Raw genomic sequence first — 56,938 nt, 5'->3', positions numbered from 1 at the left:
CCCTGGCGCATCTTGACGCCTCCTGCCGAAAGGGCTATCGGCTCGTTTTCCCATCCCCCCGGGTCCGTTTTTCTTCCCTTGACACCACGTAAACAAGTGTTAACTTCCCGCCATGGCCGAACGCTTGGAATCCCCCCTGCGCTGCGAGCAGATCGCCGAAGCCGCGCTCACCATCGTGGTGGAACAAGGCATCGGCGCGGTGACCGTGCGCCGCGTGGCCGAGGCCGTGGGCATCTCGGCGGCGGCGCTCTACCGCCACTACAAGAACAAAGGCGACATCCTGGCCGCCATCCTGGAGGAGCACCACGAGTTCCACATGGCCAACATCCGCCGGGCCCTGGCCGAGGGCCGCAGCCCCTTGGACTCCCTGCGCATCCACTACAGCGGCACGATGAAGCTCGTGGCCCGGTACCGGGCCCTGCCCGTGATCTTCCTGTCCGACGTGGTCTGGTTCGAAGAGCCCCGGCTGCGCGACCTCAAAATGCGTCACCACGCCACCATCACCGACTTTCTCATGGACATGGTGGCCAAAGGGCAGGAGCAGGGGGAAATTCGTCCCGACATCCGCGCCAGGGAACTGGTCAACCACTACATCGGCCTGGTGGCCATGCCGGCCCTGATGTGCGCACGCACGCCGGAAGAAGTGGACATGGACCTTCAGACCGCCGCCAATTGGGAGATGTTCGCCCGTGCCGTCTCTGTCTGATTTTTTTTCCCCGCCAGGTGAACGGGCGTTCACGCGCCATCGCTCCCGCCTGTCCGGGTTTGCCGCCGGCGTGGCCGGACTCACGGTCCTGGTCCTGCTCGCCGCCGACCCGGGGACCGCGGCCCACGACCCGCCCCTGCCCGAGGCCGTGCGGGCCAGATACGCCGCCGTCCTGCCGGTGGCGGGCACCGACGGGGAGCTGGCCGTGTACGAGGGCGACCCGGACGCGCCGGCCGTGGACTGCGCCTCCCTGGCCTCGGGGCGGCTCATGGTCGCCCTGGTCGTCGGCCAGTCCAACGCCTCCAACACGGTGGACCCGGGCTACGACGCGGTCAAGCCCGTGTACGCCTATTACGGCGGCCAGTGCCGCAAGGTGCGCGACGCCGTGCCCGGGGCCACGGGAGACCGGGGCAGCTCCTGGTCGCGCCTGGGCGACCGGATCGTGGCCAGCGGCCTTTACGACGCCGTGCTCTTCGTGGACATCGCCCGGGGCGGCACGTCGCTTCTGCACTGGGGCCGGGGCGGGCAGTTCCGGGGCCTTTTGGAAGGGACCATCGGGGAGCTTTCGGCCCGGGGCCTGACGCCCACCCACGTCCTGTTCCACCAGGGCGAGGCCGACTGCGCCATGGGGCTTTCCCGGGACGAGTACGGCGCGCTCCTTGGCGAACTCCTGGCCGACATCCGCAACCGGGTCGGGCCGAAAACCGACATCCACGTGTCCCGGGCCTCCTTGTACCTGGACCCGGCCTGCGGCGACCGGCGCGACCCCGCCTGCTATCGCTCCTGCCCGGCCATCACCGCCGCCCAGACCGCGGCCGCCGACCCCGAGGGACGGATCTTTCCCGGGCCCAACAGCGACCTGCTCGTGCCCTGGTTCGACCGCAACGACGGTTATCATTTCACCTCCCAGGCGGCCGACCGTTTCGCCGCCGCCTGGATGCCGCTGCTCGCCCGTGGGAACGCTCCGCAGCGGCCCCTGCAATGACCCTTGACGCCATGAAGCAGCCAGGCCTCTCCGATTGTCGGGAGACTGCTGCCCGGAGGATACCATGACCGTTGCTTCTCGCCTTCCCGTTTCGCTCCGTCTGTTCGCCGCCCTGGGGGCGGCGGCCCTGCTGACTCTCAATCTGTCCGGCTGCGCCACGGACAGCTCCGGCCAGGAAACCGCCGCCCAGGCCCCGCCGCCGCCCGAGATCGTGGCCTATGCCGTCCGCCACGCCGACATCCCCCTCGACATGGCCTTCATGGGCCAGACGGCCGGTTCCCGCGAGGTCGAGGTCAGGGCCAGGGTCGGCGGCATCCTGCTGCACCGCAACTATGAGGAAGGCCGGCCCGTGCGTCGGGGCGAGGTCATGTTCGAGATCGACCCCGCGCCCTATCAGGCCACCCTGGAACAGGCCAAGGGAGCCCTCGGCCAGGCCGAGGCCACCCTGGAACAGGCCAAGCGCGACGCCGCCCGCATGGAGACGCTCTACAAGGGCGACGTGGTGGCCAAGAAGGACTTCGACGACGCCAAGACCACCCTGACCTCGGCCACGGCCGCCGTGGACACGGCCCGGGGCAAGGTGCGCGAGGCTTCGCTCAACCTGGAGTGGACCAAGGTCACGGCCCCCATCTCGGGCCTGACCAGCAAGGAGACCCGCTCCGAGGGCAGCCTCGTCACCACCTCCAGCGACGGGAGCCTTCTCACCACCATCAACCGCGTCGATCCGCTCTACGTCAACTTCTCCATGTCCGGCCAGGAGTCCCTGCGGCTGCGCAAGCTGTTGGCCGAGGGCAAGGTGGCCTTCGGCCACGAGGGCGACTTCGTGGTGCGCCTGACCCAGCCCGACGGCAGCGCCTACAAGGAGCCCGGCCGCATCAACTTCACCGACACCCAGGTCGACGCCACGACAGGCGTGGTCAAGGTCCGGGCCGAGTTCAAGAACCCAGACGCGGCCGTGCTGCCCGGCCAGTTCGTGCGCGTGCGCCTGGAAGGGGCCCGCTACAAGGACGTGCTGTCCGTGCCCCAGGGCGCGGTGCTCAACACCCAGCAGGGGGCCATGGTCTGGGCCCTGGACGAGAAGAACCAGGTCGCCCCCCGGCCCGTCGTGCTCGGCGACGCCGTGGGCAACGCCTACCTCATCGAGAAGGGCCTCTCCGACGGCGAGCGCATCGTGGCCGAAGGGGTCATCAAGGTCCGGCCGGGCATGACCGTGCGCGTGCGCGAGGACGCCCCGGCCGCCGCCGCGGCCCAGCCCGACGCCGGCGCTCCCGTCACGAAGAACGCCGACGCCTCCGAGCCGGCCAAGGAGCCCCGTTCATGATTTCACGGTTTTTCCTGGGCCGCCCGGTCTTCTCCATCGTCATCTCGCTGGTCATCGTCCTGGCGGGGCTGGCGGCCATCCGGTCGTTGCCCATCGCCCAGTACCCGGACATCATTCCGCCCGAGGTCAACGTCTCGACCTCCTATCCCGGAGCCAGTCCCGAGGTCATCGCCGAAACCGTGGCCGCGCCGCTGGAGCAGCAGATCAACGGCGTGGACAACATGCTTTTCATGCGCTCCACCAGCTCCGGCGACGGGTCGCTGTCCATCACCGTCACCTTCGCCGTGGGCACCGACCCCGACCAGAACACCATCAACGTCAACAACCGCGTCCAGGCGGCGCTGACCACCCTGCCCTCGGAAGTGCAGCGCCAGGGCGTGGTCGTGCGCAAACGGTCCTCGAACATCCTGCAGATCCCGGTCTTCGAGTCGCCGAACAAGCGCTACGACGCGGTCTACATCAGCAACTACGTGCTGGTGAACGTCATCGACGAGCTCAAACGCCTGCCGGGCGTCGGCGACGCCTCCATCTTCGGGGCCAAGGACTATTCCATGCGCGTGTGGCTGCGGCCGGACAAGCTGGCCCAGCTCAAGCTCACGCCCACCGACGTGGCCACGGCCATCTCCGAGCAGAACGCCCAGTTCGCCGCCGGGCGCATCGGCGCGGAGCCGACCAACCCGGACAAGCCCGTGGCCCTCAACTACATGGTCACCACCAAGGGCCGGCTGGTCACGCCCGAGGAATTCGAGGACATCATCCTCAAGGCCCAGTCCGACGGCTCGGTGCTGCGCCTCAAGGACGTGGCCCGGGTGGAGCTCGGGGCCAAGGACTACAACTCCTTTTCCAAGCTCAACGGCAACCCGTCCGTGGGCGTGGGCATCTACCTCGCCCCGGGAGCCAACGCCCTGGCCACGGCCGACCTCGTCACCAACAAGCTGGCCGAACTGGCCAAGCGCTTCCCAGACGGCCTGGACTACAAGATAGCCCTCGACACCACCACCTTCGTGCGCGTGTCCATCGAAGAGGTCATCCACACCCTGGTCGAGGCCATGATCCTGGTCTTTCTGGTGGTGTTCGTGTTCCTGCAGAACTTCCGGGCCACCCTCATCCCCTGCCTGGCCGTGCCGGTGTCCATCATCGGCACCTTCGCCGGCATGCAGGCGCTCGGGTTCACCATCAACACGCTCACGCTCTTCGGCATGGTGCTGGCCATCGGCATCGTGGTGGACGACGCCATCGTGGTGCTCGAAAACGTCGAGCGCATCATGACCACGGAGAAGCTGCCGCCGAGGCAGGCCACGGCCAAGGCCATGGAAGAGGTCACCGGCCCGGTCATCGCCATCGTGCTGGTCCTTTGCGCCGTGTTCGTGCCCGTGGCCTTCCTGGGGGGGCTCACCGGCCAGATGTACAAGCAGTTCGCAATCACCATTGCCGTGTCCGTGATCATCTCGGGCCTGGTCGCCCTGACCCTGACCCCGGCCCTGTGCGCCGCCCTGCTCAAACCCGGCCACCAGGAGCCCAACCGCTTCTTCCGGGCTTTCAACCGGCTCTTCGACAAGATCACCAACGGTTACGCCGCGGGCGTCGGCTTCCTGCTGCGCCGCAGCGCCCTGGCCGTGGCGCTCTTCGTCGTGCTGCTCGCCGGCACGCTCTTCCTCTTCCGCTCCGTCCCCGGGGGCCTGGTGCCCGACGAGGACGTGGGCTACATCCTCGGCGTCAACATTCTGCCCGACGGCACGGCCCTGACCGCCACCCAGGCCGTGGACGACGCCATGGACGCCATGAACGCCGAAGACCCGGCCAGGCTCTACCAGATCACCATCACGGGCCTGGACATCCTGTCGTCCACCTACCGCTCCAACTACGGCACCATGTTCATCCCCCTCAAACCCTGGGACGAACGCAAAAAGCCGGGCGAAAGCTCCTTCGACATGGTCAAGCGCCTGTTCGGGCGCGGCATGGCCCTGCCCAAGAGCATGACCCTGGCGTTCAACCCGCCGCCCATCTCCGGCATGTCCAACACCGGCGGCTTCGAGGCCTACCTGCAAAACCGCGGCGAAGGCGACGTCCAGGAGCTGGCCGCCATGACGGACAAGCTCCTGGCCGAGGTCCGCAAGAACCCGGCCATGGGCCGGGTGGCCACCACCTTCGGGGCCAATGTGCCCCAGCTGCGGGTGGAGCTCGACCGCCAGAAGGCCAAGGCCCTGGGTGTGGCGGTCAGCGACGTCTTCGCCGCCATGCAGGCCACCTTCGGCGCGTACTACGTCAACGACTTCAACAAGTTCGGCCGCACCTTCCGGGTCCAGATCCAGTCCGAGTCCGACTTCCGCGACCGGCCCGAGGACCTGCGCGACGTGTACGTGCGCTCGAGCAAGGGCGAGATGATTCCGCTCACCGCCCTGGCCACCATCGAAAAGTCCACCGGCCCCGAGGTCATGGAACGCTTCAACGTGTTCCCGGCGGCCAAGATCATGGGGCAGCCCGCCGACGGCCACACCTCCAGCGAGGCCCTGGCCGCCATGGAGCAGGCCGCGGCCAATGTCCTGCCGGCGGACTACACCCTGGCCTGGTCCGGCACGGCCTACCAGGAAAAGGCCGCCCAGGGCTCCTCGGCGCTCATCTTCGGCATGGGCATCGTCATGGTCATCCTGATCCTGGCCGCCCAGTACGAACGCTGGACGTTGCCCTTCGCCGTGGTCATGGCCGTGCCCTTCGCGCTCTTCGGGGCCATCCTGGCCGTGTTCGGCCGGGGGCTCTCCAACGACATCTACTTCCAGATCGCCCTGGTGACCCTCATCGGCCTGGCCGCCAAAAACGCCATCCTCATCGTGGAATTCGCCGTGCTCGAGGTCAAGGCCGGCAAGTCCCTGGCCGACGCGGCCCTGTCCGCGGCCAAGTTGCGTTTTCGGCCCATCGTCATGACCTCCCTGGCCTTCATCCTCGGCTGTCTGCCCCTGGCCATCTCCACCGGCGCGGGCGCCAACAGCCGTCACGCCATCGGCACGGGCGTCATCGGCGGCATGCTCGGAGCGACCATTCTGGCCCCGTTCTTCATTCCGGTGTTCTTCAAGCTCATTATGAGCCTCGGCGCTCTGGTCAAACGCCTGACCGGCGGCAGCCACGGCGAGCATCAAGGAGACACGCACGCGTAGGACATCCCCCTGAAAATACGGAGACATTTTCAGGGAGAACATAAATTGCGCGAAGTGTTCCCGCCATGGCGTGAAAACGCGTAGGCAAGGGACGCTTCGCCGGATCGTCCCCCCTCCCCCGGCCCATCCGGGCGTCGCGCAAGGACTGCCCTCCCCGCGACGCCCGGATCGGGCCTTTTTTCTCCCGCCAAAATGCAACTTGTCCAATACGTCGTTTTGCTGCATGTTTGGGGAAAATACGCTCGAGTACGACGCCGACGCGGCGACGCCAGCCGAGGTTATGCCCAGACACCACCCGATCCCGCCATGGCGCTGCCTTGCCGTCGCCGTTGCCCTCTGCCTGGCGTTCGCCGCCGGCTGCGCCGACAAGCGGCCGCCCACAGCCGTGCGCCAGCCCGACGCACCGACCTCGTCAAGCCCCGAGGACGTCATCCGCCAGACCTCGCCGACCATCGCCTCGGGCAACGCCCCGGCGGCGTCCTACCAGGAACGCGGTGAAGCCTATTACCGGCTGGGACAGTTCGAGCTGGCCCAGAAGGATTTCGAAAAAGCGCAATCCTCGGGCTCGCCCTCGGCGGAGTCCCTCTACGACCTGGGCGCGGCCGCCTACATGCGCCAGGACTACGACAAGGCGCTGAAGTTCTTCTCCGACGCCGTGGCCATGGACGGCGGCATGGGCCGGGCCTACAACAACCGGGGCGTGACCTATTTCGCCCTGGGCCAGTACGAAAACGCCCTGGCCGACTTCAACACCGCCGCCAGGCTCGGCGGACCGAGCGAAGGCGCGGCGCTCTTCAACCGCGCCCTGACCTACCAGAGCATGCGCGACCTGGACCGGGCCATGGCCGACTACGACCGCATCACGGCCGCCGATCCCGGCAACGTCGCCGCCCGCAACAACAAGGCCGACATCCTTATCACCCTGCGCCGCTTCGACGAGGCCGCGGCCGTGCTGGACGCGGCCATCGCCGCCTCGCCGAGCGACGCCGAGCTCTATTTCAACCGGGCCCTGGCCAGGGAGGCCCTGGGCCAATACCCCACGGCCATGGCCGACTACGACCGGGCGGTGCGCCTGCGCTCCAACTTCGCCGAGGCCTACCGCAACCGGGGCGTGCTGCACCTGCGTCTGCAGCAAAACAAGGAGGGCTGCGCCGACCTGGCCCTGGCCTGCCGGTTCGGACAGTGCGCGCAGACCCAGAAGGCCAAGAATTTCGGCATGTGCCAATAACGCCCGAAGCCGAGTCGCGGCGACTATGACCGAATCCCGATTCCACCAGGCCGTGGCCCTGACCTGCGCCCTGTCCCTGGCCGCGGCCGTGGGCCTGGGGGCGCGCACCGCCTGGTTCTCCCCCCTGCCCGCGTTGCCGGCGGCCGACGCCCGGCCCGTCGGAGACAAGGCCGCGCCCAAGGGCCCGCCCCAAACCGCCGAACTGACCCGAACCATCCTCGTCAACGACATCTTCGGCCTGAAGCCCACCGCGGCGGACGCCGCCCGATCCGCCGCCCCGCCCAAGCCCGCCGAGATCGACATGGAACTCACCGGCACCGTGGTCACGGCCAACCCCGGGCGCAACGTGGCTTTCCTGCGCGAAAAAAGCGGCAAGCACCAGAAACCCTACGCCGTTGGCGCCAAGGTGAAGGACGCGACCATCACGTCCATCGGGAAGAATTTCGTCATCCTCTCGCGGCAAGGGCGCGAGGAGATCCTGTCCATGAAACCGTAACGGCCGGGCCGCCCGATGTCGCGGGCGACGCCAGGGAACCGACAGGACGCCATGCCCGTTTTCGAATACACCGCCGTCGACGCCCGGGGGCGCACCCGGCAGGGCATCCTTTCGGCCGAAAGCGCCCAGGCCGCCCGGCAGCTCCTGCGGGCCAAGCGCCTGTACGTCAGCGCCATCGCCGAGGCCCGGGGAGCGGCCGCGCCGGCCGCCTCGGGAAGCGGAGAACGCCAGCCGCTTTTCTCGCGCCGCGTGAGCCGGACCCAACTGCTCACCGCCACCCAGGTGCTCTCGACCCTGCTCGAGGCCGGCCTGCCCCTGGACAAGGCCCTGACCTCGCTCATCGAGCAGATGCGCCCCGGTCGGGCCAAATGGGTTTATTCCCACATCCTTGAGCGCATCCGGGAAGGCCAGGACTTTTCCTCGGCCCTGGCCGCCTATCCCGGCGTCTTTCCGCCCACCTACATCAGCATGGTACGCTCGGCCGAGGCCACGGGCATGCTGCCCATCGTGCTCGCCAACCTGGCCGAATACATGGAGCGCCAGATGGCGCTGGCCCGCACGCTCCAGGCCGCCCTGGCCTATCCGGCCTTCATGTTCCTGTTCGGAATCGTGGTGCTGGCCCTGCTTCTGGCCTACGTCATCCCAGAGGTCACGCGCATCTTCGTGGACCTCAAGCGTTCCCTGCCCCTGCCCACGGTCATCCTCATCGCGGTCAGCGACTTCTTCCGGACCTGGTGGCCGGCGCTCCTTGGCGGGTTCGCCGGGCTCCTCCTGGCCGGCGTCCACCTGGCCCGCACCACGCGCGGCCGGGCCGTGCTGGACCGCCTGACCCTGGCCTTGCCCGTGGTCGGCCCCATCGCCGTCAACGCCGCCACGGCCAGGCTCTGCCGCACCCTCGGCACCTGCCTGCTCCAGGGCGTGACCATGCTCTCGGCCCTGCGCATCGCCGGCTCGGTGTCCGGCAACACCGTCTTCGAGCAGGCCATGGAGCGCATCCGCGACGAGGCCAGCCAGGGCGGCGGCCTCACCGACCCCATGCGCGAGGCCGACGTCTTCCCCCCCATCGTCATCCAGCTCGTGTCCGCCGGCGAGCAGAGCGGCCGGCTGGGGGAACTGCTCGTCAACCTGGCGCGCATGCTCGAGGCCGACGTCTCCACCCGCATCCGGGCGGCCAGCGCCCTGTTCGAGCCGATCATGATCCTGTTGCTCGGCGGCATGGTGGGGCTTATGGTCCTGGCCGTGCTCCTGCCCATCTTCGAGATGAGCAGCCTCATCGGTTGATCCCCGCACCCACGCGCCGCGAAGGAGGCTTCATGGACCAGCGCACCCTTTCCGCCACGCGCCGCAGCGGCGCGGCCGGCTTCACCCTGATCGAGCTCATGGTGGTCATCGTGATCCTGGGCGTCCTGGCCGGGCTCGTGCTGCCGCGCATCGTGGACCAGCCGGACAAGGCCAGGGTGGTCAAGGCCAAGATGCAGATCGAGAGCCTGTCCATGGCGCTCAAGCAATACAAGCTCGACAACGGCTTCTACCCCACCACCGAGCAGGGCCTGCGGGCGCTCAAGGAAAAGCCGAGCATCGGCCGCGTGCCCCAGAACTACCCGGCCAAGGGCTATGTCGACACCGTGCCCAAGGACCCCTGGAGTCGCGACTACGTCTACATCTGCCCCGGCGAGCACGGCGACTTCGATCTGATTTCCCTCGGCGCGGACCAGGAGGAAGGCGGCGAAGGCGTCAACGCCGACATCAAGAGCTGGGACCTTGGCGGCTAGACGCCGTCCATGCCCGGCGAGTCCGGCCGGCGCGGCCGGCTTCACCCTGGTGGAGCTGACCATCGCCCTCGTGGTCATGGCCGTGGCCGCCGGCCTGACCCTGCCGCTGCTTTCCGGCCTGCTGTCCCGGGAAGGGGAGAAGACCGCCGCCCGGGTGCTCCAGGGCGTGCTGCGCCGGGCCCGGGCCGAGGCCCTGCTCACCGGCAGCGACTGGCGCGTGGACATCGACTGGGCCAGGGGCAAATGCCGGGCCGTGCAGGTCGAGCGAGCCGTTCCCGGCCCCCTCAATCCGACCGGCCCGGCTTCCGGCCGCTCGGCCGCCACCCCGACCCCGCGCGCGCCCGCGGCCAAGGACGGCCGGGACATGGCCGTCACGACCGACCTCCCGGCCGCCGCCCGGCCGACGCTCGTCCTCACCAACGGCGGCGAGACCCGCCAGCCCGACGTCACGACCATCGTGCTGCGGCCCCAGGGCCTTTGCCAGCCGGCCTTCATCCGCCTGGCCGACGCCGCCGGCAAGGCCTCGGCCCTTGCCGTTTCCGAAGTGGGCTGCCGGGTGGACCTGCTGCAGTCCGACCTGGACACGGCCATGGAGCGTTTCGCCAAAACCCACGGCGCACCCCGCCTGCCCTGGGCCGACGCCCCCCTGCCGAGGACCGGGACCTGACCGCCGTGCCCCCTGACGCGTCCCGTCGCCAGGCCGGCCAGGCCCTGCTCGAGACCCTCATCGCCGTGGCCATCCTGGCCATCGCCCTGGTGTCACTTTTGGCCGGACTGGTCCAGCTCCAGGAACGCCGCATCGAGGCGGCGCGCACCCGCCACGCCGGCCAGCTCGCCTCGGACAAGCTGGCCGAGGTGGAGCTCGCCGGCGAAGGGGCCATGACCAACGCCTCGGGCGAGTTTCCCGCGCCGGACGACGACTTTTCCTGGGAGGTGGCGCTCACGGCCACGCCGGACACGTTTTTCAGGGTCCTCTCCGTGGAGGTCCGATCCAAGGGCTCGCGCCCCGTGTCCGTGACCTTCTCGCGCCTGGAGGCCAGGCCGTGACCCCGGCGCGCTCCGGCCAGGCCGGCTTCACCCTGGTCGAGGTGCTCCTGGCCCTGCTCATCGCCGGCCTGGTCATGGTCGGCAGCTATTCCGTGGCCTCCCAGGTCATGCGCCTGTCCGAGGAGGCGGCCGTGCGCCTGGAAACGGAATCCGCCCGGGAGCTCGTGCGCCTGGCCCTGGCCAACGACCTGGGCTCCGTCATCTACGTGGACAAGGCCGCGGGCGCGGTCAGAGACGCCGTGGCGTTCCTCGGCGGCGCGCCCGCCACGAGCCTGTCCGGCCAGACGGACACGAGGCTTCTGTCCCTGGCCACCGCCGCCACCCTCGACCCGGGCCAGCCCTTTCCCTCCCACGGCTTCAACCGGGTGGAATACCGGCTGCGCCAGGACGAGACGCTGCGCAAGGACAAGCAGGCGAGCCTCGTGCGCCGCGAACGCGTCGCCGCCACGGTCCCCCGCCGTGCCGGACAGGAGGAGCGCTGGAACGAGACGGTCCTTCTGGCCCGGGTCGAAAACCCGGACATCCGGTTCGCCGCAGGTTCCGGCGACGAAGCCGCCTCCGCCTGGGACAGCCTTTCCCGCGAACGGGGCAACGCCTCCCCCCTGCCGGCCCAGGTCCGGCTCACGGGCGTCATGGTCGTCTCGGGGCAACGCTTTCCCCTGGACGTGCGCGTCAACCTCCCGGCCCGCGCCCTCTTCTCCGGGGGCCGCTGATGCGAGGCGCTAGCGGAGCGGTGCTGCTTTTCGTGCTGGCCCTGGTGGCCCTGCTTTCCGCCCTGGCCGTGCAGACCGTGCGCACGTCCCAGCTCGAGGTTTTTTCCGCCTATGCCGGCATCTATTCCCGCCAGGCCGAGGCCATGGCCGAATCCGGGCTGCTCGCCGCCGCGAGCCTGCTCGCGGCCGACGAGGCGTCCCGCGCCTCGGTCAACCTCACCCAGGATTGGGCCTCCTTTCCGCAACTCACGTCCTATCCCGGTAAATGGTTCCTGGATGGGCAGTTGCAGGGCCGCATCGACGACGAGTTGGGCAAATTCCCGGTCAACAGCCTGCACCCCGGCCTGACCGGCCATGCCGTGTACGGGGCCGTCTTTTTGCGGCTGCTCCAGGCCCCGCCCTTCTCCCTGCCGTCGGGAAAAGCGCAAGCCCTCCTGGCCGCCCTCGTCGACTGGCTCGATCCCGACGACGTCCCGGCAAACGGCGGGGCCGAGGATGCCGCCTACCAGGCCGACGCCCTGTCCTACCGGGTCAAGAACAATTCCCTGGACACCCTGGGCGAGCTGCTCTGCGTCAAGGGCTTTTCCCGAGAGCTCCTCTACGGCCGCGACAAGACGCCGGGGCTTTTCAGCCTCCTCACCGTCTGGGGGCCGGGGCTTGTCAACGTCAACACCGCCCCCGTGGAGGTCCTGGCCGCCCTGCCCGCGAACATCGACGCCTCCCGGGCCCGGACCGTAGCCAAGGCACTGGACGACTACCGGCGCGATCCCGTGCGCCGCGACCGGCTCGAAACCCTGGAATGGCTCGGCCAGGCCGCCCCGGACCAGGGCCTCCGGTGGCCGAGCGAAATCCTGACGACCCGCAGCGTGTACTTTTCCGTGACCCTGGAAGGCGTTTCCGGAGCCGCCTCCAAGCGCCTTTTCGCCGTACTCAAACGGAACCAACAGCGGCGTTCCGCAAAAGCGCCGGACTGGGACGTCCTCTACAGGGAGTTGCGCTGACCCAAGCGGCGTGCCACAACCCCTCCATGGCTCCATCGGTCCTGTCCATGCTCTGTCGCGAAGACGCCGTGCAACTGCTGCGTCTTGCCCGCATGCGTGCGACCGCCGAGATACGCCTGGCCGAGGTAGTTCCCGATGCGGGGACAGCGCCGGCAGCCCTGGCCAGGCTGGCCGCCCAGACGGCGCTGGCCGCGGGCCTGGGGGCCGATCGGATCGTGCTCGGGCTCGACGCCGGCCAGGCCGTCCTGCGACGCCTGCGCTTTCCCTTCACGGCCCGAGGCAAGATCGACCTGGTGCTCGGCCCCGAGCTGGAATCCCACCTGCCCTATCCCCTGGCCGAGGCGGCCCTGTCCTGGACGCCGACCGCCCTGGAACCGCCGCCGGCCCTGGTGGCCCTGGCGGCGGCCATCCCCCTGGCTCCCCTGGCGGCCATGCTTGGAGTCCTCGGCGAGCACCTGCTCGCCCCGGGCGCGGCCTGCCTGGACCTGGCCGGCCTCGACGCGCTCCTGGCCCGGCTCGCCCCTGACGGGGCCTCCCTGCTCCTGCACCGGGACGGCGGCCGCCTGTCCTGTCTGTGCCGCATCGACGGCGCACCCGCCGTCTGGCGCGCCCTGCCCGTTCCCCCGGGCGAAACGCCCGCCCTGGCCGACATCCTGGCCCGGGAGGTCCGCATGAGCCTGGCCGCCGTGTCGCCGAGCCCGCCCCGGGACATGCGCCTTTTCGTGTCCGGCCTGACCGATCCGGCGGTGGGGAAGGCTCTGGGCCGGGCGCTGGAGGCTCCCGTTTTTGTCGCGGCCGGGCAGCCTGACTGGCCGCTCCTGCCAGGCGGCTCGCCGCTGCCCGACCGTTTCGCCGCCGCCTACGGAATTGCCCTGCTCGGGATCGGGGAACCCGGGCCGGTGAATTTCCTGCGCGGCGAACTGGCTCCGGTCATCGCTGCGACCGTCAAGCGGCGCGGCCTGGCCGTGGCCGGGATCTGCCTGGCCCTGTTGCTCCTGACCGCCGTCGGCTGCGTGTGGTGGTCCTACCACCGTCTGGACGCGGCCATCGAAGCGGCCCGGGAGCGGACGGCCGCCCTGGTCGGACAGGCGGCCCCGGACGCCGCGCCGGGGCTCACCTTGGCCCAGAAGCTGTCCGTGCTGCGAAGCCGCTTGGCCGAGCAGGCCGACCAGGCCCGGGATCGCGGCGTCGCCTCGAAAACGGCCCTCGAATCCCTGGCCGCCATCCACCAGGCCGTGGGTCCGGGCGGACGCGTCCGGGTGCGCCGCCTCTCCCTGGACGGCCAGCGCGCCACCATCGACGCCACGGCCGACGACTACAACACCGTGGAGGAGGTCAAGCGACGCCTTTCGGCCACGCCGCTTTTCACCGACGTGGAAATCAAAGGGGCCAGAAACGTGCCCGAGAAAAAGCAGGTCGAATTCCAGCTCGACATGCGTCTGGCCGGCCGGGGAGGCTCGGGGACGTGAACACGCGCCTGCCCCATCCCGTCGTGCTGGCCGCCGGAGCGGCGGCCCTGGCAGTCGGCTTTTACCTGTGGGTGGCCGCGCCCCTGGCCGACGGCCTGACGGTGCGGGAGAAGCGACTGGAGGCCGGTCTGCGGGCCGAATCCGAGGCCAAGCGCCTGGCGGCCGGCATCGAGGGGGCGCAACAGGGCCCGCCCGCTCCGGCCAGGCCGGAAGGCTTCACCATTTTTTCCTTCGTCGAGGGCGCGGCCACCAGGGAAGGCGTCAAGGACCACGTGGAATTCATGCGCCCGGCCAACAGGGACGTGGGCGGCGGGCGCCGGGAGATGGCCGTGGACCTGCGCCTGTCTGGCCTACCCATGGAACGCTTCCTGGCCTTCCTGCAACAGGTGGAGGCCCCGGCGCTCGGGGTGCGCGTGCGCCAACTCATCCTGCAGCCTTCCCCAAAAGGCGGGCTCGACGCGGACATGTCCGTGGCCGTGGTGCTGGACAGGCCCCGCTGAGGGCGGGGCTCAGTAGAACGTGCCGATCACCGGAGCGGTGATGGACGTCGTCGTGCCGGAGGAACTGTAGCTGCCGGTCGTGCCGTAGGTTCCGGAGGAGTTGTAGTAGGCGTTGGAAAACCCGCCGGTTCCATAAACGCTCGAGGCGTAATATACCGACGCGTTGGCGGAATTGGTCACGGCAGTCTGCAGTTTCTGCGCCTGGCCCAGATCGTTTTGGGCTTTTTGCGTGTAGGTCGAGGCCAGACTCGTGTCCGAGACGCTCGAAGCCAGGGCGGACCAGGCGGCCGCCCGGCCGACGAGGGCCAGGACATAGTTGGCGTTGAGGGACAGCGCCTTGTCGTAGGCTTCCAGGGCGTACTTGTAGTCGCCCTGCAGGGCGCGCAACAGTCCGAAACAGGCGTAGGCCGCCAGACAGCTTCCGTCCAGGGCCACGGCCGTCTCGTATTCCTCGTTCGCCCGACCGTAATCCCCCACACTCACCCAGTAGGCCCCCCGGGCCACGTAGGCCGCCGGTTCGCTCGGCGCGTAGGTCACGGCCAGATTGAGCTGGGAAAGCGCCGCCGAGGCCGCGCCCTGCCCCAGGTAGGCCAGTCCCAGGCCGGCCGCGGCCTTGGCGTCGTCCTGGTCGAGTTCCAGGGCGGCGGCGAAGCCCCGCTGCGCCTGGGCGTAGTTCTGTCCCAGCAGATAGCCCCGGCCAAGCGTGGCGTAGCCTTCCACGAGGCTGGTGAGGTTGTTCAGGTAGATGCCCCCGCAATAAGCGGAATACATGGACATCTGCGTCAATAATTCATTGTATTGATTCATCGTTTCATTTTTGACCTTGTCCTTGTCCGTCAAGTCCTCGGCCACGGGCAATTTCTGGCTGCCGCTGGAGGAGGCGAAAAGCGAGGAGCTCGTCGAGGCGGACGAGGTGGAGCCTGAAGTCGTCGAAGACGTCGAGGAAGCCGTCGTGCCGGCCGTGCCGGTGGTCGTGCCCGTCGTCGTGCCGGTGGTGGTCGTCCCAGTGGTGGTCGTGCCGGTGGTCGAGAGGCCCGAAATGGAAGTGAGATTGAGGATGCTGCTGTAGGGGGAATATCCCGTCAAACCTGAAGAGCCGTAGAGACTATTGTACGAATTCGTCCCCACGAGCAGCAGGGGGCTGTCGGTCGGCAGAAACTGGTCGCAGGTGTCGGAACCCCGCAGGAGCGACACGGCGGTGCCCGCGTCGCTTACGGCTGTGGACGGCAGGTAGTAGAGCAGATCGAGCTTGGCCCTGGCCAGGTAGACGTACCCGTTGTTGCCGTTGTTGGTGAGAGCGTTGTTGAGAGAGACGAGAGCGGTGTTGTAGTCCTGGGCGTCGATGGCGGCCAGGGCAGTCTGGTAATCGCTGTCGTTGGTCGAGGAAAGCTGGTTGCCCGTCGCCGCGGCGGCCGTCAGGGGGAAAAGGCAGAAGACCCAGAAGAGAAAGCGGATGCACCAGCGGCGCGGCGTCGATGCCTTCATGGGGTCCCCCGTGCCGGTCGTCCGGCATTGCGGCTGGCGGCCGATGTCGCTTCCCCGCGATTCGGGCGCAGGAACCACGAGAAAAAACCAGGCGAGAAACAATCCTTATCGAAAGCGACGGTCCTGCTTCCCATGAAGCGCCGCACGAAGGGCAATGGCCGCGCCCGTGTCCGTCTTATTGCTTAATAAGCCGACGACGGAGCGTCAAGGCTCCCGCTTCTTGCTTCTTCCACCCATGCGATCTCGCGGATGATGGAGGCGGCCACGTCCGCGATCTTGAGATCGGGCGGCAGGATGCTCCAGGTGTAGGTTTCCACTTCCATGGGCGTTTCCTTGGCAAAAAGGGGCAGCGCCTCCTGCAAGAAGGGTTGTGTGGTCTCGCATTCCGGCAGCTGGCGCACGAAGACGGGCAGGTGGAAGTGCACGCGCCAGGACGTCACGTCCGGACGCGACGCGGCCAGGGCCTCGTGCAGATCGTCGAAACGCAGCAGGCTCCCGTCTTCCAGTCGCGCCACGGCCTGATGCAGATAGACAGGCTCCACGAAACGGGAGAGCCGCGACAGGTCCGCCCCTTCCAGATGCAGGGCCGAGGACACCTGCACATGCCCCACCGTGACGCCGGCCGCGGCCAGACGCGCCAGGGACGCGGCCGGGTCCTCGTATTGCAGGGCCTGATGGCAGCAGTCGTAGCACACGGCCAGGTGCCGCCGGCACGTGCCGTCCGGGTCCAGGGCGTCGCACAGGGCGATCATGTCCTCCGTGGTCTCGACCAGGCAGCCCGGTTCGGGCTCCACGGACAAACGCAGGACGCGCCCCGTGCGGTCCTCGATGGCGGCCAGGGCCGCGAGCGCCCGGCGCATGTTGGCCAGGGCTTGGGGCATGTCCGCCTCGGGAAAGCCCCGCCGGAAACCCACCGGCACGGTGGACAGCGACCCGGTCGCGCCTTCGGGGAGCCAGCCGGCCAGGGCCCCGGCCAGGCGCAGGGTGTAGCCCAGGCGCTCGGGGTCGCGCCAGTCCGGCAGGTAGACCGCTTCCTTGACCGGGGCGTCGTGGAAGCGGCCATAGGGAAAGGCGTTGACCGTGGTCACGCAAAGGCCGCTGGCGGCCAGCCACTGGCCGAGCCGGCGCGCCGCGCCGTCCTGGGCCAGCTCCAGGCTGGCCCGGCCCGAGAGCCGCAGCCCCACCGGAAAGGGCTCGTGCGGCAGCAAGGCCGCCTTGACCCGCAGGGTGTGCGCGGCCAGGGCGTCCATGGTCTCGGCCAGGGTCTCCCCGGCGTGGATGTTGGTGCAGTAGGTGACCGGCGGCATGACGCCCTCCTTTGCTGTCGGGCCGTCTACGCGGCGGCCGTGCGGGCGGCCAGGCGCTCCCGGGCGGCGGCCATGCGGGCGAAATCCACCTCGTGGACCTCGACGCGCCGGCCGATGCCGTCGAGCAGGCTCAGGTGGAGCCGGCCGCCCAGGTGCTCGCGGAAGGCGTCCACGGCGGCCTCCATGTCGAGGCCGGCCAGGGCCGGATGCCACACGGCCAGGCCCAGGTCGGAAAAAAGCGCCAGCACCTGCCCGACCTCGGTTTCTCCGATGCGCCCGACCAGACCCGAGTAGACGGTGTCCAGGGCCACGCCCACGGCCACGGCCTCGCCGTGGCGCAGCTCGCCGCCCGTGGCTTCCTCCAGGGCGTGGGCGGCCCAGTGGCCGAAGTCCAGGGGCCGGGCCGAACCCAGCTCGAAAGGATCGCCGCCCGTGGCGATGTGCTCGAGGTGGGCCAGGGCGCAGCGGCGGTTGGCCTCCTCCAGGGCGTCGGACTCGAGCACGGCCAGGCGCGGGGCCAACTCCCGCAGCCGGGCGAAAAAGGCCGCGTCGCGCACCAGCGCCACCTTGACAGCCTCGGCCAGGCCGGCCCTGGTCTCGCGTTCGGGGAGCGCCGCCAACAGGGCGTGGTCGTTGACCACGGCATAGGGCGGGGCGAAGCAGCCCAGGTAGTTCTTGCGGCCGAAGGCGTTTACGCCGTTTTTGACGCCCACGCCCGCGTCGTTCTGGGCCAGGGCCGTGCTCGGCAGGCGCAACAGCCGCACCCCCCGATGCGCCGTGGCAGCGGCGAAGCCGGCGGCGTCGAGCACCGCCCCGCCGCCGACGACCAGCAGGAAGGACTGGCGGCACAGCCTGGCCTCGAAGATGAGCTTCCACACGGCCTCGACCACGGCGAAGTCCGCCTTGGCCCCCTCGCCGCCGGCCACGACCAGGGGCGGCGCGGTCAGGAGGAACGTGTCGGCATGGGCCGCGCAGTAGGCCGCGAAGCGTGCGCCCAACCCCGGGTCGGCCGCGGCCAGTCCGCCGTCCACCACGGCGGCCAGGCGGTGCGGCCCGGGGCCGGCCCGCTCCACCGCCTCGAGCAGGGCGGGGTTGGCCGGATCGAACACGTCGCGGGTGAAAAGGACGGGGAATTCGAAATCAAGCGCGATGCGCTGCGTAATGATGCTGGTCATGAAACCTCGATCGGCCCTTTGGCGGCACGCCACGCATGACCGGACCAGAGCCGCGATTGCCGGGCCGAAGCCGGGACGAGCGTCGGCAGGGCGTCGCCGCGCCGGGGATGCGGCGACGCCCTGTCCCTCAAGGGGAGTTCAGCCGATCGGCAGCACGACCCGGCCGTATTTCTCGTTGAGCACCTCGGCCATGGCCAGATAGCAGGCGCTGGCTCCGCAGAGGATGCCTTCGAATCCGGCCAGGCGGCCGATGGCCGCAGACTCCAACCAGTCCCTGGCCGCCAGCAGGAAAAAGAGCACGGTCAGGGAGCCGAAAACGAACTTGAGCACGAAATTGGTCCCCAGGGTGCCCAGGAACATGAAAAAGGTGAAAAGCCCCCACAACACCAGGTACCAGCCCATGAAGCCCTCGGATGTCGGCTCGGCCAGTCCCAGCTTGGGCAGGACGATGAGCACGACCAGCGAAAGCCAGAACAGGCCGTAGCTGGTAAAGGCCGTCAGGCCGAACGTGTTGCCTTTCCTGAACTCCATGATGCCGGCGATCACCTGGGCCAGGCCGCCGTAGCAGATCCCCATGGCCAGCACCATGGAGGCGATGGGGAAATAGCCCGCATTGTGGAGGTTGAGCAGAATCGTGGTCATGCCGAAGCCCATGAGTCCGAGGGGTGCCGGGTTCGCCAGTTTCTGATCCATGTCGCGCCTTCCTTACGGTTAAAAGGGAGGGCCGGGCGAACCCGCCGCTGTCCGCTTCGGCGTGCCAGCGTTGGCGGTAGGAATTTTTAAGGCGCGTGTAAAGGCTTGACAATCGCAAAGCGGCGTCACCCCGTCTCGACACGGTCGCGTCCCAGGGCCTTGGCCGCGTACAGGGCCTGGTCGGCCCGGCCGAGCAGGCGTTCGCCGGTCTCGCCGGGACGGGCCTCGGCCACGCCGAAGCTGCACGTGACGCGCGTCTCCCCGAGGCCGGCGTCGCACCCGTGGGCCGCGTCCCGCAGGGTCTCGGCCAGGAGGTAGGCTTCGGCCAGGGCGAGCCCCGGACACAGCACCACGAACTCCTCGCCGCCCCAGCGGCCGACCTCGCAGCCTTCCGGCGCCCCCCGGCGCAACCGCCCGCCCAGGGCGGCCAGGACCGCGTCGCCGCGCTGGTGGCCGTACCGGTCGTTGATTTCCTTGAAATGGTCGATGTCGAGCATGACGAGGCAATAGGGCCGCCCGTGGGCGGCGGCGCGGGAAAGCCCCTCCTCCAGCCGGGCGTCGATATGCTGCCTGTTGGCCAGGCCCGTGAGGATGTCCGTGGTGGACAGGCGCACGAGCTCGATGTTCTTGAGCGCCAGTTCGGCATGGGCCTCGGCCAAGCGGTTCTGCGTATCCTTGAGGTCGGAGATGTCCACGGCGATGGAGTACTTGACCACCCGACCGTCGGGCCAGGTCATGGCCCGCACCTGCATCTGGTACCAGCGGTCGTCCATCTCGTTGAAATGCTCGTAGACCAGGGTGTCGCCCCGGGGAAGGCCGTCGGACGTGAGGAGTTGCGCCATACGACAGTGGCGGCAGGGTACGTCGCTGTCGTAGAGCGCCTTGTGGCAGATGCGGCCGAAATGGCGGCCGAAGCGCTCGTTGAAGGCCATGTTGCTGTAGACGATGGCGTAGGAAGCCGCCTCGACGACGTAGATGCCGAAGGGAATGAGATCGAAGTGGCTCTCGAACAGGGCGTTTTCCAGCATCATGGCGCGGTTCCGGGGCGACGCGGCAGCCTGACGGCCACCGTGGTCCGGCCGGGCGAGGACGCGTCCAGGGCGATGCCTCCGCCGTGGGCCCGGGCGGCCAGCGCCGCGGAATAGGCCCCGAGTCCCGTGCCGCCGCGCTTGCCCATGGTCACGTACTTCTCGAACATCCGGTCGCGGATGGCCGGCGGCACCTCGCCGCGGTTGACCACGGCCATGGTCAAGGACTCGGGATCGTCGTCGCGGATGTCGATGCCCACCTCGCCGTCCGGGGGCGAGGCCTCCAGGGCGTTGACCAGGAGGTTTTGCAGCATGGGATCGAGGAGCAGCGCGTCGCCCTCGCAGGGCACGGACTCGCCCGGCTCGAGGGGGCGGCCGTTTCGGGTCAGGCGGATGGCGTGGCTCCGGGCCACGGACATGGTGGACAGGCGGGCCGCCGTGCGCCTGACCATGTCGGCCAGGTCGACGGGGGTCGGCGTCAGGTCGTAGGCCCCGGTCTCCAGGCGGTAGAGCACCAGGGACTGGTTGAGCATCTCCAGCATGGAATGCCCGGCCTGCTCGATGAGGCGCACCACTTTCTCAGCCTCGGCCGGCAGGTCATAGTTGTCGAGGAGCACCTGCGGCAGGCCGATGAGCGCGGACAACGGGGCCTTGAGGTCGTGGCGGGCGATGCGCTCGACGTGTTCGCGCAGCTCGATGTTCTCCTGGAGGATGCGGTTCTGGGCGGAGAGGTCCTTGTTGCGGATGGCCAGCTCGGCATGAGCCTCGGCCAGGCGGTTTTGGGTCTCCTTGAGCTCGGAGATGTCCACGGCGATGGCGTACTTGACCACGCGGCCGTCGGGCCAGCCCATGGTCTTCTCCTGCATCTGGTACCAGTGTTCCTCGCGCTCGTTGTAGTGGTCGTAGATGACGGTGACGCCGTTGGGCATGCCCGTGCCGGTGAGCAGCTCCGGGATGCGGCAGTGCAGGCAGGGCTCGGACTCGCCGAAGATGACCTCGTGGCAGCGGCTGCCCTCGGCCGCGCCCAGGGTCTCGCGGAAGTGCCGGTTGACGAAGACGATCTCGTAGGTGGCCACGTCCACCACATAGATGCCGAAGGGAATGACGTCGAAATGCGTCTGCAAAAGCGCGCTTTCGAGCATGGAGGCGTTCATGGCAGGTACTTGGCGGCCACGGTTTCGAGGGTTTCCTTGAGCTTTTCGATCTTGACGGGCTTTAAGATGTAGCCCTTGGCTCCGGCCTCGATGGCGTCCATGACCATCTGCTCCTGGCCGTGGGAGGTGACGATGACGATGCGGGCGTCGGGGGCCACGGCCATGATGCGGCGGGTGGCCTCGATGCCGTCGAGGTCGGGCATGGTGATGTCCATGGCCACGATGTCCGGGGCCACGGCGGCGTATTCCTCGACGGCCTGCTGCCCCGTGGAGGCCACGGCCGCCACTTCGTGGCCGAGTTCCTCCAGCAGCTTGACCATCTTTTTGACGGTGAGGCCGGAATCGTCCACCACCATGATGCGAAGCGGTTTCATGCCTGCTCCTTCACATATTCCAGGGAGTCGTCGAAAAGCTCACCCGGCCCGATCAGGTGGATGCTGAGTTCGCCCGGCGCGGCCGCGAGTTCGGCCGAGACGAACTTGGCCGCGCGGTGGCGCATGACGGACTTGGCCTCGGTCAGGATGATGGGCGGGGACAGGATGATGGCCGGTCCGCTGCCGGCGATGTCGGCCAGGGCGTTGCCGACGATGATGTTGATGATGTCCCCGGCGGTTTCCTGGATGGCGTCCTCGCGTTCGTCCTCGGCGATGTCGAGTCCCTCGGTGTAGGCCACGAAGGCGGCGTCGAGGAGCGAGACGTCGAAGCTGTAGGCCAGGTAGAGCTTGAGCCCCCCGGCGGCGCTCATGATGGCCGTGACGGGGCGCAGATCGAGTTTTTGCACGTCGTCGATCTGATAGGCGGGAGGGGAGAGGACGATGCCGAGTTCCTCGCGGAAAAAGGCGTCGGTGCGTCGGGCCAGGGCGCTGAGGAAAGCGCCGATGTCAAGCTGCTCGGTCATGCGCGCTCCAGCGGCGTAGTCCGCGGCTCCAGGGGGACTTCCACGACGAAGCGCGCCCCCCGGCCGGGATCGTTTTCCAAAAACACGGTCCCGGCCAGGCGCTGGGCCTCGGCCCGCACGGCGGCCAGCCCAACGCCCCGGCCCGAGAGTTCCCCGGCCACCCGGCGCGAGGTGAAGCCGTCGCGGAAGATGAGGCCGAGCACGGCGGCGTCGTCCATGGCGGCCAGTTCCTCGGCCCCGACGAGCCCGAGTTCGAAGGCCCGGGCGCGCACCGCGCCGACGTCCGCGCCCCGACCGTCGTCGGCCATGACGATCCGGACCTTGCCGTCGCCGGCCGCGACGGACAGGCTCAGGCGGCCGGCCTCGTCCTTGCCCTCGGCCTCGCGCTCGGCCGGGGATTCCAGCCCGTGGTCCACGGCATTCCGGATGATGTGTATCAGGCTTTTGGCCAGGGGGGTATACCGGGCCGGATCGACCAGGACGGGGTCGCCTTCCACGGCGAAGGGGACGAGCTGTTTGCCGTGGGCTTCGGCCAGGCGCTGGGCGGTGCGGGGGTAAGCGGCCAGGAGCTTGCGCAGGTCGACGCAGCGAAGCGTCCGGGCCGCGTCGAGCACGGCGGCGTCGTCCCCGTCCAGGCCGAACTCGTCCAGGCGGGCCAGGAGACGGCCGGCCAGATCGGCCAGGGCCCCGGCCAATTCGCCGTCGAGGCAGACCTCGCCCCGGCGGTCGAAATATTCCCGGCCCAGGGCCTGGCGCACCACGTCCAGGTCCTGTTCCAGGGCGGCGTCGACGGATGTTTCGCCGAGCAACCCGGCGACGTCCTCGCGCCGGGGCGAATCGTCCTGGCGCAGGCGCGAGAGGCGCTCCTCCAGAGCGTCCAGGGCCCTGGCCGCGTGGGCGCATTCGAGCTGGAGGAAAAGCCCCTTGAAGGTGTGGACCTTGCGGTAGACCTCGTCCAGGGCCTGCCGGTCGTCGGCGGCGGCCCGGGCCAGCCTCGCGCCCTCGCGGCGAAAAGCGGCGAAGTCGTCGAGCACGGCGAAGAAGTCGCGCTGCTCGCGCACGGCCGCCACCACGCAGGCCAGCCGGTTGCGTTCCCGGGCCACGGCGTCCTTGAGCCGGGCCTCGCCCGTGACGTCGGTGACGACGAGCATGAGACGGTCCTCGGCCAGGTGCCGGTAGGCCAGGCGCAGCTGGGCCCCGCCGCGCGCGATCTTGGGCGGCATGAGCGAGATGTAGAGATCGCGGCGGTAGGCGTCGGGCTCGTCCACCACCCGCCGGACGTTGACGGCCATGGCCGCCCGACCGGCCTCGTCGTCGGGGAAAAGCAGCGCGGACACGTTTTCGCCGGCCACGTCGCGGCCGAAGATATTGCGGCATTCGGCGCTGTACTGGGCGTCCACCGTACCTTCCCGGTCCACGGACAAAAACCCCTGGCCGGCGTTGTCGAGGAGCGCCGCCACGCGCCGGGCGGCGGCGTCGCGGGCCTCGTTGGCCTGGCGCAGGGCGCGGTTGAGGCGCGAGAGCTTGCGGTTCCACCAAGCCACCACGAAAAGGACGCAGGCCGCCCCCGCGGCGATCTTCCAGACCAGCGAATAATCGATGCCCTGCTCGAAGGTCACGGCCAACCACTTTTTCATGATGGCGTCGGACTCTTCCTTGGTGAGGGTGTTGACGGCCTTCTGGAACAACGAGGCCAGCTCGGGCTCGTCGTCGCGGCTGGCCATGGCCAGGTCGAGGTGGGCTTCGAGGCGGCCGGCGATCTTGAGGTCGCTGAAGTGCCCCTTGGCCAGGGCCTGGCTGATGGCCGGCACGGTGTCGATGTAGCCGTAGAGCCGGCCGTCGGCCACGAGCTTGAGGCCCTCGTCCACGCTCGGCACTTCCATGAGCTGCATGCCCGGATACTTGGCTCGCAGGATGTCGAGGCTGGCGTAGCCGTTGACCACGCCCAGGGTCTTGCCGGCGAGGCTGTCGGCGTTCTCGATGTAGGGGGCCTTGCTGCGCGTGGCCACCACCATGGGGAAGCGCAGATAGGGCGAGGTGAAGCGCAGAAAGCGTCGGCGGTCCTTGGTCTCGCCGGCGGCGGGCAGGAAGTCGCAGCGGCGTTTTTTCACCGCCTCCAGGGATTGGCTCCAGGAGGCCGTGGGCACGAGCACCAGGGGCACGCCGATGCGTTCGCCGATGAGCTTCAGGAAATCCGCGCCGATGCCGACATAGCGGCCGTTCTCGTCGATGCGCTCGACCGGGGGCCAGTCCGGGTCCACGCAGTAGGACAGGGCCTTTTTCCCGGCCAGGTACTCGCGCTCCCGGTCGGTCATGGCGATGGCCGGCCCCACGCCCGCCGTCACGCTGGCCGCCGCGCCGGCCTCAGGATTGACCGCCCCGTCCTTGTAGACGGGCAGCCATTTGGCCATGAGCGCCGCCCTTTCGGTCTCGGTCACCAGGGCCTGGGCCTTTTGGAGGATGGAGGCCAACTGCGGCCAGTCGTCGCGCACCAGGGTGTAGATCTCGAAATTATAATCCATCTGCCCGGAAATCTTGACGTTGGTCAGGCCCGAGGCGCGGATGGCGTAGGCGGCCACGGCCAGATTCTCCACGGCGGCGTCGGCCTGGCCCAGGGCCACCAGGGACACGGCCTCGGAGGCGTCCTTGGCCGGGATCAGGTCGACGTCGCGGCCGTTGGCCTGGAGGTATTCGTAGGCCGTGCCGCCCCGGCCGGCGGCGACCTTCTTGTGGGAAAGCGTGGCCAGGGAATAGGCCGTGGCGTCGTCCCGGGACATGACCGCCAGGGGAAAGCGCAAAAACGGCCCCACGAACAGGGCATAACCGGCCCGGTCCGGGGTCTTGCCCGTACCGTCGATCATGTCGATGCGCTTCTCGCGCAGGGCGTCGAGCACGTACTGGAAGTCCCGACCGTCGCCGACCGGTTCGAACTGGAAGGCCAGGCCGGTCTTGCGGGAGATCAGGGCGTAGTAATCGTGGAACAGGCCGCTCATGCGGCCGTCCTCGTAAATGGACAGGGGCCGCCAGTCGGTGTCGCTGTAGCGGATGACGGGATGGGCCTCCATGAAGGCCTTTTCCTCGGGCGTCAGATCAAGCTTCTGGGCCCGGAGCGGCACGGCCGCGAGAAGTACCTGGCACAACGCCAGGACAAAAAAAAGCCCCCTCGCCGCCGTGGGAGCAAATGCCGCTTGCTTCCGGTACGTCACTACGCCGCTTGCCATGTGTGGAGTGTTAGCCCAACCCGTCCCGTTTCCCAACAAAAAAAAGCACCCTCTAGCCGTTGGGGGCCAGGGAAAGGCGCACGGCATGGGTCAGGCGCGGCGACAGGGCCTGGCCGCGAAAACTGCCCACCACCGGAGCGGCCTCGGCCGGATCGGCGGCCGTGGCCACGGCCACGTGGCGGTCGGCCACGGCCAGGCCCACGGCCGGGTCGAAGCCGCGCCAGCCCCCGCCCGGCAGCCACAGCTCGGCCCAGGCGTGCAGGTCGCGGTCCTCGCGTTCGGGGTCGCCCTCGTGGTAGCCGCTGACGAAACGGGCCGGAATACCCACATGGCGGCAGGCGGCGATGTAGCACAGCGCCAGGTCGCGGCAGGCCCCCTCCCCGGCGGCCAGCACCGCATCGGGAGACAGGAGCCCGGGCTCCTCGCGCGAGGTGGAAACGAGGTTTTCGGCCATCCAGTCCAGCAGGACCAGGGCGAAGGCCTGGGGGGTTTCGGCGCCGTCGCGGCGCAGGCGTTCGGCCAGGGCGGCGGCGGCCTGATGGGGGAGCGGCGTCTGGGTCAGGCTGGGGCCGGCGGCCAGGGCCTCGGCCGGAGTCAGGGACACGGGCAGGACGCTTTGCCGCGCGTCCAGAAGATAATCGAACGGGTTTTCCCGCAACGTCTCCACCGAGGCCGTGACCCGCACGTCGAGGTGGTCGGTCAGGTCCGCGAACCAGGCCGAGAGCACGGCGTTGCCGGAAAGGTCCGTCAGGACGCTGCGGCCGACCGGCTCGGGCGAGACGGCCACGTCCAGGAAGCGCACGCGCTGGCAGGCGTCCGGGCGCGGCAGAAGGCGCAGCAGATGCGGCTCCAGAAACACGGGCCGGCCGAAATCATAACGCGTGTGGTGCGAAATCAGGCAAAGCACGGATCGTCACTTCGCGGGCGCGGGACGGCAGGCGGGCCGGTCGGACACCTTGGTCAGCTTGGAGGCGACGTTGTCGATCCATTCCGACGGCAGGTCGTGGACAAGGCCGCGCAGATGCTCCTGCCACCAGGCGGAGATATCGGCCAAGTCCTCCTTCTCGTAGCGGTGCTGGGCCAGGTCCAGGCAGCCCTTGTGGTAGAGCACCACGTCGATGGGGAAATCCACGTCCGAGGCGCTGATGCGGGTGGAATCGAAGGCCAGGCAGCCCACCTTGAGGGCCATGCGCAACGGGTCGGAATACTTGAGGGTGCGGTCGAGCACGGGCTTGCCGTATCCGCCCTCGCCGATGATGTGGTAGGGCGTGCCGTGGCTGATCTCCACCCAGTTGCCCTCGGGGTAGACCAGGTAGAGCTTGTGCACGGCGTCGCCGTAGAGCTGGCCGCCGATGAGGGCGTGCAGGTTGAAGTGCAGGCCCGACTCGGTCAGGAACGGCTTGTCCTCGGCGGCCACCCGGCGCAGCTCCCCGGCGAAGGCGTTGACGGCCTTGTAGAGCTTGTCGAAGGGCGTGGGGCAGGTTTCGAGGACTTCGTCGAAATAGGTGAGGGTCTTGTCGCGCACCGAGCGCAGCCCGGAGGTCATGAGGAAAAAGGCCCCGTTGCCGTTCTGGTAGGTGGTCACCTTCTGGGCGGTGGTCAGCTCGTTGCCCGAGGTGATGCGCGTGTCGGCGATGCCGACCAGGCCATCCTCCACGGTGATGCCCAGGCAAAATGTCATGGGGTTTTTCTTCTCATTGTTGACTGGCCGCGTCAATAGCCGGAAAGGTTGAGAAAAACGTGGCGTAGCAGGCCTCGTCCACGAGGTTCATCCGCGTCTGGAGGTCATCGGTGAACTCGTGCAGGCCCGAGGCGAAGATCTCCTCCACGCCCTTGTAGGCCAGGTCGCCGCACAGGTGCCCCAGGCGCTTCTCGGCCGGGTTGCCGAAGTAGCCCATGGGCGTGCCGGTGATGGCGTGCAGGCACTGCTGGGCGCGCAGCAGGCAGGCCAGCACCGAGCGGGGAAAATCGTGGTCCAGGAGCAGAAACTCCACGATGCGGTCGGGCTGGATGCGGCCGTGGCGGCGGCGGTAGGCCTCCAGGGCGCTGATGGCTTTGAGCAGCGCCGCCCACTGCACGTAGTCGAGGTTGGAGCCCACGTCCGTGGGGTGCGGCAGCAGGATGAAGTACTTGACGTCGAGGATGCGCGAGGTCTTGTCCGCCCGCTCGACGAGCTTGCCCAGGCGCAGGAAGTCCCAGGCTTCGTCGTGGGACATGGCGTCGCTGGCGATGCCGCTTATGGTCAGGTCGCGGCGCTTGACCTCGTCGCAGAACTGGTAGGGGTTGTCGAGGATGGCCTTGCTGCTCCGGGCGGCGTCGCGGGCCAGGTGGTAGAAGGTGTTGATCTGCTCCCACATCTCGGTGGGAATGATCTCGCGGATGGTGCGGGCGTTGTCCCGGGCGTGGGACAGGCAGGAGACGATGGAGTTGGGCGAGGCCTGGTCGAAGGCCATGAAACGGATGACCCCGTCGCGGTCCTGGGAGACGCCCTTTTCCAAGAACAGGTCCCAGTCGCCCATGGCCCGCACCAGCGGCGTCCACTGCTCGGTCACGGCTCCGGGCGCGTCCAGGGTGAGGTGCCAGTTGACGTCGATGAACCGGGCGATGTTCTCGGCCCGCTCCAGGTAGCGGCTCATCCAGTAGATGGCGTCGGCCACGCGGCTCAGCATGGAAGGCTCCTTGCCGGTTGGGCGGTCTTGATCGAAGAGGCTCTCTCCTAGGCGGCCGGACCGCCGAGGACCCAGGTGTCCTTGCTGCCGCCTCCCTGGGACGAATTGACCACCAGGGAGCCTTTCTTGAGCGCCACGCGCGTCAGACCGCCGGGGATGACGCGGATGTTCTCGCCGTAGACCACGTAGGGGCGCAGATCCACGTGGCGGCCTTCGAAGTGGTCGCCCACGATGACCGGCGTGCGCGAGAGGCCGACCGTGGGCTGGGCGATGTAGTTGCGCGGATTGGCCTCGATCTTGGCGGCGAAGGCTTCGCGCTCTTCGGGCGTGGCCGCCGGTCCGACCAGCATGCCGTAGCCGCCGGATTCGGCCGCCGCCTTGACCACCATCTTGTCCAGATTGGCCAGCACGTGCCGCCGGGCCTTGTCCTCCCAGCACAGGAACGTCTCGACGTTGTCGAGCAGCGGCTCCTCGCCGAGATAGTAGCGGATCATGCGCGGCACGTAGGCGTAGACCACCTTGTCGTCGGCCACGCCCGTGCCCGGGGCGTTGGCCATGGCCACCCGGCCGGCCTTGTACACGTCCATGATGCCGGGAACGCCAAGGAGCGAATCCGGCCGGAAGACCGTGGGATCGAGGAAGTCCTCGCCCACCCGGCGGTAGAGCACGTCCACGCGCTTGAGGCCCTTGGTGGTACGCATGTGGACAAAGCCGTCCACGACCACCAGGTCGCGGCCCTCGACCAGTTCGATGCCGGCCTGCTGGGCCAGGAAGGTGTGTTCGAAATAGGCGGAGTTGAACACGCCAGGGGTCAGCAGCGCGGCCGTGGGCCGGGAGTTCCCCTGGGGGGCGATAAATTGGAGCATGTCGAGCAGAAGCGGCGGATAGTCGTCCACGGGCCGGATGTCGATGGCCTCGAACACCTGGGGGAAGGCGCGCTTCAAGATGCGGCGATTGGCCAGGACGTAGGAGACGCCGGACGGACAGCGCAGGTTGTCCTCGAGCACGAGGAAACGTCCGTGCTCGTCGCGCACGAGGTCCGTGCCCGTGATGTGGCACCAGATGCCGCGCGGCGGCGAAAGGCCCAGGCACTCGGGAAAATAGCCCGAGGAGGATTCCACCACCGAGCGCGGCACCACGCCGTCGGCCATGATGCGGCCCTTGCCGTAGACGTCGGCGATGAAGAGGTTGAGCGCCGCGATGCGCTGGATAAGCCCCCGCTCCAACGTATCCCACTCGGCCGCCTCGATGACCCGCGGCACGATGTCGAAGGGAAAGATCTTTTCCGTACCGTCCTCGTGGCCGTAGACCGTGAAGGTGATGCCCATGTCGTAGAGGGCCTGCTCGGCGGCGGCCTGCCGGGCCAGGATCTCGCCGGCCGGAAGGGAGATGATTTTTTCGTAAAGCATCCGACAGCCGGGGCGCGGCGCGCCGGAGGGGGTGAACATCTCGTCGTGAAAGGGGCCGGGGTCGTAGCCGGAAAAGTCCATTTTCTGCGACATGGGGCTGCCTCGCTGCCGTGGAAACGGTGTCGTCACGGCCCGGGGGTCACTCGAAAAAGCCCTTTTCGCGACCCTAGACCCTGGGCCTAATTAACTTTTTTGGTAAACTACCGGGCGAAGCCCTGTCAACGGGAATCCCGTCTCGAGGCTGTCCCTTCCGGTGGACAGGCGCAGCGGTCGGGCTTACCAGGAAGGCATGCGCGACGATCCCATGGAAGACCTGCTCGCGGCCATGGCCGCCCTGCTCGAGGCCGGGCTGCCCCAGGACGCGGCCGTGGCCCATTTCATCCGCTCCACCCACGGCGACCTGCCGCCGCAGCGGCTGGCCGCCCTGGCGGCCGACGCCGACGATCCCCAAGGGGCCAGCCTGGCCGAATTGCTCCTTTTCCCGGGCGAGGACACGGCCCGGGCTCTGGAGCCCCGCCTGGGCGCGGCCCGGCTCGACGCGGCCGGGGCAGCCGAACTGGCCCGTCGCCTGGGAGAGCGCGTGCGCCGCGTCGTCGCGGCGCTGCCGGACGGGACGCGTCTGGCCGTGCCGCTGAGCGAAGAGGCCGCCTGCCGCTTCGTCTCGCGCCTGGGCCCCACGCGCACCCTGCCGGACGCCGTGGCCGCCGCCGTCGCGGACCGCTTCGGCCCCGAGGCCGCCCTGGAGACGGCCGTGGCGGCCCGGCGCGCCGGGCCGCCCGACTGGAGCGCGGGGGCCACCTCCCTGGCCCGGGCCGTGGCCTCGCGCCTGCCGGTGGAAACGCCGCAAGCCCTGGACACGCTCGCCTATGTCGTGCGGTTCCTGGGCGGCCTGGAGCCCTCCGCCCTGCCCCTGCCGGCGCTGATGCGGCACCGGGGCAGGCTCTCCGCCCAGCTGCGCCGGGCCCGCCAGCAGGAGCAGGCCCTGGCGGCGAGCAACTACGAGACCCTGATCATGACCGGCGCGCGCCTGCCCTACCTGCACGCCCCGGACATCGCCCGGGAGCTGGCCCTGGCCGACGCGGCCATCCTGGCGGCCACGGGCCGGCCCGCCCCGGACACGGCCGGAAGCTGCCTGGACATGGGGGCTTTCTCGGATATGGGCGACCTCATCGCCGCCCTGGACGATCAGGCGGACTGAGCGGCTGACGCAGCCTCGACCACGGGCGGCGTGTCGGGGATGCGCACCACGAAGCGGGTGCCTACCCCGGGCTGGGAGGTCAGGTCGATGGCGCCGCCGTGCTTGGCCACCATGTCGTGGGCGATGAAAAGGCCAAGTCCGGTCCCGCGCAGGCCCTTGGACGAGAAGAACAGCGTGAACGCCTTCTCGCGCGTTTCCTGGTCCATGCCCATGCCGTCGTCCTCGATGTCGAAGACGATCGAGCGGTCCTGGCGCGAGACGCGGAAAGCGATGCGGTGCTCGGGCTTGGCCGTGTCGGCCACACAGGCGTCCACGGCGTTTTCCAGGATGTTGACCAGGGCGGCCTGCAGGTTGGCGGCGTCCACGGACATTTCGCCGAGATCGGAGGCGATGTCCGCGTCGAGGGTCACGCCCTCCCGGACGGCCTTGGGGGCCACGGTCTGGGCGAGGGAGGCGGCGAAGGCGGCCGCGTCCACGGTCTCCGGGGCCAGCTCCCGGGACTTGGCGTAATAAAGGACGTTGAGGACCAGCGCCCGCACCCGGCCGACCAGCGCCTTGACCGCCTCGGCCGCGGCCTGGGACCGGGCCACGTCGCCGCGCCGCAGGCCCGACTCCACGCGGTAGACCGCGCCCTCGAGCGCCGTCAGCATGCCCTTGACCCCGTGGGAGATGGACCCGAGCATCAGCCCGAGCGAAGTGAGATGGCTTTGCAGCTCGCGGATGCTCGTGATGTCGGCGGCCATCTCCATGACCTCGACCACCTCGCCGGCGGCGTTGCGGATGGCCGCCGTGGAGATGAGCACGTTGCGCTGGCGGCCGTCGCGGGTGGTGACGACCGTTTCCTGAAAATGGGGCTCGCCGTCGGCGAAGGTCTGTTCGGCCGGGCAGTCCTGGCAGGGTTCGGGGCGGTGGGTGAAGACATCGTGGCAGGTGCGGCCCACGCCCTCGCCGAAGTCCTCCACGAAGCGGCGGTTGTTGGCCACCACCTTGCCCTGCCTGTCGCGCACGGCGATGTAACAGGGGGTGGCGTCGAAAAGGTCCATGTACTTCTGCTGGGTGACCCTCAGCTCTTCCTGGAGGCGCTTGATTTCGCTCACGTCCACGGCCATTTCCAGCACCAGTTCCACCTTGCCGTTGGTGGCGGCGATGGGCGAGGTGTGGACCATGACCGGCAGCTCACGGCCGTTCTTGCAGAGCATGGTCTCGCGCGAGCGCTGGCCCTTGCCGGTCTCGAAGGTCTTGCGGATAGGGCCGTCCGCGCCGCGCAGGGCCTGGCCGGCGTAGGCCTCCCAGCTGTGGTGCCCGACCATGTCGCCCAGGCGGTCCTTGTAGAGCTGATTGGTGGCCACGACTGCGAGGGAGGCGTTGTGCACGGCCACGAAGCAGGGCATCTCGTTGAAGTAGCCGGCCCCCTCGCCGAGGTCGGCCGAGAGGCCGGAGATGGCCTGGCACATGGTCTCGGCCATCTGGCCGGCGGCGAGCTGGCGCTCGAGCTCCACCACGCGGCTGGACTTCTCGCGCACGAGCTTTTCCAGGTTCTGCGTGTACTGCCGCAGCTCCCGGCGCATGGACAGCTTCTCGTCGATGCGCTTTAAGGCCGCGTCCAGGATATCGTGGTTGATGGGCTTGGTGACGAAGTCGGCGGCGTCGTTTTGCAGGCAGCTGATGGCCAGGTCCATGTCGCCGTGGCCGGAGATCATGACCACTTCCGTGTCCGGATTCCGGGCCTTGAGGCGCTTGAGCAGTTCCAGCCCGTCCATGACGGGCATCTTGATGTCCGTGAGCACGATGGACGGCTTGACCGCGTCGAACACGGCCAGGGCCTCCTCGCCGTTGGCCGCGGCGTGGACGTCGTAGCCGAGGTCGGCGAGAAAAAGCCCCAAAAACCTGCGGATGTCTTCCTCGTCGTCGACTAAAAGCAGTGATTCGCTCATGGGCTCGACCACCTCGTCCTGGCCGGCAGGCCGGCCGGTCCGGGGAGGCCGCCGCAAAGCGGCCTCCCCGGACCGGGGTTAGTCGCCGAGGATGCCGCGCACCACGCGCACGACCTCGTCGGCCTCGAAGGGCTTGGCCAGAAAGGCGGCCGCCTTGGGGATGATGTAGGTCAGCTCGCTGTGCCCGGTGATGACCACGATGGGAATGGAGGCCAGGGAGCTGTCCTTCTGGATGGCCCGGCTCACCCAGGGGCCGGACTTGTCGGGCATCTCCACGTCCAGGGTGATGAGATCGGGACGCAGGTCCTTGAGCATCTCCATGGCCTTGTCGCCGTTCTCGGCGGTGACCACGTTGTACCCGTTGTCCGTGAAGACGGCTTCCAGGTAGTCGCGGATATTGGGATCGTCGTCCACGGTCAGAATGGTTTTCTTGGTCATGGTTCCACTTCTCCTTTGCGTGGAGGGACTGGCGCCGGGGCCGCGCTGACGTCGCGCAAAAAAACGCAAGTTTTTTTGTAAACGCAAACACCATTCCCCGGCCCGCCGCGCCGGGGCGCGACGGGCCGGGAACGGCCGAAAGCGACGCTAGGCATCGCCCGCCGGGGGCAGCTTGTCCGGGCGGTTGATGCTGATCACGGGACAGGTGGCCCGCACCAGGACCTGTTCCAGGGTGCTGCCGAAGGGCCGCTCGTCGGGATCGAGCTCGCGAGTGTGGTGGGCCATGACGATGAGGTCGGCCTGCCGTTCACGGGCGAACTTGACGATCTCCACATAGGGCGATCCTTCCCAGACCTCAATGGTGGTCCGCTTGGCCAGGTCGCCGAGCTTCGCGGCGTAGGCGACGTGGATCTTGCGCCGGGCCTCGGCCAGCCGGGCCTCGATGCCCTCCTGGGTCAGGGCGATGGGCGACTGCAGGCGGTCGAGGTCCACGCAGTGGAACAGATGCAGATCGCCCTGGACGTCCTTGGCGATGGTCTCGGCCAGCTTGAAGGCCGATTCCGACGCCTTGGAGAAGTCCGTGGCGAAGACGATGTTGGAGAATCCCCCCCAGAAGGAGGCGGCCGGCCGGGCCACGGTCAACACCGGGCAGCGGGCGGACTTGGCCACCTTCTCGTGGGTGCCGCCGATGACGCCGCGCTTGTAGAAGCCGCCCACCTCGAGCCCCTGGCCGCGCGCGCCCATGACGACGAGGTCGGCGTCCTCCTTGCGGGCCACGCGCAACACCTCGCGGGAGGGGTTGCCCACGGCGATCTCGATGCGGGCCTTGGGGCAGCCCGAGAGCTGGATGGCGTAGGTGGTGCGCAGTTCCTCGCGCACGCCCTCGAGGTATTCCTCGTCCGCGTCCACTTCCTCGCCCGTGCGCACGTCGCGCACGAGGTTGCTGTCGCCCTTGCCCAGGATGCCCAGGCAATGGAAGACGATGATCTCCGAGCCGTAGCGGCCCGCCATGTCGAAGGCCACGCGGGCGGCGCTGTCGCAATCCGGCGCTCCCGAAGTCGCAAACACTATTTTACCAAACATTCCGGACCCCCTGATCGTGTGAGGTGGTTGCCGTATCGGCGCGGCGCCGGCCTATTCCTCGTCTTCCTCGTCCTTGGGCTTCAAGTGCTCGGGCACGATGACCATCTTGAGCAGAAGCGGCTTGAGGAACGACCAGTCGATGTGGATGTGGTACTCTTCCTCGAGGTCGCGGATGGCGTCCCAGCAGTTGTGGCAGGGGGCGATGACGAGCTTGGCCCCGGTGGCGAGGATCTGGTCGCGCTTGGTGAGCAGGGCCTTGTTGCGCATGGGGCGGAACTTGCCGATGCCGTTGAAGCCGCCGCCGCCGCCGCAGCAGTAGTTGTATTCCTTGTTGGGCGTCATCTCGACCAGGTAGCCCGGCTCCACGATGTAGGACAGGATCTCGCGGGCGGTCTCGGCCAGGCCCCAGTTGCGGATGTAGTTGCAGGAGTCCTGGTAGGTCACGGGCTGCCGGATGCGCTTGGCCGGGTCGATCTTGAGCTTGCCCTCGCGAAGGGCCTCGGCCACCCACTGCACGTAGTGGATGTAGGGTGCGGGCGTCTGGCCGTCGGGACGGCCGGCCCAGTACGGGCCCTCCACGACCGTGGCCCGGTGGGCGTGGCCGCATTCCGTGCCGATGACCCGCTTGGGCCGCAGGCGCTCGATGGCGGCGTAGACGTTTTGCACCTGCAGCTTGCAGGCTTCCCAGTCGCCGGCGAACATGGACAGGCTGGTCTGCTCCCAGCCTTCCGAGGGCACGGTCCAGTTCTCGCCCGCGATGTGGAAGAGGATGGCCGCCTCGGCCAGGTCTTCGGGGTAGTGCTTGGGCTCGCGGGCATTGCACGTGTACATGATGTCCGCGTCTTCCTTGTCGATGGGGATCTCGAGCCCGGGCCAGTCGTCCTGCTGCTCCTCGGCCATCCATTCGCAGGTCTCGACCCAATCCTCGGTGGTCACGTCCATCTGGGCGCGGTAGACGCGGTGCATGCCCGCGCCGATCTTGAGCTCCCAGGGCACGAAGCCCTGGGAATAGAGCAGGCCGCGCGTGTAGCCCATCATGACGCCGATGTCGATGCCGTGGGGGCAGAACTGGGCGCAACGGTTGCAGCAGGTGCAGCGCGACCAGGCCACTTCCATGGCGTGGCGCATGAAGGCGCCATCCACGTCGCCCTTGCGGCGCACCATTTCGCCCAGGGTGGACTGGATCTTGTACGACGGCACCTGCTCGGGGTTGCGGTCGTTGACCAGGTACAGGAAGCAGGAGTCGGCGCACAGCCCGCAGCGGGCGCAGACGTCGAGCCAGGTCTGCATGCGCGATTTGAAGGTCTTCTGGATGGTGGCCCACAGCTTTTCGCGGTCCACTTCCAGCTCTTGCATTTCCGCGTAGTATTTGGTGCCCCGGGTGTCCGAAAGCAGGGCCTTTAAGGCCTCTTCGGTCGTGACCGGCTGTTTGTTGCAGTAGATTCCTTCAGGCATGTCGATTCTCTCCTTGGCGACGTGGCGTCGGCCGTTTCTACCAGACGATGCCGCGGCCGCGCTGCCCGCCGCGCTTCACGCCGAAGTCCACACCGATCTGGGCCCGGGAACAGAAGAACAGCACCACATGGGAGAGCTTGGTGAAGGGGATGGCGATGAGCCAGATCTCGCCCGTGATGATGTGGGCGAGCAGCCAGCCATTGTGCTCTCCGGCCTGGTGGGCGGCCACGAAGCCCGTGACCAGCGGGGCGAGGCTGATGGCCATGATCCAGAGGTCGTGGGCCGTGGTGATGATGCGCACTTCCGGCAGGGCGAAGCGGCGCAGCAGGATGAAGGCCCCGGCCGCGATGGCCAGGATGGTCAGGGCGTCGGCCAGGCCGGCCGGCAGGGTCGGCCAGCTGATCCCGAAGCGCTCGGACACGATCATGACGTGGGCGAACAGGAACAGCGGCACGATGACCAGGCCGATGTGCAGCAGGAAGAAGGCCGCCGCGTAGAGGGGCTTGACCCGCCAGCTGCGCGAGCCGTAGGGGGTGATCCAGTGCAGGATGGACTTGAGCGCCCCCTTGACGGCCAGCTCGCGGTAGTACCCGTAGGGGACCCGGTCGAGCTGCCAGCTCAAGCCCTTGACGTATTTGACGACGCGCCAGGCGCAGCCGATGACGAAGATGGCGAACGACAGCCACAGCATCGGACCCGTCAGGAATGCATACATGGTTTTCTCCTTGCCTTGGTCGAGGTCCGATCGGCCTAGTAGCGCCGGTTGCGTTCTTCGCGTCCCGTGAGGAACCGCCAGAAGCCGATGAAGCAGACGAGCACCACGCCCATGAGCACGTAGGTGATGCTCTTGTTGTGCAGCATCAGGTCTTGCAGGGTGTTAAACATCGTATATCTCCCCTTTCATCCTAGTGGGACGAGTCTTTGTACGCCGGATGCGCGTAGAAGATCGGCATGCGGGTGACGATGAACTTGAAGACCAGGACGCCGATCGTGACCACGAAGAGCGAAATGATGATCTCGCCCAGGCTCGGGAAGTAGCGCTCGGCGCTCGGCAGCTGCCAGTTGAAGGCGATCAGGCTCACGTCGAAACGGTTGAGCATGATGCCGATGACCGTCCACGGGGCGGCCAGGCGCACGAGGCCGATGTTGCGGTCACGGTAGCCCACGGCGTAGCAGTAGCAGGGCAGCACGACGAAGCCCACCACCTCGAGCAGCCACCAGGCTCCGTAGCCGGTGAAGAGGTAGTGCCAGCGGTTGTCCATGGACAGACCGAGGAGCTTCATGGCCAGGTAGCCGGCCATGATCCAGGCCGCCCCCTTGGCGAAGGCGAACTGCAGGTCCAGATAATTGGCGTTGTAGTCCTCGTCCATCTTGTGATGGAAGTACTTGTGCGAGAGCGTGCCCTCGAACACGACCATGGACAGGCCGGCGAACATGCTCGACATGAAGAACATCACCGGCAGGTACGGGGTGTACCACAGGGGATGCAGCTTGGACGGGACGATGAGGTAGAGCGCGCCGAGCGAGCTCTGGTGCAGGGTCGACAGGATGACGCCGAAGATGGTCAGCACCATGGTCAGCTTGACCAGGATCGACCGGTACTTGTCGAAGCCGCCCTTCCATTCGAAGGCCGCCGGCAGGTACTCGAGAAAGAGCACCGTCAGGTAGATGAACACGCACAGGCCGACTTCGAAGAGGATGGAGGTCGTGCCCTGCTGGTAGAAGATGGGGTACGGGAGCCTCCAGGGACGGCCGACGTCGTAGTTGAGGGCGAAGACGACCAGGGCGTAGCCCAAGAAGGCCGTCAGGATGGCCGGGCGCACGGCGGCGTGGAACCGCTTGAACCCGAAGATGTAGCAGGCGGCGGAGGTGGTGTAGCCGCCGGCGGCCAGAGCGACGCCGCACAGCAGGTCGAAGCCGATCCAGATGCCCCAGGGGTTGTTGTCCGAGAGGTTGGTGACCGAGCCCAGGCCCATGGTGAACCGCATCACGGTCACCACCAGGCCGGCGGCCAGGATGATGCCGGCGACGATGTTGAACGGCGTGAACAGGGAACCGTTTTTGGTGTGTTCCGTCGACATTACGCGTCCTCCCCGCCCTCTTGTTCCTTGGCGGCGGCTTCGAGAGCCTTTTTGACCTCGACCTCGATGCGCCGCTTGCCCGCCACCTCGGCCTTCTCCAACTCCTCGGCCAGCTTGGCCTCGGCGTCGGCGCTGGCCTTGGCGATGGCCGCCTCGACGGCCGCCTTCTTCTCTTCCTCGGCGATCTTGTCCTTGCGCTTGGTGATGGCGTAGATGCCGGTCAGGAGCACCGGCCAGATGCCGGCCACGGCCGGCACGGCGGCCAGGGCCCCGGAGGTGAGCTCCGGCGCCGAGGTCGTGCCCAGCCCCTCGTCCATGCCGAGCGCGGCGAAGGAGGGCTTGGGCGCGATGTACAGCCAGCTCGTGCCGCCCATCTCGTGCTCGCCGTAGACGTGCTGCACGTACTTGTCGGGATTCCCCGAGACGCGGTCCCAGGCGATGTTGATGAGCTCGCGGCGCTTGCCGAACTGCAGCGCCTCCTTGGGGCAGGCCTCGACGCAGCCCGGCAGCTTGCCCTCGAGCAGCCGCGGCTGGCACAGGGTGCACTTCATGACCCGGGGGGTGAAGGCCTTGTCGTACTCGTAGGCCGGGATGTTGAACGGGCAGGCCACCATGCAGTAGCGGCAGCCCACGCAGACCGAGGCGTCGTAGACGACCGCGCCGGTCTCGCTCTTCTTGAAGGCCTTGACGAAGCAGGCCGAGGCGCAGGCCGGCTCCATGCAGTGGTTGCACTGAATCTTGCGAAAGACCGGGTTCTCGCCCGGCTTGGGCACGTATTTGTTGACCACGGTGTAGGACTTGGCGTCGGTGCGGCGCGCCGTGTCCATGACCGTGAGGTCGTCAAAGGGTTTGGCCGGTTTCGGCAGTTCGTTGACCTGGTTGCAGGCGGCCTCGCACTTGCGGCAGCCGATGCACCGGGAGGCGTCGAACAGCACGCCGCCGGCGTTGGGCAATCCCGCGACATCCGCGCTGGAGGCGGCCTTGGCCGTGACGCCCGTGGTCAGGCTCACCCCGGCCGCTCCCATAAGGCCCAGAAAGTGTCTCCGTTTCATCGTATCGCGACCTCGACTGGTTGGGGTGTGCTATTGCTTCTTCGCCGCATGGCAGCCGGTGCAGTCCGTGGCCTTGGGCACGGGCTTGGCGCCCGCGGCCTTGTCGACCACCTTGCCGTCGATGCCCATGGCCGTGTGGCAGCCCATGCACTGGTTGTGGTAGGCGGCCTTGAGCGCCGGGCGCGGCGAGGCGGCCGTGCCTTCGACGGCGGGGTGGCAATTGCCGCAGCGCGGCGGGGTCTTGGAAGCGGGGCTATTGTGGTGGCAGCCCTGGCACACGGCCGCGTCCGTGGCGTGGAAGGCCCCGGCCAGCTTGCTGTCCTTCATGCCGGCCACCATGGACTGCACGATCTTGCGGTGCGGCAGCACCGAGGGCTCGTAGTCCTTGGCGATGGAGCCGATGGTCACGGTCTCGGGGATGTCGGAGGCGGGGAAGGTCGCCGTCTCCGGGCGCTTGCCGGCAAGGAGCTTCTCGGCCAGGGCCGGGGCCATGGCGGCGGCTTCCTTGTCGTTTCTGCCCATGAACTCGGACACGGCGGCGTCGAGGCCCTCGGTCGGGGTCACGTGGCAGGAGCCGCACTGGCTCTTGTCGCCGACGCCCTTTTTCATGGAGTTGTGGCAGCCGGCGCACTCGGGCTTCTTCTGGGCCGTCGCGTGGCAGCCGGCGCAGCTCTGGGTCGCCTCGACCTTGTGCATGGCCGCTTCCAGGGTGACGAAGCCGCCTTCCTTGGCCCCGGCCACGGTGTGGCACTTCTCGGCGCAGGAGGTCAGGGCGGCGTGGTGGCAGGAGACGCAGGTCTCGCTTTTGGCCTCGTGGTACTTGTGGTCAAAGGGCACCGGCGGCATGCCGTAGGGTTTGACCGGCTTGCCGTCCGCGCCGATGAGCGGCTTGGCCACGGCGGCCGGGCGGATCATGGCGTAGTCGGGCTGGCCGCGCTTGATGCGCAGGTCGGCTCCGGCCGGAATTTTTTTGAGCGACGTCTCGGCGATGGCCTTCTGGTCCAGCGGCCCGTGGCAGCCGGCGCAGGTGGACGGGCCGGTGGCCACGTCCTTGGCGCCGGAAGCGGCCACGGCGCGGTGACAGGTCACGCACTCGCCGTGGGCGGCCAGGCGCAGGGAGCGGATCTTCTCGGGCTTGCGTCCGGGCACGGTGGAGCCGGACTCGGTGTGGCAGTACACGCAGGCCCCGGGCACCTTCTCGGGCGCGGGCGCGGCGATGGTCTTGCCGGCGGCCTCGTCATAGATGTGGTGGCAGGCGCCGCACTTGTTCTCGGCCTTCTCCTGGGTGGCGGCGTGGCGGAAGTGCAGGCGCTTGTCCACTACGATGGGCTGCCAGTTGGAGGAGACGTCGGGCGTGCCGTTGTGGCAGCCCTTGCACTGCACGTCCGAGGGCCCGGACTTCACGCCGGCGGCGGACATGTCCATGTGGCACTTGATGCAGTTGTTGTGGTAGGTGTTTTTGATCTTGTCGGCCGAGGCGGGCTGGTCGTCGCGCTGGTAGGCCAGGAACATGGTCCCGTCCTTGGTCGACAGGTGGCAGGTACCGCATTCCTTCTGGTAGAACTTGGCTTGCTTGCCGAGCGCCGCCGTGTGCTTGTCGTGGAGGAAGACGACCGGAGGCTGGGTGAGCGGGCCGAACTGCTTGAGTTCGTCGATGGACAGGATGTCGGCCCGCAGCTTCTCGTCCCCCTGCTCCTTGGCCGCGCCCTTTCCCGCCGTCAGCGTCAGCAAGCCGCCGGCCCCGACCAGGGCCAGGGCGACAAGCAGTGTTCCCGTGCGCCGTTTTGCATTTTTCATACGATTACTGACCTTCTGCTTGACGTGTTCACTTCACCCATCTCCCTTGGCCTCGGTCCCGGGACGCCGTCCCACGGTCCCGGCCCGGGGCGTCAGGGAACGCCCCGGGCCGGGAGCCGCGCCGCCTGAAAAAGGCTCTTGACAGCGCCACCAAAAATTATCACGATTTGCCTGCAATGCGTGAGGTTAGTCCTTAGCGAGTTTTGTGAATCTTGTCACCTGATTTTTTGATTTCCCACGACAGGCGTCATGAAAAATCTTCTTCCCCATGACGCCGCAAAACGCTACGGAGGCGTTCCCCTATGGGGATTATCCCTAATGATCCGAATTTGTTCGAGGAAAATGACGATCCGAGCGCTTTTCCCGACGGCGGCGCCGCCGCTTCGGCCAAATACCTGACCCCGGAACAGATGGCGCAGCTCGATCAGGCTTTTTCCCGCTGGGTCGCCAACGCCCGGGGCAAGCGCTCGAAAATATCACGAAACCGCTGCCGACTCGTGTTTTTGATGCTGCGGCACACCGGAGCCAAGCTCGGCGAGGTGCTGGCCGTCCACGACGTGGAGGACTTCGACCTGGTGGCCCGCAAGGTGCGCCTCGGCGGGCGCGGCGAGGAGGCCCGGCCGTGGCGCGAGGTCTACATGCCTCACGAGCTGCACGCCGAACTGGGCCAGATCCTGCGCGACGCCGACTACGCGCCTTTTCGCGGCACGCTCTTCGCCCTGGACCAGGGCTACGTGCGCCGGGTGCTCTACGAGCGGGCGGCCGAGTGCGGCCTGCCCCGCCACATGGCCAACCCCAACACCCTGCGCCGGTCGCGGGGCATCGAACTGCTGCGCGGCGGCGTGCCCCTGGTCGCCATCCAACGCAGCCTGGGGCACCTGACGGCCAATTCCACGGCCGCCTTTCTGGAGCTTTCCGGCGAGGACGCCGCCGCCCTGGACGTGGCCCTGCTCGACCGGGAGAAAACCCCGGCCGAGGACAGCCGCAACGTCTTTTCCGGCAAGGTGGCCAACGTGAGCCCCGGCGACCTGCAATCCCTCGTCGAGGTCGAAACCCCTGGCGGCCACCGCCTGGTGTCGGTACTGTCCAACGACCACCTGCGGGCCATGGGGCTTCGCCGGGGAAGCCCGGTGACCGCCCGCATCCGCCCGCCCAGGCTCACCCGGGACGACGCCGGCCAGGCCGCCGCCGGCCCCAACCGCTTCCGGGGCGTGGTCGAGCGCATCATGGTGGGCGCGGACACGGCCGAGGTGGTGGTGCAGCTCGAGGACGGGGCCAGGGTGTGCTCGGTCATCACCCCGGAAAGCCTCGCCAACATGCGCCTGGAGGTCGGGGAGATCGTCTGGGCCATGACCGGGGCCTTCTCCATCACGGTGAGCGTCCCGTAACCAGCGCCCTTGGCGGCGGAGGGGACCATGAAGACGCGCGCATCGCGGAAAGCGGCCCGGCAGGGACCGTCGCCCCTGGACCGTTTCGCCCAGGCCTCGGGAGGCCTGCTCACACGCATCCGCTGCTCGCTGATCACCAAGCTGGCCATCGTCTCCGGCGCGGCCCTGATGTTCTTTTTCTTCCTGTGGTCCTCGATCAACATGGAAGCCATGGAAGCCCTGTCCATGGAAAACACCGTGTCCGACATCGACCGCCTGGGCACCACCATCATCCTCGGCCTGCACGACTCCATGCTGACCTACGCGCCCGACGCCACCCAGGAGATCGTGCGCAACATCGGCTCCCAGCGGGCCATCCGCTCCATCCGCGTCTACAACAAGCGCGGCGAGATCAAGTATTCCAACCAGACCACCGAGATAGGGGCCGTCACGGACATCAAGCAGGAGGCCTGCTACGTCTGCCACCGCCTGGAGCCGCCGCTGTCGCGCCTGGACATCAAGCAGCGCACCCGCGTGTTCGCCGACGCCACGGAGCAGCAGTGCCTGGGCATCATCTTCCCCATCCGCAACGACGTCTCCTGCTCGGGCGACCCCTGCCACGTGCACCCGCCCGGCAAGCAGATCCTGGGCCTGCTCGACATGGTGGTCTCCCTGGAGGGGCCGCAGGCCAACCTGGCCCGGTTCGGCCGCATCAACTTCCTTATGGCCCTGGCCATCGCCGGGGCGCTGTTCCTCATCCTTTTCCTGTGCCTGCACCTGCTGGTCAACCGGCCGGTGCGGCGCATGATGCGCGCCACCCGGGCCATCGCCCGGGGCGAAGAATTCCAGGGCCTGGACATGCGCCAGTGCGACGAGATGGGGGAACTCGGCCGGGCCATCGGGGCCATGGGCCGGGAGGTGCTGTCCAAGCAGGCCGAGCTCGCCCGCCAGATGAAGCGCTACCAGGACCTCTTCGAGCACGTGCCCTGCACCATCACCGTGCAGGACCGCGACCTGCGCCTGGTCAGCTACAACCAGCTCTTCGCCGGGGAGTTCCACGCCCGGCCCGGCGAATACTGCTACAAGGCCTACAAGGGCCTGGACGCCCCCTGCCCCAACTGCCCGGTGATCCGCACCTTCGAAGACAACCTCCCCCACGCCACCGAGGAGGTGACCACGGCCAAGGACGGCTCCAAGCGCAGCTTCTTCGTCAGCACCGCGCCCATGACCGACGCCGCGGGCAACGTCAACGCGGTCATGGAGATCAGCCTCGACATCACGGACAGCAAGTTCCTGGAGGAGGAGCTCGAACGCTCGCGGCGCAAGTACCTGGCCATCTTCAGCTGCATCCCCACGGCGCTGTTCGTCCTCGACCGCGAGACTCTGACCATCGTCGAGTGCAACCAGAAGGCCAAGGAGGTCTACGGCTACGAGCAGGGGGAGCTGCTCGGCAAGAGCTTCCTGGACCTCTTCGCCGACCGCGACCGCAGCGGCTACGAGCGCCGCATCCGGGAGCAGAGCGCCATCGACCGGGCCAGGCACGCCAAAAAGGACGGCGAGAGCATCTACGTCTCGGTGCGCGTGTCCACGGCCGCCTTCCCGGGCAGCCAGGTCTACCTGGTCTCGGCCACGGACATCACCCGCCGGCTCGAGACCGAGCAGCAGCTCATCCAGGCGGGCAAGATGGCCACGCTCGGCGAGATGGCCACCAGCGTCGCCCACGAACTCAACCAGCCCATGACCGTCATCCAGACCATCTCCGACTACCTCCTGCGCAAGACCAGGGGCGACGGGGCCGTGCCCCGGGAGCTCTTCCAGGAGATGGCCGAGGGCATCGGCAAGCACATCGCCCGGGCCACCCGCATCATCAACCACATGCGCGAGTTCGGGCGCAAATCCGAGCTCGTGGTCGAGCCCGTGGACCTCGGCGAGGTGCTCTCGCGCACCCTCGAGCTCTTCACCCAGCAGCTCAAGGTGCGCAACATCGGGGTGACCTGCGACATCGCCCCGGATCTGCCCAAGGTGCTGGCCGAAGGCAACCGGCTGGAGCAGGTGTTCATGAACCTGCTCCTCAACGCCCGCGACGCCGTGGAGGAGCATGCGGCCGAAGCCGGGCCCGGCGCGGCCAAGCGGGTGAGCCTGCGGGTCTACGCCGAGGACGAGGCCGTGACGGCCGAGGTCGCGGACACCGGCGGCGGCATCCCGCCCAACATCCAGGACAAGGTCTTCGAGCCCTTCTTCACCACCAAGGCCGTGGGCAAGGGCACGGGCCTGGGGTTGTCCATCAGCTACGGAATCATCACGGATTACGGCGGTTCCATCGATGTGATCAACGAACCGGGGCAAGGGGCGCGCTTCGTCATCCACCTGCCGCGCCTGCGGCCGGAAAACGGCCATACCGCCAGGGAGTTGCGCGCCTGAGCCGAAGGGTGTATGGTTTTGGAAACAATTTCAGACTATTATGCTTGGAAACAACCGACGAGCAAAACCCGGCCGCCGCGCCGACGCGGCCGCCGGGAAAGGGAAAACGGACGTGCCGCCCTTCCCCGAGCCCCGTTCCCTGTGCTAGGCAACCGGTATTCCCGTATGGCTATGGCGTAAATAGCGAGCAACCGCATCGGGAACGCGTCCGCCGCCGGCCGCGCGCCCACCAAGGAGTCGGAGATGGCCAAGAAAATCATGGTGGTGGACGACGATCCCCAGATCGTCTCCTATCTCGTCACGCTGCTTGGGGACAATGGCTTCGAGACGTGCAGCGCCAGCGACGGCGACGCGGCCATGGACGTGCTCGAACGCGAGCGTCCGGACTGCATCACCCTGGACCTGGAGATGCCCCACGAGTGGGGGCCGCGCTTCTACCGGAAGTTCAGCCAAAAGGACGAGTTCAAGAACATCCCCGTGGTGGTCATCAGCGGGCTGACCGGCCACGATATGGCCATCCGCAAGGCCGTGGCCGCCATCCACAAGCCTTTCGAGCCCGAGGCCGTGCTCACGGCCGTGAAGAAGGCCTGCGGCGAGTAACGGCGGCGTCGAGGACCGCCGGCCCGGCCCAGTCCGCCCGCCAAACGCGCGGGGACGCGTTTCGCGGGCGCAAAACGAGCGGCTTCCCCGGGACCGTCCCAAGCGGCGGGCCGGTCCCGGGGAAGCCCTGTCCATAGGGCCGCCCGGACGTTTTTTTCGCTCCCGGGGGTTCGGCGTGAGGCCGGGGACCCGGGCGTTTTCCGGGGACGGCCCCGGACGGCCGGCGCGGCCGGACCAGTACCGCCGGCCCTCCTTTCTTCGTTTTATCCTTTCCCGTTTTCCTCGGCGGACCGCCGGCACAGGTTGTTGACGCGGCAGGCGGCGCAGGCCGCGCCGAAGCCGTTGTCGATGTTGACCACGGTCACGCCGCTGGCGCACGAGGTCAGCATGCCGCAAAGGGCCGTGAACCCGGAAAGGGCCGCGCCGTAGCCCACCGAGGTGGGCACGGCCACCACCGGCTGGGGCACGAGGCCGCCGACGACGCTGGCCAGCGCCCCTTCCATGCCGGCCACCACGATGAGCACCCGGGCCCGGCGCAGGACGTCGATGCTGTCGAGCAGCCGATGCAGCCCGGCCACGCCCACGTCGCTGACGAGGAAGGCCTTGTGGCCGAACATGCGGCAGGTCTCGACCGCCTCCTCGGCCACGGGCAGGTCCGAGGTGCCGGCCGTGACCACGCCGATCTCGCCGTCGCCGCAGACGACGTCCTCCCCGCCCAGGGTCAGAGTGCGGGCCAGGGGGTTGTGCCGGACCCCGGGGCAGGCTTCGAGCACGCGCCGGGCCGTCTCCTCGGGCACGCGGGTGGCCAGCACCGGAGAGCGGTCGCGCAGGCGGCAGAAGATGTCCACCACCTGATCGGCGGTCTTGCCCGCGGCGTAGACCACCTCGGGAAAGCCGTTTCGAAGCGGCCGGTGCAGGTCGATCTTGGTGTGCCCCATTTCCAGAAACGGCAGGTCGCGCAGGCGCGCCATGCCTTCGGTCACGTCCAGTTCGCCGTTTTTGACGGCGGTCAGAAGCGTCAGGAGCGTCTCTTGGGTGTCCATGCGTCTTCGGATTCCGTTTCCCCGCCTGAGGCGGGCTGGTTGGGGCGGCTCGTCCGGTAGCCGGCCAGGTCCACGGTCACGTGGCGCAGGCCGAGCCGTCCGAGGCGGCCGGGCAGGTCGTTTGCGGCGGCGGCCGCCGCCAGTTCCGCGATGCTTGCGGCCGGCACCTCGATGCGGGCCAGATCGCCATGCAGGCGAAGGCGCGCGCCGGGGAAGCCGAGTTCCCGCAGCACGGTCTCGCCCTGCTCCACGCGGACAAGGTCCGCCTCGACGACGCGCGCGCCGTGGGGCAGGCGCGTGAGCAGGCAGGGGGCCGAGGGTTTGTCCCAGGTGGGCAGCCCGCGCTGCCGCGACAGGGCGCGGATGTCGGCCTTGGTCAGGCCGGCCGCGGCAAGTGGACTGGCCACGCCCAGTTCGGCAAGGGCCGCAAGCCCGGGCCGGTAGTCGCCCAAATCGTCGCGGTTGGTGCCATCGGCGACGCGGTCCAGGCCCTCGGAAGCGGCCAGTTCGAGCAGGCGCGAGAAAAGCAGGCGCTTGCAGCGGTAGCAGCGGTCCGGGGGGTTGTCGCGCACGGCCTCGGGAAAGGGCACGGGGAGGAGCCTGTGGCGCGCGCCGAGCGCGCCGGCCAGGCGCACGGCCTCCTCGACCTCGGCCCTGGCGGCGTAGGGCGGGGCCAGGGTGGCGGCCAGGACGTTCTCCGCGCCGAGGGCCGCCAGGGCCGCCTGGAGCAGGAAGGTGCTGTCCACGCCGCCGGAGAAGGCCACGAGCACGCGGCCCAGGCCGCGAAGCTCGCGCAGAAGAGCCGCTTCGCGCTGGGTGGGCGTCGTTTCCGGGGGGCTCATTCGGTCCATGGCTATTTCCCGCATTTGCCGACGGCGGCGTAGACCTCGGCCAGAGGCAGTCCGTGGGCCTCGGCCAGCCGGCGGCAGTCCTCGAACTCCGGCTTGGAGCGCAGCACCGCGCCGTCCATCAGGGCGTTTTTCATGGTCACCGGGCCAAGGGGCGTCTGCCGGGTCTCGAAGGCCACGTCCAGCACGATCTTGTCCAGGGGAAAGCTCTTGACCCCGAGCGTGGTGGTGTGGCGGAAGAGCAGTTCCGTGAAGCGGGCCTGGTCCGCCTCGCCGCACAAAAGCGACAGACAGGTGGCCGGCCGGCTTTTTTTCATGACGATGGGCGTGAAGTGCACGTCCATGGCTCCGGCGTCCATGAGCAGCTCCAGGGCCGCACCGAGCATCTCGCCGGTCATGTCGTCGATGTTGCATTGCAGGAGCCTGGCCGGCTGCGTCGTGCCGCGGACTTTGCCGCCCTCGGCCCGGGCCAGGTGCACGCGCAGGAGGTTGGGGATGGCCATGTCGCGGTGGCCGACGCCGTAGGCGGTTTTTTCCACGACCATGGCCGGGGCGTCCGTGAAGCGCTCGGCCAGGGTGGCGATGATGGCCGCGCCAGTGGGCGTGGCGGTTTCGGCCGCCGTCGCCCCCCGGGTGGTGGGGATGCCGTGGAGCAGTTCGACCGTGGCCGGGGCCGGCACGGGGATGAGCCCATGGGCGCAGCGCACGAACCCGCCGCCGAGCTCCACGGGCGAGGCCCAGACCGCGTCCACGTCCAAGGCGTGGCGGCATATGGCCGCGCCCACGATGTCCACCAGGGCGTCGGTGGCCCCGACCTCGTGAAAATGCACTGCCTCCACGGGCACGCCGTGGACGGCCGCCTCGGCCCGGGCCAGGCGGCGAAAGATCGCCAGGCTGGTGCGGCGCACGGGCTCGGCCAAGCCGCTGCCTTCGATGATGGCCTCGATGTCGGACAGGCCTCGGTGGGGGCCGTGCCCCTGGCAGGCCTGGCCATGGTCGTGGCCGGGCCCGTGATGGTCCCCGGCATGGTCGTGCGGCGCGTGGGCGTGGTCATGGCCGTGCTCGTGCGTATGGGCGTGCTCGTGCGCATGCTCGTGGTCGTGACCATGGCCGTGTTCATGCGTGTGGCCATGCTCGTGCCCGTGCGTGTGTTCGTGCCCGTGGTCATGGCCATGGCCGAGCGCGACGCCGTCGGGCGTGGCGTCGGCGAGGTCCACGTCCACCCGCAGGCCGGCGATGCCACTTTTGGCGGCCCGGGAGACGCGCAGGTCGAATTCCGCGTCGAGCCCGAGCCTGGACAGCTCCGTGCGCAAATGGTCCTGGTCCACGCCGAGGTGGAGCATGGCCGCCAGATTCATGTCGCCGCTGATGCCGGCGCGACAATCATAATAAAGGATCTTCATCTTCCGGTTCCCCCGCCTTGCCCGTCCCGGGCTCCGGTTTCGGATCGCAGTTCGATGGCCAGGGCCGTCGCGGCGCAGGCCATGCCAAGCAGGCACACCCCCGTCCAGCCGAAGCGGACGAAGGCCGCGGCCCCGACGGCCGAGCCCAGGGCGCCGCCCGTGAACATCACGGTCATGAACACGGTGTTGAGCCGGCTTCGCGCCGTGTCGTCCAGGGCGTAGACCCGGGTCTGGTTGGACAACATGGCGCATTGCAGGCCAACGTCGAGCAGAAGCACCCCGCCGAGCAGCGCTGTCCAGGAAGCCTGGAACGCGGTCATGAGCGCGAAGGCGACGGCCACCGAGGCCGCGCCGGCGACCACCACCCTTCCCTTGCGCCCGCCCCCGCCGTCCGCAAGTCGGCCGGCCACGGGCGCGGCCAGCACCCCGGCCGCACCGAGCAGGCCCAGCAGCCCGGCCACGGCGCTGCCCTGGGAAAAGGGCGGCCGCTCCAGAAACAGGCTCACCGTGGCCCAGAAGGCCACAAAGGAGCCGAAAAGCAAGCCCTGCACCAGTCCCGCCCGACGCAACGCCCGGTGACGGCGGTACAACTGCGCCAACGAGCGCAAGGTCCGGGCATAGGATATGGAAGCCGCGGGCGCAACCCTGGGCAACCGCCATGCCAAAAGCAGGCCCATGGCCAGGCAGGCCGCGCCGGCCAGGGCGAACATCGCCCGCCAGTCGGCGTATTGCGTGACCAGGCCGCTGACGGTGCGGGCGAGCAAGATGCCCGTGAGCAGACCGGCCATGACCACGCCGAGCACCCGGCCGCGCATATGCCCCGGGGCGAGCTGCGCGGCCATGGGCACCACCTGCTGGGCCACGGTGGCCAGCGCTCCGACGCAAAAGCTCGCAACCACGAGCATGGCGACGCTCGTGGCCGCGGCCGCGAAGCCGAGAGCCAGGGCCAGGGCGACGGCGGTCAGGAAAATGAGCCGCCGACGCTCGAAACAGTCGCCCAGACACGACAGGAACAACAGCCCCAAGGCGTAGCCGCCCTGGGTGGCCACGGCCACGCCGGCCACGCCCTCGGCCCCGACGCCGAAATCCCGGGCCAGCATGCCGAGCATGGGTTGATTATAGTAGATGCTGGCCACGAAGAGACCGGCCGCCACGGCCATGAGCAGGATGGTCCCGCCGCCCGGTTCCTTTTCCCCGGGCTCGGCCGCGAGGCTGCGCGAAGCGTGAAGCATGAAAAGACGTCTCCTCGATGCAAGGGGGCGGCCCTCTCCCGGCCGCCCCCGACATGCGTCGCCGTCCGGACGGGCCGGCGGCGGATTCAGTGCGGCCGGACCGTGAAGATCTTCCGGGCCTGTTCGATGCGCTGGGCCATGGCGTCGTCCTCCAGGTCGGCGACCACGGACTTGAGCACCTCGGGGATCTCGATGTGCTGCGGACACTTCTCCAGGCACTCGCCGCAGGCCGCGCACAGGGAGGCGAAGCCCGGGGCGTCCACGCCGATCACGCCGCCGACGCTGATCGCGTAATGGAACCGCGCCGCTTCGGCGTCGCCGGACATGTGCAGGCCGTTGTAGGCGTCGAAGCACTTGGGAATCTGCACGCCCATGGGGCAGGGCATGCAGTAGCCGCAGCCCGTGCAGCCGACCTTGAGCAGCTCCTTGTACTTGCCCCCGGCGCGGTCCACCAAGGCCATCTCCGCCTCGCCCAGGGAGCCGGGCAAGGCCTGATCGGCCACGGCGACGTTCTGGGCGATGTGGGCCTCGTCGTTCATGCCGGACAGCAGCAGCGTGACCTCGGGATGGTTCCACACCCAGCGCAGGGCCCATTCCACGGGCGCACGCTTGACCGTGGCCTCGTCCCATATCGCGGCCACGGCCGGGGACTGGGCGGGCCGGGCCAGACTGCCGCCGCGCAGGGGCTCCATGACGACCACGCCGAGCCCCCGCTCGGCGGCGTAGCGCAGGCCCTCGGTTCCGGCCTGGAATTCCTGGTCCAGGTAGTTGTACTGGATCTGGCAGAATATCGAGGGATAGGCGTCCACGATGCGCTTGAAGTCGGGCAGCAGGCCGTGGAACGAAAAGCCCGCGTTGACGATGCGGCCGTCGGCCTTGGCCGCGTCGAGGAAGCCGGTCACGCCGTGGCCGGACACCGCGTCCCACAGCGGCCCGTCCAGGGCATGGACGAGATAGTAGTCGATGTGGTCCGTCTCCAGGCGCTGCAGCTGCGCATCGAGAAAGCGGTCCATGTCGCCCCGGCTGTGCACCAGCCAGGAAGGCAGCTTGGTGGCGAGCTTCACCCGCTCGCGGTAGCCGTCGCGCAGGGCCTTGCCGAGCAGCGGCTCGCTGGCCCCGGCATGGTAGGGCCAGGCCGTGTCCACGTAATTGACGCCCGCGTCGATGGCGGCGCGGATCTGGGCGATGGCGCGCGGCTCGTCGATGGCCCCTTCGGGCGTCGCGGGCAGGCGCATGCAGCCGAAACCGAGGATGGAGAGCTTGTCTCCGTTTTTGGGCATGGTTCTGTAGAGCATGGCGTTCTCCTTTGGCTCCGTCTCGTTCGTCCCTGGCCTCCACGGCCGGGCCGGCCCTGGAGACTTGGCATGGATACTCCAACAACGGCCGGGTAAAAACGCCTATTCCGGGATATTTTTTGCCTGATCCTCCAATTATGGAAGAATAACGCCTTTGGGGATCGCCGGCGAAGCCGCATCGGACCGGCGGGTTGCCGCCAAAGCCGACGACGCCGTTCGCACCGAGTCTTGCCCCAGGCCGCCGCAGGGCTTATGGTGGCATATCGTCAGCCTACCCGCCAAGGAGCGCCCATGATCCGATTTGCCAGCCTGCTTTGCGCCGTCCTGGTCCTCGCCAGCCTGTCCGGCTGCGGCTACAACCAGATGCAGACCAACGAGGAGGCGGTCAACGCCGCCTGGGGCAACGTGGAATCCGCCCTGCAACGCCGCCTGGACCTCGTCCCCAACCTGGTGGAGACCGTCAAGGGCTACGCCGCCCACGAAAAGGACACCTTGACCGCCGTGGTCGACGCCCGGGCCAAGGCCACGCAGGTCAAGATCACCCCGGACACCCTGGCCGACCCGCAGGCCATGGCCGCCTTCCAGCAGGCCCAGGGGCAGATGCAGTCGTCGCTGTCTCGACTGCTGGCCGTGGTGGAAAACTACCCGCAGCTCAAGGCCGACCAGAACTTCCGCGATCTGCAAAACCAGCTCGAAGGCACGGAAAACCGCATCAACGTGGCCCGGCAACGCTACAACCAGGCCGTGGAGACCTACAACGCCTCCATCCGCACCTTCCCCAACTTCATCACCAACTCCCTGATGCTCCACCTCAAGCCCAAGGAATACTTCAAGGCCGACGACGCCGCCAAACAAGCGCCCAAGGTGAAGTTTTAAGAAGACGAAGAATGCCTCCGGCGGCCGGGGGGCATGATGCCCCCCGGACCCCCTCTCAGGGGGGTATGGTCATGGTCGGCGGCGAAGCGGTCGAACAGCGAACAGGCGATACGCCGCCCCTGAGCGGAGGCTCCATGCCAGTTTTTCAACTTCCCTGCCCTGTCAGCCTGCCCCGCCGTGGCGGCAAGAGGACCGCAGGCCCCCGTTTCCCCCTTCCGGGAGGTCCAGGAGGGGCAGTGCCCCTCCTGGCCGCCGGAGGCATCTTCCTCTTATTCTTCATCTTCTTCTCCTTCTCTCTCTCCCTCACCCTCGCCTCCACCGCCCTGGCCCTGGACGTGCCGCGCCTGACCGGGCGGGTGGTGGACGACGCCCGCATGCTTTCGCCGGAGACGGTGAAGGAGCTCGACGCCAAGCTGGCCGATTTCGAGCGCACGGACTCCACGCAGCTGGTGGTGCTGACCATCCCGTCCCTGGCCGGCGAAACCCTGGAGGAGTATTCCGTCAAGGTGGCGCAAGCCTGGGGCATCGGGCGGAAGGGCAAGGACAACGGCCTGCTGCTGCTCGTTTCCAAGGGAGACCGCAAGGTACGCATCGAGGTCGGCTACGGCCTGGAGGGACGGCTCACGGACGCGCTGTCCGGGCGCATCATCGACTACGCCATCCTGCCGGCCTTCAAGGCCGGCCGTTTCGACGCCGGCGTCCAAAGCGGCGTGTCGGCCATCATGGAGGCCGTGCGAGGCGAGTACAAGGCCGAGCCCGGCCGCGCCGGCGACAAGGCCCACAACGACGACAACGCCTTTTTCGGGCTGTTCATCCTGGCCGTCATCCTGACCGCCGTGCTGTCGCGGCTGCCGGCACCGGCCCGGGCCGGCATCTTCGGCCTGGTGCTGCCGGGGGCGGGCGCGCTTTTCGGCATGGGCCTCGGCGTGCTGGCGCTTTTGTGCATCGCCGGCGTGGTGCTCGGGCTCATCGGACCGGCGCTTTTCAGTTCCGGGCGCGGCGGCGGCGGCGGATTCTATTTCGGCGGAGGCGGCGGGTCCTCCGGGGGCGGCGGCGGATTTTCCGGCGGCGGCGGATCCTTCGGCGGCGGCGGATCGTCGGGAAGCTGGTAGGAGGCGGACATGAAACGGCTTGCCCACAAGTTTCTGGCCCGCGACGGCCAGGCGACGATCCTTGCGGCGGTGCGCGCGGCCGAGGCCAGGACCTCGGCCGAGATCGTGCCCATGGTGGTCGGGGCCAGCGACAGCTACCCCAAGGCGGAGCTGGCCTGCGCCGTGGCCGTGGGCCTTTTGGGAGCGGTCTTTCTCTGCCTTTTGGCCGGCACGCGCGACATGTGGCTTTTCCTGGCTTTTTTCGGCCTTTTTTCCCTGGCCGGCTTCCAGGCCGCCAGCCGGCTGCCGGAACTCAAGCGTCCTTTCGTCTCGCCCGGGCGCGCCCGCCACGAGACCTTGCAGGCGGCCCAGGCCGCCTTCTACGTCCACGGCCTGGCCGACACCCGGGAGCGCAACGCCCTGCTCGTCTACGTCTCGGTCTTCGAGGGCCTGGTCTTCCTGCTCCCGGACAAGGGTCTGGCCGCCGGGCTCGACGCACGGAAACTGGACGCCGTGGCCGCCTCCCTCTCCGAGGACATCCGCCGGGGCGACCCGGCCAAAGCCCTGGCCCAGGCCGTCTCCCGCCTGGGCGACCTCCTGGCTCCGGCCTTTCCGCCCCGGGAAGGCGACGCCAACGAAGCCAAGGACCTGATCCTCTTCTAGCCCTCCCCCGAAAGCCTTTCTTTCTTCACGGGCGCGGCGTTGCATTTCGCCGCGCCTGTGGCATAGTGCCGGCAATCGTCCGCCCGCTCCTGGGGCGGACACAGCCAAGGAGCACCACATGGATCAGTATCACGAGCCAGTCGCCGAGCTCTCGCCCTTGGACCGGGATTTCGTCCGGGCGCTGATGAGTCTCAAGGAAGAGATCGAAGCCATCAACTGGTACCACCAGCGCGTGTCCGCGGCCACGGACCCACAGATCAAGGCCATCATGGCCCACAACCGCGACGAGGAGATGGAGCACGCCATCATGGGCCTGGAGTGGCTGCGGCGCACCATGCCCGGCTGGGACGCGGTCATGCGCACCTACCTCTTCACCACGGGCGACATCACGGCCCTGGAGGACGCGGCCACGGGCGAGGGCGGACAGGCCGCCCCGGACAAGGCCCCGGCCTTGGGCGGGTCGCTGGGCATCGGCAGCCTCAAGGCCGGCCGCTAGCATCCCATCGTCATTCGTTCCACGGCGTCCGCGCAAGAACGCGGGCGCAAAGGAGACGTCATGGACATTCTCAAACGCGATCTCGCCCCCATCACCGCCGCCGCCTGGCAAGCCGTGGACAGCCGCGCCCGCCAGACGCTCACCACCATGCTCTCGGCCCGCCGGGTCGTGGACGTGGCCGGGCCGCTCGGCTGGGAATACGCCGCCGTGCCGCTGGGGCGCATCGAATACGCCAAGACGCAGTCCGTTTCCGGCATCACCTACGGCCTGCACCAGGTCAAACCCCTGGTCGAGGTCAAGGTGCCCTTCACCCTGGACATCGCCGAGATCGACAACGCCGCCCGGGGCGGCAAGGACATCGACCTGGCCGCCCTGGACGCGGCCGCCGAGAAGCTCGCCCGGTTCGAGGAGGAGGCCGTGTACCATGGCTTCGCTCCGGCCGGCATCAAGGGGCTCTCGGAAGTGTCGAGTCAGACGCGCATGACCTTGACCAAGGATCCCGAGGACATCGCCGAAAAAGTGTCCCTGGGGCTCACCGCCCTGCGCAAGACCTCGGTGGAGGGCCCCTACGCCCTGGCGGTCGGGCCCGAGACCTGGGTGGCCCTGTCCGGGCACGTGCGCGGCTATCCGCTGTCGCAGTACCTGGAGACCATGCTCGGCGGCGAGGTCATCGTCAGCCCCTTCCTGGAGGAGGCCTACCTGCTCTCCACGCGCGGCGGCGATCTGGAGATGACCTTGGGCGGCGACATCGCCATCGGCTACGCCTCGCACGACACCGAGAAGGTGGCGCTTTTCTTCCTGGAATCCTTCACCTTCCAGGTGCTCGACCCCACCGTGGTCGTGCGTCTGGATTGGAAGGGCTAGCACGGGCCGGCCGTTTTCCGCCGCGCCCGCCCGATCGGACCGGGCGCGGCGGCGGCCGCCCGCTCCGGTCCCTCGCTCCCTGTTCGCGACAGTCGTACCCGTGGCACCGACCCGAAACCGTCGCAAAAGTCCCATCCGTCGTATCGTAACGGCCCTGTCGTCACAAAGAAGACACTCAGAAACAATCCGTTTGAGCCAACATTCCAAAAGTAAAAGGGAAAAGGGTGGGTCATTAGTCGTCATACTGTCACGATTTTTTATAATTCGTGATTATAGTAGCATAATATATTGTAATAAATAAATTTCATAAAAATCTTATATCACACGAAAAAAATAATTTGCGTGTGACTTAAAAATGTCCTATTTCTTTTCCGACACAAGCATCGCAAGGCAGGCAGGCATTTCGTAGCACCCCGGCAACATACAACCCGTAAGGAGTCGCAGCCATGAAAGTCAGCGCCCGCAATCTCATTCCCGGCACCGTCAAGAAGGTCAACATCGGCATGGTCAACGCGGAAGTCGTCATCGAAGCCGCCCCCGGCGTCGAGATCGTCTCCGTCATCACCAAGGAGTCCGCCGAGCACATGGGCCTCAAGGCCGGTTCCAAGGTCAAGGCCATGGTCAAGGCCTCCAGCGTCATGGTGGTCACCGACTAGCTTTCGCCGCCCAGGCGACGCCAGGGCCGGCGGTTCCCCAGGGGAGCCGCCGGCCCTTGTCGTTTGCAGGGCAGGCGGAGGGGTTGCCCTATCCGGGCGTCCCTTGACTTTACGCCTCCCCTTTGCAAAGGGTGGGGACTTTTTCAGGGAGGCTTGGCATGCAGCTTTTCAACACCATGACCCGGTCCAAGGAGACCTTCGTCCCCCGCCGGCCGGGCAAGGTGGCCATGTACGTGTGCGGCATCACCGCCTATGACCTCTGCCATATCGGGCATGCCCGCTCGTCCGTGGTCTTCGACGTGCTGGTGCGCCACCTGCGCCGCAAGGGCCTGGACGTCACCTTCGTGCGCAACTTCACCGACGTGGACGACAAGATCATCAGGAAGGCCAACGCCGAGGGCGTCTCCAGCACCGAGATCGCCGAGCGCTACATCGCCGCCTTCTACGAGGACATGGACCGCCTCGGCATCCTGCGCGCCGACGCCGAGCCCAGAGCCACGCAGTACATCGGCGAGATGGCGGAGCTGGCCGAGCGCCTCATCGAAAACGGGCACGCCTACCGCACGCCCTCGGGCGACGTGTATTTCCGGGTGCGTTCCTTCCCCGGCTACGGCAAGCTCTCAGGCCGCGACGTGGAGGACATGCGCGCCGGCGCGCGCGTGGCCCCGGGCGAGGAAAAGGAAGACCCGCTGGACTTCGCCCTGTGGAAGTCGTCCAAGCCCGGCGAGCCGGTCTGGGACAGCCCCTTCGGACCCGGCCGGCCCGGCTGGCACCTGGAATGCTCGGCCATGAGCGAAAAGCTCCTGGGCATGCCCATCGACATCCACGGCGGCGGCCAGGACCTCGTCTTCCCCCACCACGAAAACGAGATCGCCCAGAGCGAGGCGGCCATCGGCGGCGAGTTCTGCCGCTTCTGGGTCCACAACGGCTTCGTGCGCATCAACACCGAGAAGATGTCCAAGTCCCTCGGCAACTTCGTTACGATCCGCGACATCTACGCGCGCTACCTGCCCGAGGTGCTGCGCTTTTTCCTGGTCTCCTCCCATTACAGAAGCCCGCTGGACTACTCCGATCAGGCCCTGGACGAGGCGGAAAAAGGCCTGCGCCGCATCTACGCCGCCATGGCCCAGATGGAGCAGGCGCTCTCCCGCGCCAAATGGTCCGAGACGAAGCTCCCCCCGGACGTGGCCCAGGAACTGGCCAAGCTGGAGGAAGGCTTCGGCGCGGCCATGGACGACGACCTCAACACCGCCCAGGCCCTGGGCCACGTGTTCGGCGCGGCGCGCCTGGCCGGCCGGCTCATGGAAGACAAGGCCATGGCCAAGAGCCGCGAGACGGCCGACGTCCTGCGCCGCATCCTGGCCGACCTGGCCGACTGGGGACAGGAGCTCGGCCTCTTCGGCCAGGGCAGCGAATCCTTTCTGGAGACGCTCAAGGCCAGCCGGGCCGTGCGCCTGGGCATCGACGCCGCCCGGGTGGAAGCGCTTGTAGGCGAGCGTCAGGAAGCCCGCAAGAACAAGGATTTCGCCCGCTCCGACGCCATCCGCGACGAACTGGCCGGACTTGGCGTCACCGTCATGGACACCCCGGCCGGCCCCCGCTGGGACGTGGCGTAG

Annotated in this window: 52 protein-coding genes; 25 read left to right on the top strand and 27 right to left on the bottom strand. The window is 68.2% G+C overall.

What is annotated here, in order from left to right; genetic code table 11:
- Positions 1–112 precede the first annotated feature (112 nt).
- From Q1K70_RS11315 to gspM, 14 genes are all read left to right on the top strand, one after another.
- Positions 113–706 carry a TetR/AcrR family transcriptional regulator gene (locus Q1K70_RS11315; protein WP_300159323.1) on the top strand — a complete coding sequence of 198 codons (594 nt, stop codon included), beginning with the start codon at positions 113–115 and terminating at the stop codon, positions 704–706.
- Complete coding sequence (locus Q1K70_RS11310) at positions 690–1,691, top strand: sialate O-acetylesterase (RefSeq protein ID WP_300159320.1); 1,002 nt, start codon at positions 690–692, stop codon at positions 1,689–1,691. Before Q1K70_RS11315 ends, Q1K70_RS11310 begins: the two co-directional genes overlap by 17 nt.
- 64 nt (positions 1,692–1,755) lie before the next feature.
- Entirely contained in the window at positions 1,756–3,012 is a 1,257-nt protein-coding gene (locus Q1K70_RS11305; RefSeq protein ID WP_300159317.1) for an efflux RND transporter periplasmic adaptor subunit, read from the top strand.
- Positions 3,009–6,164, top strand: a complete 3,156-nt coding sequence (locus tag Q1K70_RS11300; RefSeq protein WP_300159315.1) for a multidrug efflux RND transporter permease subunit — start codon at positions 3,009–3,011, stop codon at positions 6,162–6,164. The genes Q1K70_RS11305 and Q1K70_RS11300 overlap by 4 nt, the downstream gene beginning before the upstream one ends.
- A gap of 280 nt (positions 6,165–6,444) precedes the next feature.
- Positions 6,445–7,392 (top strand): tetratricopeptide repeat protein, encoded by a 948-nt coding sequence (locus Q1K70_RS11295; protein WP_300159312.1) that lies wholly within the window; start codon positions 6,445–6,447, stop codon positions 7,390–7,392.
- Positions 7,393–7,417: 25 nt separating this feature from the next.
- The gene (locus Q1K70_RS11290; RefSeq protein ID WP_300159309.1) at positions 7,418–7,888 is read left to right on the top strand and encodes a type II secretion system protein N; all 471 of its coding nucleotides are present in this window, start codon (positions 7,418–7,420) and stop codon (positions 7,886–7,888) included.
- Positions 7,889–7,939: 51 nt separating this feature from the next.
- Positions 7,940–9,169 carry a type II secretion system F family protein gene (locus Q1K70_RS11285; RefSeq protein WP_300159307.1) on the top strand — a complete coding sequence of 410 codons (1,230 nt, stop codon included), beginning with the start codon at positions 7,940–7,942 and terminating at the stop codon, positions 9,167–9,169.
- 32 nt (positions 9,170–9,201) lie between these two features.
- Positions 9,202–9,660: a type II secretion system major pseudopilin GspG gene (gene gspG, locus Q1K70_RS11280; RefSeq protein WP_300159304.1), complete on the top strand. Its 459-nt coding sequence runs from the start codon at positions 9,202–9,204 to the stop codon at positions 9,658–9,660.
- Complete coding sequence (locus Q1K70_RS11275) at positions 9,650–10,327, top strand: Tfp pilus assembly protein FimT/FimU (RefSeq protein WP_300159301.1); 678 nt, start codon at positions 9,650–9,652, stop codon at positions 10,325–10,327. The genes gspG and Q1K70_RS11275 overlap by 11 nt, the downstream gene beginning before the upstream one ends.
- A 5-nt stretch (positions 10,328–10,332) precedes the next feature.
- Positions 10,333–10,707: a type II secretion system protein gene (locus Q1K70_RS11270; RefSeq protein WP_300159298.1), complete on the top strand. Its 375-nt coding sequence runs from the start codon at positions 10,333–10,335 to the stop codon at positions 10,705–10,707.
- Positions 10,704–11,420, top strand: a complete 717-nt coding sequence (locus Q1K70_RS11265; RefSeq protein WP_300159295.1) for a prepilin-type N-terminal cleavage/methylation domain-containing protein — start codon at positions 10,704–10,706, stop codon at positions 11,418–11,420. Before Q1K70_RS11270 ends, Q1K70_RS11265 begins: the two co-directional genes overlap by 4 nt.
- Positions 11,420–12,421 carry a type II secretion system minor pseudopilin GspK gene (gene gspK / locus Q1K70_RS11260; protein WP_300159292.1) on the top strand — a complete coding sequence of 334 codons (1,002 nt, stop codon included), beginning with the start codon at positions 11,420–11,422 and terminating at the stop codon, positions 12,419–12,421. Before Q1K70_RS11265 ends, gspK begins: the two co-directional genes overlap by 1 nt.
- Before the next feature lie 26 nt (positions 12,422–12,447).
- The gene (locus Q1K70_RS11255; protein WP_300159290.1) at positions 12,448–13,890 is read left to right on the top strand and encodes a GspL/Epsl periplasmic domain-containing protein; all 1,443 of its coding nucleotides are present in this window, start codon (positions 12,448–12,450) and stop codon (positions 13,888–13,890) included.
- On the top strand, positions 13,887–14,390 hold the full coding sequence (gspM, locus tag Q1K70_RS11250; RefSeq protein ID WP_300159287.1) for a type II secretion system protein GspM: 504 nt from the start codon (positions 13,887–13,889) through the stop codon (positions 14,388–14,390). The genes Q1K70_RS11255 and gspM overlap by 4 nt, the downstream gene beginning before the upstream one ends.
- A gap of 9 nt (positions 14,391–14,399) precedes the next feature.
- Here the strand turns inward: gspM and Q1K70_RS11245 are convergent, their stop codons facing one another.
- From Q1K70_RS11245 to Q1K70_RS11185, 13 genes are all read right to left on the bottom strand, one after another.
- Positions 14,400–15,875: a hypothetical protein gene (locus Q1K70_RS11245; RefSeq protein ID WP_300159284.1), complete on the bottom strand. Its 1,476-nt coding sequence runs from the start codon at positions 15,873–15,875 to the stop codon at positions 14,400–14,402.
- 182 nt (positions 15,876–16,057) lie between these two features.
- On the bottom strand, positions 16,058–17,182 hold the full coding sequence (gene eboE / locus Q1K70_RS11240; protein ID WP_300159281.1) for a metabolite traffic protein EboE: 1,125 nt from the start codon (positions 17,180–17,182) through the stop codon (positions 16,058–16,060).
- A gap of 26 nt (positions 17,183–17,208) precedes the next feature.
- Positions 17,209–18,357 carry a 3-dehydroquinate synthase gene (locus tag Q1K70_RS11235; protein ID WP_300159278.1) on the bottom strand — a complete coding sequence of 383 codons (1,149 nt, stop codon included), beginning with the start codon at positions 18,355–18,357 and terminating at the stop codon, positions 17,209–17,211.
- A 138-nt stretch (positions 18,358–18,495) separates the two neighbouring features.
- Positions 18,496–19,050: an acetate uptake transporter gene (locus tag Q1K70_RS11230; protein ID WP_300159276.1), complete on the bottom strand. Its 555-nt coding sequence runs from the start codon at positions 19,048–19,050 to the stop codon at positions 18,496–18,498.
- A gap of 125 nt (positions 19,051–19,175) precedes the next feature.
- Positions 19,176–20,078, bottom strand: a complete 903-nt coding sequence (locus tag Q1K70_RS11225) for a sensor domain-containing diguanylate cyclase (protein ID WP_300159499.1) — start codon at positions 20,076–20,078, stop codon at positions 19,176–19,178.
- Positions 20,078–21,232, bottom strand: coding sequence for a PAS domain-containing sensor histidine kinase (locus Q1K70_RS11220; protein ID WP_300159273.1), 1,155 nt, complete (start codon positions 21,230–21,232; stop codon positions 20,078–20,080). The genes Q1K70_RS11225 and Q1K70_RS11220 overlap by 1 nt, the downstream gene beginning before the upstream one ends.
- Complete coding sequence (locus Q1K70_RS11215) at positions 21,229–21,606, bottom strand: response regulator (RefSeq protein WP_300159270.1); 378 nt, start codon at positions 21,604–21,606, stop codon at positions 21,229–21,231. The genes Q1K70_RS11220 and Q1K70_RS11215 overlap by 4 nt, the downstream gene beginning before the upstream one ends.
- Positions 21,603–22,130, bottom strand: a complete 528-nt coding sequence (locus Q1K70_RS11210) for a chemotaxis protein CheX (RefSeq protein ID WP_300159267.1) — start codon at positions 22,128–22,130, stop codon at positions 21,603–21,605. The genes Q1K70_RS11215 and Q1K70_RS11210 overlap by 4 nt, the downstream gene beginning before the upstream one ends.
- Entirely contained in the window at positions 22,127–25,195 is a 3,069-nt protein-coding gene (locus Q1K70_RS11205) for a transporter substrate-binding domain-containing protein (protein WP_300159264.1), read from the bottom strand. The genes Q1K70_RS11210 and Q1K70_RS11205 overlap by 4 nt, the downstream gene beginning before the upstream one ends.
- A gap of 208 nt (positions 25,196–25,403) precedes the next feature.
- A complete protein-coding gene (locus tag Q1K70_RS11200) occupies positions 25,404–26,258 on the bottom strand; it encodes a transglutaminase family protein (RefSeq protein WP_300159261.1) in 855 nt (284 codons plus the stop codon).
- Positions 26,259–26,264: 6 nt separating this feature from the next.
- On the bottom strand, positions 26,265–27,032 hold the full coding sequence (locus Q1K70_RS11195; protein ID WP_300159258.1) for a peptidase: 768 nt from the start codon (positions 27,030–27,032) through the stop codon (positions 26,265–26,267).
- A gap of 13 nt (positions 27,033–27,045) precedes the next feature.
- The gene (locus Q1K70_RS11190; protein WP_300159255.1) at positions 27,046–28,020 is read right to left on the bottom strand and encodes an alpha-E domain-containing protein; all 975 of its coding nucleotides are present in this window, start codon (positions 28,018–28,020) and stop codon (positions 27,046–27,048) included.
- A 47-nt stretch (positions 28,021–28,067) separates the two neighbouring features.
- Entirely contained in the window at positions 28,068–29,522 is a 1,455-nt protein-coding gene (locus Q1K70_RS11185) for a circularly permuted type 2 ATP-grasp protein (protein ID WP_300159252.1), read from the bottom strand.
- A 196-nt stretch (positions 29,523–29,718) separates the two neighbouring features.
- Here Q1K70_RS11185 and Q1K70_RS11180 point away from each other — a divergent pair, with 196 nt between their 5' ends.
- Complete coding sequence (locus Q1K70_RS11180) at positions 29,719–30,627, top strand: hypothetical protein (RefSeq protein WP_300159249.1); 909 nt, start codon at positions 29,719–29,721, stop codon at positions 30,625–30,627.
- On the opposite strand, the gene Q1K70_RS11175 is transcribed toward Q1K70_RS11180, so the two are convergent.
- From Q1K70_RS11175 to hmcA, 9 genes are all read right to left on the bottom strand, one after another.
- Positions 30,615–32,561: a response regulator gene (locus tag Q1K70_RS11175; RefSeq protein WP_300159246.1), complete on the bottom strand. Its 1,947-nt coding sequence runs from the start codon at positions 32,559–32,561 to the stop codon at positions 30,615–30,617. The genes Q1K70_RS11180 and Q1K70_RS11175 overlap by 13 nt on opposite strands.
- A 78-nt stretch (positions 32,562–32,639) precedes the next feature.
- Positions 32,640–32,999 carry a response regulator gene (locus Q1K70_RS11170; RefSeq protein WP_300159244.1) on the bottom strand — a complete coding sequence of 120 codons (360 nt, stop codon included), beginning with the start codon at positions 32,997–32,999 and terminating at the stop codon, positions 32,640–32,642.
- A 147-nt stretch (positions 33,000–33,146) separates the two neighbouring features.
- Complete coding sequence (locus Q1K70_RS11165) at positions 33,147–34,082, bottom strand: universal stress protein (protein WP_300159241.1); 936 nt, start codon at positions 34,080–34,082, stop codon at positions 33,147–33,149.
- Between the two features lie 51 nt (positions 34,083–34,133).
- On the bottom strand, positions 34,134–35,537 hold the full coding sequence (gene hmcF, locus Q1K70_RS11160) for a sulfate respiration complex iron-sulfur protein HmcF (protein WP_300159238.1): 1,404 nt from the start codon (positions 35,535–35,537) through the stop codon (positions 34,134–34,136).
- A gap of 37 nt (positions 35,538–35,574) precedes the next feature.
- Positions 35,575–36,252 (bottom strand): sulfate respiration complex protein HmcE, encoded by a 678-nt coding sequence (gene hmcE, locus Q1K70_RS11155; protein WP_300159235.1) that lies wholly within the window; start codon positions 36,250–36,252, stop codon positions 35,575–35,577.
- 35 nt (positions 36,253–36,287) lie between these two features.
- Entirely contained in the window at positions 36,288–36,422 is a 135-nt protein-coding gene (gene hmcD, locus Q1K70_RS11150; RefSeq protein ID WP_300159232.1) for a sulfate respiration complex protein HmcD, read from the bottom strand.
- A 20-nt stretch (positions 36,423–36,442) separates the two neighbouring features.
- On the bottom strand, positions 36,443–37,618 hold the full coding sequence (gene hmcC / locus Q1K70_RS11145) for a sulfate respiration complex protein HmcC (RefSeq protein ID WP_300159229.1): 1,176 nt from the start codon (positions 37,616–37,618) through the stop codon (positions 36,443–36,445).
- Entirely contained in the window at positions 37,618–38,670 is a 1,053-nt protein-coding gene (gene hmcB / locus Q1K70_RS11140) for a sulfate respiration complex iron-sulfur protein HmcB (RefSeq protein WP_300159226.1), read from the bottom strand. Before hmcB ends, hmcC begins: the two co-directional genes overlap by 1 nt.
- Before the next feature lie 30 nt (positions 38,671–38,700).
- On the bottom strand, positions 38,701–40,467 hold the full coding sequence (gene hmcA, locus Q1K70_RS11135; RefSeq protein WP_300159223.1) for a sulfate respiration complex hexadecaheme cytochrome HmcA: 1,767 nt from the start codon (positions 40,465–40,467) through the stop codon (positions 38,701–38,703).
- A gap of 329 nt (positions 40,468–40,796) precedes the next feature.
- On the opposite strand from hmcA, the gene Q1K70_RS11130 reads away from it, so the two are divergent.
- The 3 genes from Q1K70_RS11130 (at position 40,797) to divK (ending at position 44,855) form a co-directional block, all read left to right on the top strand.
- The gene (locus Q1K70_RS11130) at positions 40,797–41,855 is read left to right on the top strand and encodes a TOBE domain-containing protein (protein WP_300159221.1); all 1,059 of its coding nucleotides are present in this window, start codon (positions 40,797–40,799) and stop codon (positions 41,853–41,855) included.
- Between the two features lie 27 nt (positions 41,856–41,882).
- Positions 41,883–44,255 carry a PAS domain S-box protein gene (locus Q1K70_RS11125; RefSeq protein ID WP_300159218.1) on the top strand — a complete coding sequence of 791 codons (2,373 nt, stop codon included), beginning with the start codon at positions 41,883–41,885 and terminating at the stop codon, positions 44,253–44,255.
- Positions 44,256–44,498: 243 nt separating this feature from the next.
- Positions 44,499–44,855 (top strand): DVU0259 family response regulator domain-containing protein, encoded by a 357-nt coding sequence (gene divK / locus Q1K70_RS11120; RefSeq protein WP_300159215.1) that lies wholly within the window; start codon positions 44,499–44,501, stop codon positions 44,853–44,855.
- 263 nt (positions 44,856–45,118) lie between these two features.
- Here divK and larB read toward each other — a convergent pair whose 3' ends face one another.
- From larB to Q1K70_RS11095, 5 genes are all read right to left on the bottom strand, one after another.
- The gene (larB, locus tag Q1K70_RS11115) at positions 45,119–45,898 is read right to left on the bottom strand and encodes a nickel pincer cofactor biosynthesis protein LarB (protein WP_300159212.1); all 780 of its coding nucleotides are present in this window, start codon (positions 45,896–45,898) and stop codon (positions 45,119–45,121) included.
- The gene (gene larE / locus Q1K70_RS11110; RefSeq protein WP_300159209.1) at positions 45,874–46,749 is read right to left on the bottom strand and encodes an ATP-dependent sacrificial sulfur transferase LarE; all 876 of its coding nucleotides are present in this window, start codon (positions 46,747–46,749) and stop codon (positions 45,874–45,876) included. Before larE ends, larB begins: the two co-directional genes overlap by 25 nt.
- A gap of 2 nt (positions 46,750–46,751) precedes the next feature.
- Positions 46,752–48,149, bottom strand: coding sequence for a nickel pincer cofactor biosynthesis protein LarC (gene larC, locus Q1K70_RS11105; protein ID WP_300159206.1), 1,398 nt, complete (start codon positions 48,147–48,149; stop codon positions 46,752–46,754).
- Complete coding sequence (locus Q1K70_RS11100) at positions 48,146–49,381, bottom strand: MFS transporter (RefSeq protein ID WP_300159203.1); 1,236 nt, start codon at positions 49,379–49,381, stop codon at positions 48,146–48,148. Before Q1K70_RS11100 ends, larC begins: the two co-directional genes overlap by 4 nt.
- Before the next feature lie 86 nt (positions 49,382–49,467).
- The gene (locus Q1K70_RS11095; protein ID WP_300159200.1) at positions 49,468–50,676 is read right to left on the bottom strand and encodes an aldo/keto reductase; all 1,209 of its coding nucleotides are present in this window, start codon (positions 50,674–50,676) and stop codon (positions 49,468–49,470) included.
- A 291-nt stretch (positions 50,677–50,967) separates the two neighbouring features.
- Here Q1K70_RS11095 and Q1K70_RS11090 point away from each other — a divergent pair, with 291 nt between their 5' ends.
- The 7 genes from Q1K70_RS11090 to cysS all read left to right on the top strand — a co-directional run bounded on the left by Q1K70_RS11090 (position 50,968) and on the right by cysS (position 56,938).
- Positions 50,968–51,552 (top strand): LemA family protein, encoded by a 585-nt coding sequence (locus tag Q1K70_RS11090; protein WP_300159197.1) that lies wholly within the window; start codon positions 50,968–50,970, stop codon positions 51,550–51,552.
- 236 nt (positions 51,553–51,788) lie between these two features.
- Positions 51,789–52,664, top strand: coding sequence for a YgcG family protein (locus tag Q1K70_RS11085; protein ID WP_300159194.1), 876 nt, complete (start codon positions 51,789–51,791; stop codon positions 52,662–52,664).
- Positions 52,665–52,673: 9 nt separating this feature from the next.
- The gene (locus Q1K70_RS11080; RefSeq protein ID WP_300159191.1) at positions 52,674–53,306 is read left to right on the top strand and encodes a hypothetical protein; all 633 of its coding nucleotides are present in this window, start codon (positions 52,674–52,676) and stop codon (positions 53,304–53,306) included.
- Between the two features lie 118 nt (positions 53,307–53,424).
- Positions 53,425–53,802, top strand: coding sequence for a ferritin-like domain-containing protein (locus Q1K70_RS11075; RefSeq protein ID WP_300159188.1), 378 nt, complete (start codon positions 53,425–53,427; stop codon positions 53,800–53,802).
- A gap of 60 nt (positions 53,803–53,862) precedes the next feature.
- On the top strand, positions 53,863–54,666 hold the full coding sequence (locus tag Q1K70_RS11070; protein ID WP_300159185.1) for a family 1 encapsulin nanocompartment shell protein: 804 nt from the start codon (positions 53,863–53,865) through the stop codon (positions 54,664–54,666).
- Between the two features lie 446 nt (positions 54,667–55,112).
- Positions 55,113–55,322, top strand: a complete 210-nt coding sequence (locus Q1K70_RS11065; protein WP_300159181.1) for a TOBE domain-containing protein — start codon at positions 55,113–55,115, stop codon at positions 55,320–55,322.
- A gap of 158 nt (positions 55,323–55,480) precedes the next feature.
- Positions 55,481–56,938: a cysteine--tRNA ligase gene (cysS, locus tag Q1K70_RS11060; protein WP_300159178.1), complete on the top strand. Its 1,458-nt coding sequence runs from the start codon at positions 55,481–55,483 to the stop codon at positions 56,936–56,938.

The sequence above is a fragment of the Solidesulfovibrio sp. genome, assembly GCF_029978005.1.
Classification (GTDB): Bacteria; Desulfobacterota; Desulfovibrionia; order Desulfovibrionales; family Desulfovibrionaceae; genus Solidesulfovibrio.
Note: the sequence above shows the minus strand (reverse complement) of the source record. Positions and strands in the feature narration are given on the sequence as shown.

Coding starts and splice junctions, on each gene's coding strand:
- Q1K70_RS11195 (WP_300159258.1), bottom strand. CDS start 27,032: ATGACATTTTGCCTGGGCATCACCGTGGAGGATGGCCTGGTCGGCATC.
- Q1K70_RS11315 (WP_300159323.1), top strand. CDS start 113: ATGGCCGAACGCTTGGAATCCCCCCTGCGCTGCGAGCAGATCGCCGAA.
- divK (WP_300159215.1), top strand. CDS start 44,499: ATGGCCAAGAAAATCATGGTGGTGGACGACGATCCCCAGATCGTCTCC.
- Q1K70_RS11090 (WP_300159197.1), top strand. CDS start 50,968: ATGATCCGATTTGCCAGCCTGCTTTGCGCCGTCCTGGTCCTCGCCAGC.
- Q1K70_RS11100 (WP_300159203.1), bottom strand. CDS start 49,381: ATGCTTCACGCTTCGCGCAGCCTCGCGGCCGAGCCCGGGGAAAAGGAA.
- Q1K70_RS11225 (WP_300159499.1), bottom strand. CDS start 20,078: ATGCTGGAAAACGCCCTGTTCGAGAGCCACTTCGATCTCATTCCCTTC.
- Q1K70_RS11255 (WP_300159290.1), top strand. CDS start 12,448: ATGGCTCCATCGGTCCTGTCCATGCTCTGTCGCGAAGACGCCGTGCAA.
- Q1K70_RS11245 (WP_300159284.1), bottom strand. CDS start 15,875: ATGAAGGCATCGACGCCGCGCCGCTGGTGCATCCGCTTTCTCTTCTGG.
- cysS (WP_300159178.1), top strand. CDS start 55,481: ATGCAGCTTTTCAACACCATGACCCGGTCCAAGGAGACCTTCGTCCCC.
- Q1K70_RS11205 (WP_300159264.1), bottom strand. CDS start 25,195: ATGGAGGCCCATCCCGTCATCCGCTACAGCGACACCGACTGGCGGCCC.
- Q1K70_RS11065 (WP_300159181.1), top strand. CDS start 55,113: ATGAAAGTCAGCGCCCGCAATCTCATTCCCGGCACCGTCAAGAAGGTC.
- Q1K70_RS11215 (WP_300159270.1), bottom strand. CDS start 21,606: ATGAAACCGCTTCGCATCATGGTGGTGGACGATTCCGGCCTCACCGTC.
- larB (WP_300159212.1), bottom strand. CDS start 45,898: ATGGACACCCAAGAGACGCTCCTGACGCTTCTGACCGCCGTCAAAAAC.
- hmcA (WP_300159223.1), bottom strand. CDS start 40,467: ATGAAAAATGCAAAACGGCGCACGGGAACACTGCTTGTCGCCCTGGCC.
- Q1K70_RS11175 (WP_300159246.1), bottom strand. CDS start 32,561: ATGAGCGAATCACTGCTTTTAGTCGACGACGAGGAAGACATCCGCAGG.
- hmcC (WP_300159229.1), bottom strand. CDS start 37,618: ATGTCGACGGAACACACCAAAAACGGTTCCCTGTTCACGCCGTTCAAC.
- eboE (WP_300159281.1), bottom strand. CDS start 17,182: ATGCCGCCGGTCACCTACTGCACCAACATCCACGCCGGGGAGACCCTG.
- hmcD (WP_300159232.1), bottom strand. CDS start 36,422: ATGTTTAACACCCTGCAAGACCTGATGCTGCACAACAAGAGCATCACC.
- Q1K70_RS11075 (WP_300159188.1), top strand. CDS start 53,425: ATGGATCAGTATCACGAGCCAGTCGCCGAGCTCTCGCCCTTGGACCGG.
- Q1K70_RS11170 (WP_300159244.1), bottom strand. CDS start 32,999: ATGACCAAGAAAACCATTCTGACCGTGGACGACGATCCCAATATCCGC.
- larC (WP_300159206.1), bottom strand. CDS start 48,149: ATGAAGATCCTTTATTATGATTGTCGCGCCGGCATCAGCGGCGACATG.
- Q1K70_RS11220 (WP_300159273.1), bottom strand. CDS start 21,232: ATGAACGCCTCCATGCTCGAAAGCGCGCTTTTGCAGACGCATTTCGAC.
- Q1K70_RS11125 (WP_300159218.1), top strand. CDS start 41,883: ATGAAGACGCGCGCATCGCGGAAAGCGGCCCGGCAGGGACCGTCGCCC.
- larE (WP_300159209.1), bottom strand. CDS start 46,749: ATGGACCGAATGAGCCCCCCGGAAACGACGCCCACCCAGCGCGAAGCG.
- hmcE (WP_300159235.1), bottom strand. CDS start 36,252: ATGTATGCATTCCTGACGGGTCCGATGCTGTGGCTGTCGTTCGCCATC.
- Q1K70_RS11070 (WP_300159185.1), top strand. CDS start 53,863: ATGGACATTCTCAAACGCGATCTCGCCCCCATCACCGCCGCCGCCTGG.
- Q1K70_RS11230 (WP_300159276.1), bottom strand. CDS start 19,050: ATGGATCAGAAACTGGCGAACCCGGCACCCCTCGGACTCATGGGCTTC.
- Q1K70_RS11290 (WP_300159309.1), top strand. CDS start 7,418: ATGACCGAATCCCGATTCCACCAGGCCGTGGCCCTGACCTGCGCCCTG.
- hmcB (WP_300159226.1), bottom strand. CDS start 38,670: ATGAAACGGAGACACTTTCTGGGCCTTATGGGAGCGGCCGGGGTGAGC.
- Q1K70_RS11180 (WP_300159249.1), top strand. CDS start 29,719: ATGCGCGACGATCCCATGGAAGACCTGCTCGCGGCCATGGCCGCCCTG.
- Q1K70_RS11185 (WP_300159252.1), bottom strand. CDS start 29,522: ATGTCGCAGAAAATGGACTTTTCCGGCTACGACCCCGGCCCCTTTCAC.
- Q1K70_RS11190 (WP_300159255.1), bottom strand. CDS start 28,020: ATGCTGAGCCGCGTGGCCGACGCCATCTACTGGATGAGCCGCTACCTG.
- gspG (WP_300159304.1), top strand. CDS start 9,202: ATGGACCAGCGCACCCTTTCCGCCACGCGCCGCAGCGGCGCGGCCGGC.
- Q1K70_RS11305 (WP_300159317.1), top strand. CDS start 1,756: ATGACCGTTGCTTCTCGCCTTCCCGTTTCGCTCCGTCTGTTCGCCGCC.
- hmcF (WP_300159238.1), bottom strand. CDS start 35,537: ATGCCTGAAGGAATCTACTGCAACAAACAGCCGGTCACGACCGAAGAG.
- gspK (WP_300159292.1), top strand. CDS start 11,420: ATGCGAGGCGCTAGCGGAGCGGTGCTGCTTTTCGTGCTGGCCCTGGTG.
- Q1K70_RS11235 (WP_300159278.1), bottom strand. CDS start 18,357: ATGACCAGCATCATTACGCAGCGCATCGCGCTTGATTTCGAATTCCCC.
- Q1K70_RS11295 (WP_300159312.1), top strand. CDS start 6,445: ATGCCCAGACACCACCCGATCCCGCCATGGCGCTGCCTTGCCGTCGCC.
- Q1K70_RS11080 (WP_300159191.1), top strand. CDS start 52,674: ATGAAACGGCTTGCCCACAAGTTTCTGGCCCGCGACGGCCAGGCGACG.
- Q1K70_RS11285 (WP_300159307.1), top strand. CDS start 7,940: ATGCCCGTTTTCGAATACACCGCCGTCGACGCCCGGGGGCGCACCCGG.
- Q1K70_RS11210 (WP_300159267.1), bottom strand. CDS start 22,130: ATGACCGAGCAGCTTGACATCGGCGCTTTCCTCAGCGCCCTGGCCCGA.
- Q1K70_RS11095 (WP_300159200.1), bottom strand. CDS start 50,676: ATGCTCTACAGAACCATGCCCAAAAACGGAGACAAGCTCTCCATCCTC.
- Q1K70_RS11300 (WP_300159315.1), top strand. CDS start 3,009: ATGATTTCACGGTTTTTCCTGGGCCGCCCGGTCTTCTCCATCGTCATC.
- Q1K70_RS11165 (WP_300159241.1), bottom strand. CDS start 34,082: ATGTTTGGTAAAATAGTGTTTGCGACTTCGGGAGCGCCGGATTGCGAC.